Source organism: Pantoea sp. S62 (assembly GCF_016658625.1).
Taxonomy (GTDB): Bacteria; Pseudomonadota; Gammaproteobacteria; order Enterobacterales; family Enterobacteriaceae; genus Pantoea; species Pantoea vagans.
This window is the reverse complement of sequence record NZ_JACVVI010000012.1, coordinates 115,343-168,155: the sequence shown is the minus strand read 5'-3', so window position 1 is coordinate 168,155 and position 52,813 is coordinate 115,343. Positions and strand designations below refer to the sequence as shown.

At 53.5% G+C, this 52,813-nt stretch carries 46 protein-coding genes and 2 pseudogenes; 23 read left to right on the top strand and 25 right to left on the bottom strand.

Features of this window, described 5'->3' with window-relative positions; all coding sequences use genetic code 11:
* On the top strand, nt 1–1,246 hold a 1,246-nt coding region (locus tag IBT54_RS17335; protein WP_201252555.1), incomplete at its 5' end, for an autotransporter outer membrane beta-barrel domain-containing protein.
* Between the two features lie 188 nt (nt 1,247–1,434).
* Here the strand turns inward: IBT54_RS17335 and IBT54_RS25385 are convergent.
* The 3 genes from IBT54_RS25385 to IBT54_RS17320 all read right to left on the bottom strand — a co-directional run bounded on the left by IBT54_RS25385 (nt 1,435) and on the right by IBT54_RS17320 (nt 3,957).
* Nucleotides 1,435–1,638, bottom strand: coding sequence for an Hha/YmoA family nucleoid-associated regulatory protein (locus IBT54_RS25385; protein ID WP_033785255.1), 204 nt, complete (start codon nt 1,636–1,638; stop codon nt 1,435–1,437).
* Between the two features lie 235 nt (nt 1,639–1,873).
* The gene (locus IBT54_RS17325; RefSeq protein ID WP_033785256.1) at nt 1,874–2,317 is read right to left on the bottom strand and encodes a PACE efflux transporter; all 444 of its coding nucleotides are present in this window, start codon (nt 2,315–2,317) and stop codon (nt 1,874–1,876) included.
* Nucleotides 2,318–2,946: 629 nt separating this feature from the next.
* Entirely contained in the window at nt 2,947–3,957 is a 1,011-nt protein-coding gene (locus IBT54_RS17320; protein WP_201252554.1) for a LacI family DNA-binding transcriptional regulator, read from the bottom strand.
* Nucleotides 3,958–4,065: 108 nt separating this feature from the next.
* On the opposite strand from IBT54_RS17320, the gene IBT54_RS17315 reads away from it, so the two are divergent.
* Nucleotides 4,066–5,079, top strand: coding sequence for a Gfo/Idh/MocA family oxidoreductase (locus IBT54_RS17315; RefSeq protein WP_201252553.1), 1,014 nt, complete (start codon nt 4,066–4,068; stop codon nt 5,077–5,079).
* A 111-nt stretch (nt 5,080–5,190) separates the two neighbouring features.
* Nucleotides 5,191–5,459 (top strand): annotated as a pseudogene (locus tag IBT54_RS25495) (hypothetical protein); the annotation flags it as partial.
* Between the two features lie 44 nt (nt 5,460–5,503).
* Here IBT54_RS25495 and IBT54_RS17305 read toward each other — a convergent pair.
* Nucleotides 5,504–6,082: a YceI family protein gene (locus IBT54_RS17305; protein ID WP_033785259.1), complete on the bottom strand. Its 579-nt coding sequence runs from the start codon at nt 6,080–6,082 to the stop codon at nt 5,504–5,506.
* A gap of 695 nt (nt 6,083–6,777) precedes the next feature.
* On the opposite strand from IBT54_RS17305, the gene arnB reads away from it, so the two are divergent.
* The 8 genes from arnB (at nt 6,778) to IBT54_RS17265 (ending at nt 15,802) form a co-directional block, all read left to right on the top strand.
* Nucleotides 6,778–7,914 (top strand): UDP-4-amino-4-deoxy-L-arabinose aminotransferase, encoded by a 1,137-nt coding sequence (gene arnB / locus IBT54_RS17300; protein WP_147789891.1) that lies wholly within the window; start codon nt 6,778–6,780, stop codon nt 7,912–7,914.
* Between the two features lies 1 nt (nt 7,915).
* Complete coding sequence (gene arnC / locus IBT54_RS17295; protein WP_201252552.1) at nt 7,916–8,899, top strand: undecaprenyl-phosphate 4-deoxy-4-formamido-L-arabinose transferase; 984 nt, start codon at nt 7,916–7,918, stop codon at nt 8,897–8,899.
* Nucleotides 8,896–10,875 carry a bifunctional UDP-4-amino-4-deoxy-L-arabinose formyltransferase/UDP-glucuronic acid oxidase ArnA gene (arnA, locus tag IBT54_RS17290; RefSeq protein WP_201252551.1) on the top strand — a complete coding sequence of 660 codons (1,980 nt, stop codon included), beginning with the start codon at nt 8,896–8,898 and terminating at the stop codon, nt 10,873–10,875. Before arnC ends, arnA begins: the two co-directional genes overlap by 4 nt.
* A complete protein-coding gene (gene arnD, locus IBT54_RS17285; RefSeq protein ID WP_201252550.1) occupies nt 10,875–11,777 on the top strand; it encodes a 4-deoxy-4-formamido-L-arabinose-phosphoundecaprenol deformylase in 903 nt (300 codons plus the stop codon). Before arnA ends, arnD begins: the two co-directional genes overlap by 1 nt.
* Nucleotides 11,777–13,444, top strand: a complete 1,668-nt coding sequence (gene arnT, locus IBT54_RS17280) for a lipid IV(A) 4-amino-4-deoxy-L-arabinosyltransferase (protein ID WP_201252549.1) — start codon at nt 11,777–11,779, stop codon at nt 13,442–13,444. Before arnD ends, arnT begins: the two co-directional genes overlap by 1 nt.
* Nucleotides 13,444–13,764, top strand: a complete 321-nt coding sequence (gene arnE / locus IBT54_RS17275; protein ID WP_201252548.1) for a 4-amino-4-deoxy-L-arabinose-phosphoundecaprenol flippase subunit ArnE — start codon at nt 13,444–13,446, stop codon at nt 13,762–13,764. Before arnT ends, arnE begins: the two co-directional genes overlap by 1 nt.
* Nucleotides 13,761–14,126 carry a 4-amino-4-deoxy-L-arabinose-phosphoundecaprenol flippase subunit ArnF gene (gene arnF / locus IBT54_RS17270; protein ID WP_201252547.1) on the top strand — a complete coding sequence of 122 codons (366 nt, stop codon included), beginning with the start codon at nt 13,761–13,763 and terminating at the stop codon, nt 14,124–14,126. Before arnE ends, arnF begins: the two co-directional genes overlap by 4 nt.
* Nucleotides 14,127–14,272: 146 nt before the next feature.
* On the top strand, nt 14,273–15,802 hold the full coding sequence (locus tag IBT54_RS17265; protein WP_201252546.1) for a Fic family protein: 1,530 nt from the start codon (nt 14,273–14,275) through the stop codon (nt 15,800–15,802).
* A 37-nt stretch (nt 15,803–15,839) separates the two neighbouring features.
* Here the strand turns inward: IBT54_RS17265 and IBT54_RS17260 are convergent, their stop codons facing one another.
* Nucleotides 15,840–16,535, bottom strand: coding sequence for a haloacid dehalogenase type II (locus IBT54_RS17260; RefSeq protein ID WP_201252545.1), 696 nt, complete (start codon nt 16,533–16,535; stop codon nt 15,840–15,842).
* Nucleotides 16,536–16,881: 346 nt separating this feature from the next.
* On the opposite strand from IBT54_RS17260, the gene IBT54_RS17255 reads away from it, so the two are divergent.
* Nucleotides 16,882–17,700: a DUF4225 domain-containing protein gene (locus IBT54_RS17255; RefSeq protein ID WP_201252556.1), complete on the top strand. Its 819-nt coding sequence runs from the start codon at nt 16,882–16,884 to the stop codon at nt 17,698–17,700.
* On the opposite strand, the gene IBT54_RS17250 is transcribed toward IBT54_RS17255, so the two are convergent.
* The 4 genes from IBT54_RS17250 to IBT54_RS17235 all read right to left on the bottom strand — a co-directional run bounded on the left by IBT54_RS17250 (nt 17,697) and on the right by IBT54_RS17235 (nt 22,830).
* Nucleotides 17,697–18,011: a hypothetical protein gene (locus tag IBT54_RS17250; RefSeq protein WP_041456351.1), complete on the bottom strand. Its 315-nt coding sequence runs from the start codon at nt 18,009–18,011 to the stop codon at nt 17,697–17,699. The genes IBT54_RS17255 and IBT54_RS17250 overlap by 4 nt on opposite strands.
* Before the next feature lie 393 nt (nt 18,012–18,404).
* A complete protein-coding gene (locus tag IBT54_RS17245) occupies nt 18,405–19,538 on the bottom strand; it encodes a glutathione-independent formaldehyde dehydrogenase (RefSeq protein WP_013356554.1) in 1,134 nt (377 codons plus the stop codon).
* Nucleotides 19,539–19,897: 359 nt separating this feature from the next.
* Nucleotides 19,898–20,845: a sulfonate ABC transporter substrate-binding protein gene (locus IBT54_RS17240; protein ID WP_033785269.1), complete on the bottom strand. Its 948-nt coding sequence runs from the start codon at nt 20,843–20,845 to the stop codon at nt 19,898–19,900.
* Between the two features lie 95 nt (nt 20,846–20,940).
* Nucleotides 20,941–22,830, bottom strand: coding sequence for a sigma-54-dependent Fis family transcriptional regulator (locus IBT54_RS17235; protein WP_201252544.1), 1,890 nt, complete (start codon nt 22,828–22,830; stop codon nt 20,941–20,943).
* 274 nt (nt 22,831–23,104) lie between these two features.
* Between IBT54_RS17235 and ssuD the strand changes: the two genes are divergently transcribed.
* From ssuD to IBT54_RS17210, 5 genes are all read left to right on the top strand, one after another.
* Complete coding sequence (gene ssuD, locus IBT54_RS17230) at nt 23,105–24,277, top strand: FMNH2-dependent alkanesulfonate monooxygenase (protein WP_033785272.1); 1,173 nt, start codon at nt 23,105–23,107, stop codon at nt 24,275–24,277.
* A gap of 25 nt (nt 24,278–24,302) precedes the next feature.
* The gene (locus tag IBT54_RS17225) at nt 24,303–25,715 is read left to right on the top strand and encodes an FAD/NAD(P)-binding protein (protein ID WP_095708260.1); all 1,413 of its coding nucleotides are present in this window, start codon (nt 24,303–24,305) and stop codon (nt 25,713–25,715) included.
* A gap of 68 nt (nt 25,716–25,783) precedes the next feature.
* Nucleotides 25,784–27,196: an LLM class flavin-dependent oxidoreductase gene (locus IBT54_RS17220; protein WP_201252543.1), complete on the top strand. Its 1,413-nt coding sequence runs from the start codon at nt 25,784–25,786 to the stop codon at nt 27,194–27,196.
* A gap of 263 nt (nt 27,197–27,459) precedes the next feature.
* Complete coding sequence (locus IBT54_RS17215; protein WP_147789929.1) at nt 27,460–28,920, top strand: MFS transporter; 1,461 nt, start codon at nt 27,460–27,462, stop codon at nt 28,918–28,920.
* The gene (locus IBT54_RS17210) at nt 28,913–30,130 is read left to right on the top strand and encodes a monooxygenase (protein WP_201252542.1); all 1,218 of its coding nucleotides are present in this window, start codon (nt 28,913–28,915) and stop codon (nt 30,128–30,130) included. The genes IBT54_RS17215 and IBT54_RS17210 overlap by 8 nt, the downstream gene beginning before the upstream one ends.
* Before the next feature lie 34 nt (nt 30,131–30,164).
* On the opposite strand, the gene IBT54_RS17205 is transcribed toward IBT54_RS17210, so the two are convergent.
* The 7 genes from IBT54_RS17205 to IBT54_RS17175 form a co-directional block, all read right to left on the bottom strand.
* Nucleotides 30,165–30,815 carry a methionine ABC transporter permease gene (locus IBT54_RS17205; protein WP_061060926.1) on the bottom strand — a complete coding sequence of 217 codons (651 nt, stop codon included), beginning with the start codon at nt 30,813–30,815 and terminating at the stop codon, nt 30,165–30,167.
* Nucleotides 30,799–31,899 carry a methionine ABC transporter ATP-binding protein gene (locus tag IBT54_RS17200; protein WP_201252541.1) on the bottom strand — a complete coding sequence of 367 codons (1,101 nt, stop codon included), beginning with the start codon at nt 31,897–31,899 and terminating at the stop codon, nt 30,799–30,801. Before IBT54_RS17200 ends, IBT54_RS17205 begins: the two co-directional genes overlap by 17 nt.
* 2 nt (nt 31,900–31,901) lie before the next feature.
* Complete coding sequence (locus tag IBT54_RS17195; protein WP_201252540.1) at nt 31,902–32,711, bottom strand: MetQ/NlpA family ABC transporter substrate-binding protein; 810 nt, start codon at nt 32,709–32,711, stop codon at nt 31,902–31,904.
* 33 nt (nt 32,712–32,744) lie between these two features.
* The gene (locus IBT54_RS17190) at nt 32,745–34,094 is read right to left on the bottom strand and encodes an LLM class flavin-dependent oxidoreductase (protein WP_201252539.1); all 1,350 of its coding nucleotides are present in this window, start codon (nt 34,092–34,094) and stop codon (nt 32,745–32,747) included.
* The gene (locus tag IBT54_RS17185) at nt 34,091–35,281 is read right to left on the bottom strand and encodes an SfnB family sulfur acquisition oxidoreductase (protein ID WP_201252538.1); all 1,191 of its coding nucleotides are present in this window, start codon (nt 35,279–35,281) and stop codon (nt 34,091–34,093) included. The genes IBT54_RS17190 and IBT54_RS17185 overlap by 4 nt, the downstream gene beginning before the upstream one ends.
* Before the next feature lie 9 nt (nt 35,282–35,290).
* On the bottom strand, nt 35,291–36,502 hold the full coding sequence (locus IBT54_RS17180) for an SfnB family sulfur acquisition oxidoreductase (RefSeq protein WP_201252537.1): 1,212 nt from the start codon (nt 36,500–36,502) through the stop codon (nt 35,291–35,293).
* A 271-nt stretch (nt 36,503–36,773) separates the two neighbouring features.
* The gene (locus tag IBT54_RS17175) at nt 36,774–37,241 is read right to left on the bottom strand and encodes an SgcJ/EcaC family oxidoreductase (protein WP_201252536.1); all 468 of its coding nucleotides are present in this window, start codon (nt 37,239–37,241) and stop codon (nt 36,774–36,776) included.
* Between the two features lie 889 nt (nt 37,242–38,130).
* On the opposite strand from IBT54_RS17175, the gene IBT54_RS17170 reads away from it, so the two are divergent.
* The gene (locus tag IBT54_RS17170) at nt 38,131–39,168 is read left to right on the top strand and encodes a tyrosine-type recombinase/integrase (protein ID WP_201252535.1); all 1,038 of its coding nucleotides are present in this window, start codon (nt 38,131–38,133) and stop codon (nt 39,166–39,168) included.
* 355 nt (nt 39,169–39,523) lie between these two features.
* On the opposite strand, the gene feoB is transcribed toward IBT54_RS17170, so the two are convergent.
* From feoB to IBT54_RS17150, 4 genes are all read right to left on the bottom strand, one after another.
* A complete protein-coding gene (gene feoB, locus IBT54_RS17165) occupies nt 39,524–41,851 on the bottom strand; it encodes a Fe(2+) transporter permease subunit FeoB (protein WP_201252534.1) in 2,328 nt (775 codons plus the stop codon).
* Nucleotides 41,851–42,075 (bottom strand): FeoA domain-containing protein, encoded by a 225-nt coding sequence (locus tag IBT54_RS17160; protein ID WP_201252533.1) that lies wholly within the window; start codon nt 42,073–42,075, stop codon nt 41,851–41,853. The genes feoB and IBT54_RS17160 overlap by 1 nt, the downstream gene beginning before the upstream one ends.
* Before the next feature lie 714 nt (nt 42,076–42,789).
* A complete protein-coding gene (locus tag IBT54_RS17155; protein ID WP_095708248.1) occupies nt 42,790–43,170 on the bottom strand; it encodes a YgiW/YdeI family stress tolerance OB fold protein in 381 nt (126 codons plus the stop codon).
* 663 nt (nt 43,171–43,833) lie between these two features.
* On the bottom strand, nt 43,834–44,259 hold the full coding sequence (locus IBT54_RS17150) for a DUF1090 family protein (RefSeq protein ID WP_013356531.1): 426 nt from the start codon (nt 44,257–44,259) through the stop codon (nt 43,834–43,836).
* Between the two features lie 379 nt (nt 44,260–44,638).
* On the opposite strand from IBT54_RS17150, the gene IBT54_RS17145 reads away from it, so the two are divergent.
* From IBT54_RS17145 to IBT54_RS17135, 3 genes are all read left to right on the top strand, one after another.
* On the top strand, nt 44,639–44,875 hold the full coding sequence (locus IBT54_RS17145; RefSeq protein ID WP_095708247.1) for a YgdI/YgdR family lipoprotein: 237 nt from the start codon (nt 44,639–44,641) through the stop codon (nt 44,873–44,875).
* A 52-nt stretch (nt 44,876–44,927) separates the two neighbouring features.
* Nucleotides 44,928–45,470 carry a YfaZ family outer membrane protein gene (locus IBT54_RS17140; protein WP_013356529.1) on the top strand — a complete coding sequence of 181 codons (543 nt, stop codon included), beginning with the start codon at nt 44,928–44,930 and terminating at the stop codon, nt 45,468–45,470.
* A 110-nt stretch (nt 45,471–45,580) separates the two neighbouring features.
* On the top strand, nt 45,581–45,886 hold the full coding sequence (locus IBT54_RS17135) for a hypothetical protein (protein WP_013356528.1): 306 nt from the start codon (nt 45,581–45,583) through the stop codon (nt 45,884–45,886).
* A 45-nt stretch (nt 45,887–45,931) separates the two neighbouring features.
* Here the strand turns inward: IBT54_RS17135 and IBT54_RS17130 are convergent, their stop codons facing one another.
* Nucleotides 45,932–46,117 carry a DUF2256 domain-containing protein gene (locus tag IBT54_RS17130; RefSeq protein ID WP_013356527.1) on the bottom strand — a complete coding sequence of 62 codons (186 nt, stop codon included), beginning with the start codon at nt 46,115–46,117 and terminating at the stop codon, nt 45,932–45,934.
* 1,213 nt (nt 46,118–47,330) lie between these two features.
* Here IBT54_RS17130 and IBT54_RS17125 point away from each other — a divergent pair.
* The gene (locus IBT54_RS17125) at nt 47,331–47,732 is read left to right on the top strand and encodes an H-NS family nucleoid-associated regulatory protein (protein WP_013356526.1); all 402 of its coding nucleotides are present in this window, start codon (nt 47,331–47,333) and stop codon (nt 47,730–47,732) included.
* A gap of 220 nt (nt 47,733–47,952) precedes the next feature.
* Here IBT54_RS17125 and IBT54_RS17120 read toward each other — a convergent pair.
* Nucleotides 47,953–48,388 (bottom strand): annotated as a pseudogene (locus tag IBT54_RS17120) (VOC family protein).
* A gap of 54 nt (nt 48,389–48,442) precedes the next feature.
* Nucleotides 48,443–50,014 (bottom strand): sensor domain-containing diguanylate cyclase, encoded by a 1,572-nt coding sequence (locus tag IBT54_RS17115; protein WP_201252532.1) that lies wholly within the window; start codon nt 50,012–50,014, stop codon nt 48,443–48,445.
* A gap of 274 nt (nt 50,015–50,288) precedes the next feature.
* Between IBT54_RS17115 and IBT54_RS17110 the strand changes: the two genes are divergently transcribed.
* Entirely contained in the window at nt 50,289–50,690 is a 402-nt protein-coding gene (locus tag IBT54_RS17110) for an H-NS family nucleoid-associated regulatory protein (protein WP_095708244.1), read from the top strand.
* Between the two features lie 20 nt (nt 50,691–50,710).
* On the opposite strand, the gene IBT54_RS17105 is transcribed toward IBT54_RS17110, so the two are convergent.
* Both IBT54_RS17105 and IBT54_RS17100 read right to left on the bottom strand, forming a co-directional pair.
* Entirely contained in the window at nt 50,711–51,703 is a 993-nt protein-coding gene (locus IBT54_RS17105) for a GlxA family transcriptional regulator (protein ID WP_201252531.1), read from the bottom strand.
* A 71-nt stretch (nt 51,704–51,774) separates the two neighbouring features.
* Nucleotides 51,775–52,554 (bottom strand): MBL fold metallo-hydrolase, encoded by a 780-nt coding sequence (locus IBT54_RS17100; protein ID WP_095708242.1) that lies wholly within the window; start codon nt 52,552–52,554, stop codon nt 51,775–51,777.
* Between the last annotated feature and the right edge of the window lie 259 nt (nt 52,555–52,813).

Genomic DNA, 52,813 nt, shown 5'->3' with positions numbered 1-52,813 from the left:
ACCGGAAGTCACGCCTGAGCCGGAACCGACGCCAGCACCGGAAGTCACGCCTGAGCCGGAACCGACGCCAGCGCCAGATGTTACCCCTGAGCCGGAACCGACGCCAGCACCGGAAGTTACCCCTGAGCCAGAAGTAACGCCAGAGCCAGCGCCTGCTACAGACGCTTCGTCAGCGGATAATGCTACTGCTGAGCAAGCTGCTGTAGAGAAAGCGAAAGCAGAGGAAGAAGCTAATTCCAAAGCAGAGGCTGAGGCAAAAGCCGAAGCTGAAGAAAAAGCGAAAGAGGAAGCAGCGAAAGCAGAAGAGGAAGCCAAAAAGCCGGCGTTCAATCCGGATGACTGGTTCTCTGTTTACGACAACCTGCCATTGATCCAGCGCACGCGTGCCTTAATCGCCTCGCGGCAGTACATTTTCAGTGAAGCGGTCAGTCAGTTGCATAACCGTACTGACAGTCTGCGCGCCTCGCCAGAAAGCAGCGGATCATGGGCAACAATAGAGCAGAAAAAAGGGCATTTTCTTGGACTCGACGTCAACCAGCAAACACTGAATGTGGGCTGGGATACCCGCAGCGACAAGCAAACAGCCGGTATCAGCGCCAGTTATACGCAGGGTGAGGTAAAAGGGGAGGGTCATGAAAAGCATCGACTGGCTACTGTCGGTGCATTTTATTCCTGGCAGGCTGATGCCGGATGGTTCTTTGATGCGGCCAGTCGTTATATGTATCTGAATCAGGAGATAACGCTGGATCCTGCTTTAAATATTAATGGCATGAAAAAGGACAGCCATATGCTGGCAGGCAGCCTGCGCACTGGCTATGAGTTTGCGCTGGCTAACGATACTCTGTTTATCTCACCGTTTGTTGGTGTGACCGCTGGTGTCATGTCCGGCTATACCCTGAAAGGGGAAGATGCGTCAGTTTCGTTAAGTTCATCCACACCTTACTTCACCAGCAGCGGGTTCATGGTGCAGAAACGCGGTCTGGGCGCATTAATGCCGAATATTAACGTCAATGCCAGTCTGGCCTATCAGTATTCACCTGGTAATAATGGCTCCACAACCACACTTTCCGATCGTCAGTCAAACCGGCAATACAGCGCCTGGTCAGATAACCGTTATCGTGGCAGTGTAGGGCTGGAAGGTATTGTCGCGCCTGGCCTTTCACTAAATGCGAAAGTAGAGAGCAGTTTGGGTGGTGAATTTAAAACGGATTACAGTGGTATGATCGGCCTGTCATATCACTTCTGATATCCGTGTCTGAATAATATCAGAGCATCACTGCATGAAGGGGTGATGCTCTGACTTATCGATACATTATCCCTGCTGGAAAATATCAGTCTGCGGACGTACCTGTAAGACGAAAAAGGATAATCAGCAGTGCAGTAATTTTTCAGCGGATAATATATTAATGTTAATTTTCTCTGCTTATTTCAGCGTCAGCAAACTAATCGCCAGACTTCCGCAGGCACTTCGTTGTAAGTCTCATTCATTATTAGTTCGGCTTTGCGATGATCGTATGCGCCCTCAAAAGAAGAGAGATCGTCAGAAGGAAGTTTTTTCCGCATATAGCTTGTCACGATATCCAGGATATCGGTTGACGGGCAGTTTCTTAACTTATTCAGATAGTAGATTTTGTTCATAATTTTTTGCTGAAGTTAACCTGTAAAAATGAGCTTATGCGCGGTCTTAACTTTATTTAAGCTGACTCGCTGTGCTATCGATGCTGCCAGGAAAATAAATAAGAACCTGACAACTGATATACGTGTGTCCTTACGCACTGGATGAGTTCAGATGCGCAGTGTCGCCTCTGACGCTTCACTGACCTGGCTAAGCAGAAGGTTAAAAAATCAGCCTTCACCTTATTGATTTTATAATTTATTGTTTTTTAATGATTTTTACTGCAGCCCTACCGTAATCCCATATCAGATTAAACAGATAAGCATAAACCAAAAAAAACAGCACCAATCCACATTCCAGTTTCAGCGCTGCGAGTAGCGTAATATCCAGCCACCATGCTGCAAAAGGTATCAATACGAATAACAGACCTGCCTCAAATAAAACGGCATGGAGACATCTTATTCGCCAGTCTTTTTTAAATCCGGTTTGCAGCTGAACGCTGTCAAAAATCAGGTTGAACAGATAGTTCCATCCCATCGCCAGCGTTGATGAAACTATAGTCAACAGTGCCGACTGCGAAGGTGCTGCCGAGGCAAAATTAATCAGAATGATGAATACCAGGACATTAGCAACGACTTCGAAAATAACGGCGTGCAGCACTCTTTCTGTGGTGGTGCGCACCGGAGATAAACACTGTTCCAAACCACGCTCTCATTAATCCGCCAGGCACCGTTACCGGTGGAGATAAAATTCAGGATAACCTACTGCTCAGTCCGCTTATATTCAAAGCGCTGGACGTTTCCCTGCCTCAAACCGATGAGAATTTAGCATCGCACTGTCATAAAGTGAAAGCGTAACGGGAAACTACCAATAAAAATCCAGGCAGGCTTGATATTTATCAAACCTTATACAAAACGTGCTTTATCAGTGATGCCCCTTAGCATACCAGCTCCTGAATTACTCTTTCTGTTCAACGACCCGGGTCCAGAATGGTTAATCTGGAAAGTTTTTCACTGCATGCGGTGATGGTCTGTCGGATTCGAGGCGATGATAACAACTCAGAGATGGAGTGGAATATTAAAATAACAAATTGAGTGTATATAGATTTATATTTTAATATTTAGGGAGTGGGCAGTTTTAAAAACTGTATGTCGGCGTTTTTTGACGTTCTGAGGCGATTGCAATACAGAAGTGCAGAGTAAAAGTGAGGCTGCATGAGGTTAAAAGTGGTTTGTCCGCTTTGCCATTATCAATAGCCTAAACAGATTCAACGGCTGGCATCTATAACGAAAATGCGGCCCCCGGTGGAGAGTATGAGGTGTTGGTTCGCTTCATAACGCGTTCTCGGCTGTATAAATCACGAAGTCTACTTTTCCACTGGCATACTCATCGGGTTTCACTTTCTGCTCCAGATAATTCAGCATCAGCTGTACCGCCAACTGAGCATGCTGCCGGGTATTCTGATCCAGCGTCAGCGCAACGCTCTGATGCGCCATCAGCGTGCGTGTCGTGGCGTAAAGTTCATGGGTGACCCAGACGCACTGATTCAGCTGGCGATGCCGTGCCAGCGCCTGTCCGATTTCGGTATTCCCCAGCCCGGTGTTGTAAATTCCCAACAGATTTCCGCTCCGAACCAGCTGTTTCTCCAGCAACTTACTGATTATTTCGCGATTTTCCTGAGCGGCCAGAACTTCACGCAGACGAAGATGGGGATAGCGTTCAGTCATCAGCGTGCAAAATCCTTCAATGCGCTGACGATGCGCGCTGTAATCCCTGTGACCACTGACCATCAATACCTCACCGGGCTGATGCAGCATTTTACCCATAAGCTGAGCGGCGGTGCGTCCTGCCTGCAGCTGGTTGATCCCGACATGACAGAGCCGGGCAGCACCAGGCAAATCGGTGACCAGCGAGATCACAGGTACACCACGCACCTGGCAATGTTCCAGCGCCTCATAAATCGCCGGATGCTCATGTCCAAAAACGATCAGTCCATCCCGTGTCTCTGCTCCCTGTTTGATAAGCCTGGCCAGTCGCCCGGGCTGTGCTTCCGGAACAAAGGTGCGATGCAGCGTTAACCGGCGATAGCCCAGATGCGAGGCGACCTCTGTAAAATCCTGCGCCAGTTGCTTAAAGAAAAACGAATCGTTGCTGCTCAGCAGCAGTTCTATCTGCCACGGATGACGATGCTCTTCAGGCAGGATACGCTTCAGACCTATTTCCCGTGCTGCCTGCAGTACTCTGTGAACCGTCTCCGGCGCGACGCCGCCACGTTCATTAAGCACCCGATCCACGGTTGCCAGTCCCACACCTGCCCGTCGGGCGACCTCTTTCAGCGACATGCCGCTCTCCTCTGAGGTAAACACCTCAAAACATCATGCCGTAAGTGTAAAACGCCGCGTTATGCTGCCGGTGCAGCTTTCTGCCGGACTATGATGGAGTTCAAATAAATGAATAAAAAGCAACGTGTTGCCCTACTGGGGTGTGGCTTTATTGGTGAAGTTCATGCCGCGAATCTTCAGGCCCATCCCGGAGTAGAGCTGGTGTGGGTGGCGGATGCGGAACCGTCGCGCGCTGCCGACTTTGCGACCCGCTATGATGCCCGGGTCGCGTCCGTGACTGAAGCGATAAAGGATCCGCAAATTGACATGGTGCTTATCGCCAGCGCGACGCCAACCCATGCGGATTTGCTTGAAGCCGCTGCCCGCGCCGGTAAAGCAATCTACTGTGAAAAGCCGGTCGATCTCTCTCTTGAGCGTGCCCGTAAGGCCGTGGCTAACGTCCTCCCTTACAACGTGCCGGTCACGGTGGGGTTTAATCGCCGTTTTGATGTCAGCCATCAGCAGCTAAAGCAGCAACTCCGTCAGGGGCGGATTGGTCCGGCAGAACTGATTCAGATGGTCTGCCGTTCTTCGTCCATGCCGCCGCTGGCCTATCTTCAGGCGTCCGGCGGTCAGATGCGCGATCAGGCTATCCACTTTTTTGACCTGCTGCGCTGGCTGACAGAAGAAGAGGTAACGGAAGTGGCGGCGATGGGGGCCTCGCTGGCACTACCTTTGATCGGCGAATTCGCCGACGTGGACACCAGCACGCTGCTGTTGCGGCTGCAGAGCGGGGCGCTGGCACAGCTCGATAATGCCCGCCGCACCGGCTATGGCTATGACGAACGCATCAGTGTGATGGGGGCAAACGGCATGCTGGAATCGGCCTCCCAGCCGCAGCGCGGAGTCAGCTGTTATCAGGGCGCGCAGATTCAGCAGCCTGGGCTGCTGCCAGACTGGTTCAGCCGGGTGCAGCCAACCTATTATGCTCATCTGGATGCATTTATCCGAACGCTGAACGGGGAGCAGGTTGGGGATCTGCCTGGTCTGGAGGATGGCCTCAGGGCACAGGCGATTGCGGAAGCCGCGGTGATGTCCCTGACGGAAAGGCGTTTCTGTCAGGTGGAAAACGTGCTGATCTGATTCGGCATGGCAGGCGGACAAAAAATAAGTTTATTTTTATTGAATAGAAACCGGTGCTGAGCTGTTTACCGTATAGCGCCGCGCTGGCGGAGTGTCTCTGGCAGGTTTCATCAACTGCGCATAGCGGGTGCTGAACTGAAAATGGTGCATATCCTGCGCTACGAACGGACGTCAATTGCGCAGATCGCCTGGTTGCACGCGGATTATGGCCCGATGGCGCTTTGTATCTCGCCCGCATCGCACGACACGAAGACACGAACCCGATTGCTCGCCAACAGCGTCACGGCATGCAGCTGGCCTGGTGGACGCGCGACGGTTATCAATACGCACTGATTGGCCGCAACCTCTCAGCGCAACTGGCGTCAACCGCTGAAACATGACAGGCAGCGCTTACCTTATCCTGCGGCATGCGCAGCGGTGGCAATCAGCGCGGCTCTCTGACCTGCGCTGCAATCTTAAGCGCAATATTTACCCGATCGTCAACTACCCCGACCAGCCGATCCATACCGAAGGCGGAGCGAGAGATGGCGGTGGAAGCATGCAGTGCCAGCAAGCGAGAGGCAGGAACGAGCGTCTTCCCGCTGTCCAGCGAGGCCAGCATCACCACCGGCCGGCTGACAGCTTTAACCGTCAGCGTGCCAAAAATCCGGTAATTACCGTCACCCAGCGCAGCCACGCGACTGCTGACGAAATGAATCTGCGGGTAGCGCTCTGCATCAAAAAACAGATCACTTTTCAGTTGCCAGGTTAACAGGCTGTTCGAGGCGACCAGCGTTCCCACCGGAATATTCACTTCAATACGATCGTCACGATCTTCATCAGGATTAAGCGTAACCATGCCGGTCACGCCCTGCAGTCTGGCCTGCGAAAAGTCATGTCCAAAAGCACGCCACGAAAGGCCAATCGACGTTTTATCGGGGGTAATGGCATAGGTTACCGGCGCGGCACAGAGCACCGGGCTGATCAGGGCAAACAGAGTGCATAAACAGGCGGCACGTATCATCACTTTTTCTCTTTCAGAAAGACCAAACGTTAATGCCTGAAACCGCGATCTTATTCGCTTTTATTCGCACTGCTTTTACCACAGAGACACAGATAATCTGAAAGATATTAACTGACTGTCACCTCAGATTCACCAAAATGTAATGATTACTCCGGGTAGCGGAACATTAACAACGGGAAATATTAAGAATACATTAAGGCGACTTTATTAATCTGTCATTTTACTGAAATCCTGACTGGAAGTATGTGACGACATTGATTCGGCAATTCACAATCTGAAATTAGCTTATTTTAATCAGTGGCTTACGTTTTTATTCTGCGCGGGAATTGATGTCAGGCGAGCTATATCTGAGCTGACAACAGGCCGGGCCTGCTGTTTTATAAACAAAATATCAATAAATCAAAAAGAGTTGAGTGCCGGGGAAATATTATTGAAATAATAATGAACTTTTCAGGAATCCATTAACTGAATCCCTGTTGATTTTATTGTAATTAAACCTTTTCATTTAATGTTCAGTTAACTTTCATACGTTAGCTTGTATTAGCAGTCCGGTAACCTTAATTCCATAACGGGAAACCTGTTATGACTTATCTGCCTGCCAGACATTGATAAATCGCTATTACAGTTCTTTTCCGGCGTTGTATCCGATTAACAACGCGCGACAGTTTATGGGTTTGATTTGCAGGAGTTTTAGCATGGATTTTTTGCCATTTTCCCGCCCTTCATTCGGTGATGAGGAGCTGGCTGCTGTTAAAGCGGTATTCGACTCCGGATGGATAACAACCGGGGCGAAATGCGCCGAACTGGAGCAGGCCTTTGTTCAGCTGACCGGCAACCAGCATGCCATTGCAGTGAGCTCGGCTACTGCCGGGATGCATGTCACGCTGATGGCGATGGGGATCGGGCCTGGCGATGAGGTGATTACGCCATCCATGACCTGGGTTTCAACCCTGAACCTGATTACGCTGCTGGGTGCCACGCCCGTCATGATTGATGTGGATCCGGACAACCTGATGGTGACGCCGGAACGGATAGCTCAGGCCATTACGCCACGCACCCGCGCCATTATTCCGGTGCATTACGCCGGTGCGCCCGCCGATATCGCACCGATCTATCAGCTGGCTGAGCAGCATGGCATTGCCATTATTGAAGATGCGGCTCACGCGGTGGGCACGACTTATCACGACAGGCCGGTCGGGCATCGCGGCACGGCAATCTTCTCGTTTCACGCCATCAAAAACATCACCTGCGCGGAAGGCGGCCTGGTCGTGACCGATGACGCCGCTCTCGCCGATCGTATCCGCAGCCTGAAGTTTCATGGCCTTGCTGTGGATGCATTTGATCGTCAGACCCAGGGGCGTCTGCCGCAGGCGGAAGTGATGATGCCGGGCTTCAAATACAATCTGCCCGATATCAGCGCAGCCATTGCGCTGGTGCAGTTACAGAAACTGCCGGGCTTTATTGCCCGCCGCCGTGAGATTGCCGAACGCTATCTTGAGGCGCTGCGCTCGCTGCCCTTTACACCACTTTCACGGCCAGAGTGGCCGCATCAGCATGCCTGGCACCTGTTTATTATCCGCATTGATGAACAACGCTGCGGCCTCTCTCGTGATGCGTTTATGCAGGCGCTGAAGACGCGGGACATCGGCAGCGGCCTGCATTTCCGTGCAGCGCATACCCACAAATATTACCGCGAGCGCTATCCCGATCTGCGTCTGCCCGCCAGTGACCGTAACAGCCAGCAGATGTGTTCAATTCCGCTGTTTCCATCCATGACGGATCAGGATGTTGAACGCGTGATTCAGGCTTTACATGACATTGCCGGAGCCTGAGATGCGCGATATCAAACCGATCAATATGCTGTCCGTGGTGATCCCTGTCTATAACGAGCAGGAGAGTTTGCCGGAGCTGCTGCAGCGCACCAGCGCCGCCTGCGACGCCATCAACCTTGAATATGAAATTCTGCTGGTGGATGACGGCAGCGGTGACCGCTCTGCCGAACTGATTGAACAGGCCGCCACCGTTCCCGGCAGCCGGATAACCGGCGTGCTGCTCAACCGCAACTACGGTCAGCACTCTGCCATCATGGCCGGGTTCAGCCAGGTCCGTGGCGATCTGATTATTACCCTTGATGCCGATCTGCAGAACCCGCCGGAAGAGATCCCGCGGCTGGTCGAGGCTGCGCGTCAGGGGTATGACGTGGTGGGCACTGTCCGGCAGCAGCGCCAGGACACCTGGTTCCGTCGCAAGGCTTCGCGCACGCTCAACCACCTGATTCAGCGGGTCACCGGCAAAGCAATGGGGGATTATGGCTGCATGCTGCGCGCCTACCGCCGCCACATCGTCGAGGCGATGCTCAACTGCCACGAACGCAGCACCTTTATTCCGATTCTGGCCAATACCTTTGCCCGTCACACCATCGAGCTGCCGGTGATCCACGCCGAACGCGCTTTTGGCGATTCGAAATACAGCTTTATGCGCCTGATCAACCTGATGTACGACCTGGTGACCTGCCTGACCACTACGCCACTGCGACTGCTTAGCGTGGTCGGCAGCCTGATTGCGCTCTCCGGCTTTGCTTTCTCACTGGTGCTAATCGTATTGCGACTCTTTTTTGGTGCGGCCTGGGCGGGTGACGGCGTCTTCGTGTTGTTCGCCGTGCTGTTCATGTTTATCGGCGCCCAGTTTGTAGGTATGGGACTGCTCGGGGAGTACATCGGGCGCATTTATAACGACGTTCGCGCGCGTCCGCGCTATTTCGTTCAACGCATTGTTCAGGCTCCTGAAGAGCCTTCAGTACAGGATACTCAATCATGAAGACCGTTGTTTTCGCCTATCACGACATGGGCTGTGTCGGCATCAATGCCCTGCTGAATGCAGGCTATGAGATCACCGCCATTTTCACGCACAACGACGTGGCGACCGAAAATAACTTTTTCGGCTCGGTAGCCCGCCTGGCGGCAGAGCACGGTATTCCGGTTTATGCACCGGACGAGGCGAATCATCCGATCTGGCTTGACCGCATCCGTACCATGGCACCAGAAATGATCTTCTCCTTCTACTATCGCCATCTGCTGAGCGATGAGATCCTGCAATGCGCTCAGAAGGGGGCCTTTAACCTGCATGGCTCCCTGCTGCCTAAATACCGCGGCCGGGCACCGCTGAACTGGGCGCTGGTCAATGGCGAGCGAGAAACCGGCGTCACGCTGCATCGCATGGTGAAGCGCGCTGATGCCGGTAATATTCTGGCGCAGCAGAAAGTGGCCATTGACGATCAGGACAATGCGCTGACGCTGCATCGCAAGCTGACCCAGGCCGCAGAGCAGTTGCTGAGCGACGTATTGCCTCGCCTGCGTCAGGGTGAGGTCAGTGAGTGGCCACAGGATGAGAGCCAGGCAACCCGCGTGGGCGGTCGCACGGCCGAAGATGGCCGCATTGACTGGAATCAGCCTGCTGCGACGATTCACAATCTGGTCAGAGCGGTCACCGATCCCTGGCCTGGCGCATTCGCCTTTGCCGGTTCGGTTAAATTTATCGTCTGGAAGAGCCGGGTTCATCCGCAGCAGCAGCAGGCGAAATCGGGTACGGTCATCTCTAAACAGCCGTTCCTGATCGCCTGCGGCGAAGGCGCACTGGAAATCCAGACCGGACAGTCTGAGCATGGCGTTTACATGAACGGCAGTCAGCTGGCGCAGAGCCTGGGCATGGTGCCTGGCGCATTGCTCTATTCAAAGCCGCAGTCGGTGCTGCAGCGCCGTACCCGCGTGCTGATCCTGGGTGTTAACGGCTTTATCGGTAACCATCTCACCGAGCGGTTGCTACAGGATGAACATTTCGAAGTCTACGGCCTGGATATCAGTTCAGACGCTATCAGCCGCTTCCTGGAGCATCCGCGCTTCCATTTTGTCGAAGGGGATATCGCGATCCACTCTGAATGGATTGAGTATCACATCAAAAAATGTGACGTCATTCTGCCGCTGGTGGCGATTGCGACGCCGATTGAGTACACCCGCAACCCACTGCGCGTGTTTGAACTCGATTTCGAAGAGAACCTGAAAATCATTCGCGACTGCGTGAAGTATCAGAAGCGCATCATTTTCCCGTCTACCTCTGAGGTCTACGGCATGTGTACCGATGCCAGCTTCGATGAGGATACCTCTAATCTGGTGGTCGGGCCGATCAACAAACAGCGCTGGATCTACTCCGTATCGAAACAGCTGCTGGACCGCGTGATCTGGGCATATGGCGAAAAAGAGGGGCTGCGTTTTACCCTGTTCCGTCCTTTCAACTGGATGGGACCGCGTCTGGATAACCTCAATGCGGCACGCATCGGCAGCTCCCGTGCGATCACTCAGCTGATCCTTAACCTGGTAGAAGGTTCGCCGATTAAGCTGATCGACGGCGGCAAACAGAAGCGCTGCTTTACCGATATTCAGGATGGCGTGGAAGCGCTGTTCCGCATCATCGAAAACAAGCAGCAGAATTGTGATGGTCAGATCATCAATATCGGTAACCCGGACAACGAAGCCAGTATCAAAGAGCTGGCCGAGCAGCTGCTGGAAAGCTTCGAACGCCATCCGCTGCGCAGCCAGTTTCCGCCGTTTGCCGGTTTCCGGGAAGTGGAGAGCAGCAGCTACTATGGAAAAGGCTATCAGGATGTGGAGCACCGCAAACCCGCTATCCGCAATGCGCGTCGTTTGCTGGGCTGGACGCCGACCGTCACGATGGATGTCACTATCGACAACACGCTCGACTTCTTCCTGCGCACCGTCGAGCAACAGGCTGATAAGTGATGAAGAAGATCGGTCTGCGGATTGACGTAGATACCTGGCGCGGCACGAAGCAGGGGGTGCCGGCGCTGCTTGAGCTGTTTCGGCGTCATGCGGTGCGGGGCAGCTTTTTCTTCAGCGTGGGACCGGACAACATGGGCCGCCATCTCTGGCGGCTGGTGAAACCGGCATTTCTCATGAAGATGCTGCGCTCACGCGCCGCATCGCTCTATGGCTGGGACATTCTGCTCGCCGGCACGGCCTGGCCGGGAAAGCTGATGGGACGCGGCCTGCGGCAAATCATGCAGGGCGCCACACGTCAGCATGAAGTTGGTCTGCACGCCTGGGACCACTTTGCCTGGCAAACCTGGGCAGGCGTCTGGCCGCAGGATAAGCTGGTTGAGCAGATAGCCCGTGGCACCGAAACGCTGAGTGAAATCCTCGGTCACCCTGTCAGCTGCTCGGCCGTTGCAGGCTGGCGCGCCGATGGCCGGGTGATCGCCGCCAAGCAGGACTTCGGCTTTCACTACAACAGCGACTGTCGCGGCAGCGGCCCGTTCCGGCCCCTGCTGCCAGATGGGCAGATCGGCACGGTGCAGATCCCGGTAACGCTGCCCACATGGGATGAAGTGGTTGGCCGCGAGGTCAGCGCAGAAGGGTATAACGACTACATTCTGGCGAAGATGCTCGCGTCTGATGAGGGCGCGGTTTACACCATACATGCCGAAGTCGAGGGGATCATCGGCTACCCGGACTTTGACCGGCTGCTGGATGCTGCAGAACGTAACGGCATCCAGTTCTGTCCATTAGGCGAGCTGTTGCCCGACGATCTCAGTACGCTACCGGTGGGCAGGGTCGTCAGAGGCGAAATCCCCGGACGGGAAGGGTGGCTGGGTTGCCAGCAACTGACTGAAGAGGCGAACTAGTGCGGATACGTAACAACACGATGTGGGTGCTTTTTTTCAGCTTCTTTATTCTCTATTACCTTATTCCACCAGTGTTCCGCGATCTCTGGCAACCGGATGAGACCCGCTATGCGGAGATCAGCCGGGAGATGCTGGCGACCGGTAACTGGATCACACCGCACTTCTTTGGCCTGCGCTATTTTGAAAAACCAATTGCGGGTTACTGGATTAACTCGCTGGGTCAGTGGCTGTTTGGCCACAACAATTTTGGCGTGCGGGCGGGTTCGATATTCTCCACGGCGATCACCGCTGCGCTGATCTTCTGGCTTGGCCGCCGGCTGTTTGGTTCGGCGCGCACCGCCGCGGTCGGCACCCTGATTTTCCTCAGTTCGCTGCTGGTCTATGGCGTGGGTACCTATGCGGTGCTCGATCCTATGCTGATGCTCTGGCTGGCGGCGGCGATGTGCAGCTTCTGGCTGGCAACAGAGGCTACCGGACGAACTGGCCGTGTGGGCGGTTATCTGCTGCTGGGTCTCGCCTGCGGCATGGGATTTATGACCAAAGGCTTTCTGGCACTGGCGGTTCCGGTGCTGGCGATTCTGCCGTGGGCGATCTGGCGCAAGAGACTTCCGGAGCTGCTCTGCTTCGGGCCGCTGGCGGTACTTTCAGCCGCAGCGATCAGCGTGCCCTGGGCGCTGGCGATCTATCATCAGGCTCCCGATTTCTGGCACTACTTCTTCTGGGTTGAGCATATCCAGCGCTTTGCTGAAGAGAATGCACAGCACAAGGCGCCTTTCTGGTATTACCTGCCGGTTCTGCTGCTGGGCACACTGCCGTGGCTGGCGCTGTTACCGGGCGCGTTAATGACCGGCTGGCGCGAGCGTCAGCAGCATCCGGGCGCGCTTTATCTGCTGAGCTGGACGGTTATGCCGCTGCTGTTTTTCAGCCTGGCAAAGGGCAAGCTGCCGACTTATATCTTGCCCTGTTTTGTGCCGCTGTCGCTGCTGATGGCGCATTATGGGCTGAACGCCGCGCAGCGGGCCGGGCGCGCATTAACCGTTAATGGCTGGCTTAACCTGATTTTCGGCATTCTCACCCTGGCAACGGTGCTGCTGGTGCTGGCGCCCTGGAGCGTGACGCATCATCCGCTGTTCGCCACACACGAGATGCTGAAACTGGCGCTGGGGGCACTGGCGTTTCTCATCTGGGGGCTGGTGGGCGCATACAGCAGCCGATCTTCACAGCGCCGCTGGCTGGCGGCCGCGCTTTGCCCGCTGGGCGTCGCACTGCTTATTGGCGCTGCTATCCCGGACAAAATCCGCGACGCTAAACAGCCGCAGCACTTTGTTGCCACGATCAGCGCGCGTCTGGCCTCCAGTCGCTTTATCCTGGCGGACAATCCCGGCGTGGCTTCTGCCGTCGCCTGGCATCTGCAGCGCAGCGATATTGGCTTCTACGACACCAAAGGCGAGCTGGAATATGGGCTGAGCTACCCCGATGCGCAGTCCCGTTTTGTCTCTCAGGCCGACTTCGGCGGCTGGCTTGCCGATCATCGCCGCACGGGAAGCGTGTCGCTGCTGTTGCTGGTCGACTCGGTTCACAGCGATATCGGAGAGGATGTGCCGGTGCCTGATGCGGTCTATCGTCAGGGCAGGCTGGTCTGCCTCTACTACGGTCAGATGAAGTGATGCTGCTGCTGATTGTGCTGGTGAGTCTGCTCAGCTGCAGTGCGCAGCTTTGCCAGAAACAGGCGACTCATGCGGCATCGCGCCGGATTCGCCTGAGCTGGATTGGGGTGAGCGTGCTGCTGTTAGGCGTTGCGATGCTCCTCTGGCTGCTGGTACTGCAGCGGGTACCCGTCAGTCAGGCCTATCCCATGCTGAGCCTGAACTTCATTTTCGTTGCGCTGGCCGGCCGCATCCTCTGGCATGAGCGGTTAACGCTGCGCCAGATTGCCGGCACGCTGCTGGTGGTGACGGGTGTGGCGTTGATGGCGAGTCAGCTATGAAAGGGTATGGATGGGTCGCATGCAGCGTGCTGCTGGTTTCAGCGTCACAGCTGATGATGCGCTGGGCGATGCCGCGGCTGCCCGATGCCAGCAGCATCATGTCGCTGCCTGCAGTTGCGATACTCCCTGCCTTGCTGTTGGTGGCCGGGCTGGGCGCGTATGGTGTCTCGATGCTTTGCTGGATACGGGCGCTGCACTATTTTCCGCTGAATCGGGTCTATCCGTTGCTCAGCCTGAGTTACGTGCTGGTCTGGCTGGTGGCGGTCTGCGTGCCGGTATTTCATGAGGCGTTCAGCTGGCATAGCCTGGCGGGCGTGGCGATTATTGTTATCGGGCTGCTGTGCATCGTAGTTAAGCCCTAAACAACATTGTTAGCGTTTCCGCATCATAAGTCCTGTTTATTACCCTTTTCGGATAGAAATTAATGCTGTCACGATAGCTATATTAGCGTTTTAGTGTTAAATATCCTTTTTATTATTGTTTTCGGGCAACGGATAAAGGATTCACTATGCTGGTCGGCTTCAGCGCACTGCGCGAACGTTATGCTATCAGACTGGCGCAGCCATTACGCGTTAAGTCAGCTATCGGAACGGTACGCTCTCATCATGAGAGTCAGGGGCAGGTGGAAAATCATTATCCCCCTGGCTATCAGCCGGAAGATGATTTTGCCGGTCACTTTGCCTTTGGTCTCAAATACGAAGAGATTCACCTGGAGTTTTTTGCCCGCCTGTTTACCGCTGTCGGCCCGGAACCTCTGGAGGCGTGGTGCCGTCAGGAGCCGTTCGGACAGTATGCGCGGCGGGCTGGCTTTTTCTATGAATGGCTGACCGGCAACACGCTGCAGGTACCGGATGTCACCAATGGAGGCTATATTGAGGCCATTTCATCCAAAGCCTGTCTGACCCGAACAACAGTAAAGCGCGTCAGACGCTGGCGCATCAATGATAACCTGCCGGGATCGGTGGATTTCTGCCCTCTGGTGCGCAGAACCGCGGCCGTTGAGCAGGCGCTTACGTTCGATCTCCATGATGCCTTAAACGATCTGGATAACGCCTTTGGTGCAGACATTCTGATGCGCACTGCCAGCTGGCTGACATTTAAAGAGTCGCGCGCCAGTTTTCTGATTGAGAAAGAGTCGGATCAGGGCGACCGCATTCAGCGTTTTGCTCACGTGATTGCGCAGTATTGCGGACAGCTTGACGATCCGCTCAGTGATAGCAGCCTGCATACCATACAGCAGGGTATTCTTGGCCAGGACGCACTGGGACTGGGCCTGCGCCGCTCACCCGTGTTTGTTGGGCAGTCGACAATGCGTGAAGATATCGTCCACTATATTGCGCCACACTATGATGATGTTCCCCGCTTCATGCAGGGCCTCAAAGCCTTTGACCTGGCGACACAGGGTGCCGCGCCACTGGCCCGTGCCGCGGTTATTGCGTTTGGCTTCGTCTATATCCACCCGATGCGTGATGGCAATGGCCGCATCCATCGATTTTTAATCAATGACACGCTGATTCGTGACGGGGCGATACCGGATGGCGTCATCCTGCCGGTCTCAGCCACCATTACCAGTTCGATGGATTTTCGGGTTGGTTATGACCGCACGCTGGATGTGTTCTCGAAACGGCTGATGCGGCGCTATGCAGGCTGCTATCGGTTTGGCGAACTGAAAACCTATGAAGATGGCACGCTGAGCAACTTCAGTTTCAGCGACTATGAGGATGCCCGTTTCGCCTGGCGCTATCCCGACTTAACCGAGCATGTGCTCTATACCTGCAAAGTTATAGAGCACACCGTCCGAAAAGAGATGGCTGATGAAGCGCGCGTACTGGTGATATTTCAGCGTGCACAGCAGCGCCTGAAGGAAGTCATTGAAATGCCCGATCAGGACGCGAGTCGCATTATTCGTTCGCTGAAGGAAAATGGCTGGCAGATTTCCGGCAAGCTTAAAAAAACGTTCCCGTTGCTGGACGATGCGACGCTGTCCGGGCGTATCGTGGAAGCGGTCAGATCGGCGTTTGAAACTCAGACAGACTGAATGCCTGGGTTTCACCGGCAATCACTGCGCACTATGCTCAGCCGAGCGGCTTAAGCTGTGCGGCCAGCGCCTGGATATCACTGACGATCAAATCAGGTGCAGGTGCCAGCGGATAAGGTAGCTGTCCCTGACGGCTGACAAAGGCAGTTTTCATGCCTGCCTGTTTTGCTCCGCCAACATCCCAGCCATGCGCGGCCACCATCATGCACTCTGAGGCGGGCTTGCCCATCTCTTTCATTGCCCACTGATAGACTCTGAGATCGGGCTTATAGACCTGCACCTGTTCCACGCTAAGGATGCGGGTGAACAGCGGTGCCAGCCCGGCTGAACTGAGCTGTTTTTCTGCCAGCGCGGCAGAGGAGTTGGTCAGCGCAACCAGCGTAAATCCCTGCTGCTTCAGGGCAGCCAGTCCTGCGGCAACGTCCGGATGGGCGGGCATGGCGGCAATAATGTCAGCCAGCGGCGTCGCGTCAGCTGGCAGAGTGACGCCGTAACGCGCAGCGGTCATTTTCAGTACCGCTTCGGCAATATCACCAAAGCTGTGCCAGCTGCCGGTAACTGACTCGACCAGTGAATGATGCAACAGCGAGGTAAACCAGGCCTCGGCGCGCTCCGGCCGGTTGCCGAGGCGCTGAGCAACAACCTGATTGAGTTCGGTGGTGTCCAGAAGGGTTTCATTGACATCGAAAAACAGGGTGCCGCTACAGGGTTCGGGGTTATGAATGCGGGTCATGGGGGCCTCCGGCTGATGTATTGGGTGTGATTGTGAGGCTTTGTCAGACGCTGTCTGAAGGTAGGACACTGAGGAGGTTTACTCAAGATTTGGGGGCAGCGATAGGTTGAAGGTAGATTGGCAAAACCAGATATAACTTAAGCCTGGAGGTATGGCGCACAATACTAATTATGTTAAATATCAATTAGATACATCAAAGGTGGACTATTTTTCTCAATTCTCAGCTAAACAGCATCTGGATATATCCCATTATAACGTCTGCTCCTTCCCTCCCTGGTGTATGGTTTACACACGAAGAGAATGGTTTATTACCTCTGGAACGGTAAAATCAACAGGGAGAGTAAAAATGGATGCTGCGTTACTTTCAATGATGCGTTCAGGTGGCCGTAACCGGGCATGGGCCGAAACGATGGTCAATATGGAAGCGAGAAAGCTGATAGAAGCCGCTAACGTGATTTCAGGCTTTCATCTGCGCGACAGCCTCACCCGACTTCAGTTCGTTCAGGAAATCAGGGACGTTGTAGAGAAACAATTTGCCGCAGCACGTCAGGCCAGGACCGATGAAGACTGTATAGCTTGTATAAAAAAACTTCGGGAAGAGACTGAGAACCTTCGTGAGCAGGATCGCTTGCTACGGATGCAGACCGCAAAGCTCATCGCTAAAGTGGATTTTATCCGAGAAAATAACAAAATTGTAGGGTATGTCATCTCTGCCGTACATATCGTTTTGTCCGGGGTTGCCATGTTCGGCGGGATGATCATGATCTCTTCCATGACTCCCATCGGTATGCTGGCCGGTGCCACACTGTTCATTGACGGCGTAAATGGCATATCGAAGGAAGTCAGTCATCTCCGTTACGGCACAGAGTCACACTCTGAAGGAATTTTTGCAGACGGGGCAATGGAAGCTGCGCAGTTCATGGGATTCAGCCCGAACACAGGACTGGCGTTCTACAATGCGGCAACACTGAGCGCCAGCGTTTACAGTGTTTTTGGTCTGGCAAGAAAACCCGGCGCGTGGCGTCTGTTCCGGTGGCTTCCCCGTGACTACTACCGGAAAGTTGACACCATGAGCAGACCAAAATTAACGATGAAAATCGTGGATTATGGCGTCAAAGCGAAAGTGATTTTTGACCTTCTCACGACCGACCAACGTAGCCGTTAATCTCTGTTTGCTCTCTGGTACCGCCAGGACTTATAAGACAACACTGGCGGTTGAACAAAAATGGCAACCGCACAACCGCAGAGAAGCGCAATCCCCCCGGAAAAAACCGTTTCGCTGGAGCCAACAAATAGTAGAAAAATAAATACAGCGAGACAGCACAGCACCACGGTCAGCGCTATTCTGAAGCGTCTGGACAGATCCTGAATGGCATCTCCCAGGGTGCCGCCATAGCTGGCAAGGTTATTATTAACTTTTCGTAGGTCTGCGGGGCTGAAGCCCGAGCGCAGCAGGGCTTCTTCACTTACTCTCATTGCCTTTCGTCCTTAAAATGCTCCTGGAAACACAACAGATATAGCAGAAAGCGGTCTAGTTATCGACCCCCGTCAGTTTACCCCACAACACCCGGCAGACAGAATTCCCGATGGGAAAGCGTCATCGTCTCCGCGAAAACCGCCATTAAGACCGGGATGTTGCTGGAGTAATAAGACCTGTTAACCAGTCATGGCGTACTGACAGAAGCCGGTTTATCCGGAATGGAAAGCGCCAATTCAGTTAAGAAAAAGCTGCTGGGTATGACTTGCTCGACACCCGGTAGCTTAGCCAGGGTCTTGTCATACGATATAACGCACCAAACCACAGACAGGCAGCATTAGTTCTCACTCTCACCTCCGCCTGAATGTGGCTTATACGCAATGCCTCACGACTCAGGGTTTCAGGATAACCTTTGTCCAGCCATTATCCCGGTCGTCAAAATGCTTATAGCCTTCGGGAGCGTCTGCCAGTGCAAGACGATGCGAAATGATCTGCGCCGGATTAGCTCTGCCCTGATGGATAAGCCTTGCGAGCTGGCGGTTGTAGGCTTTCACGTTACACTGGCCGGTCTTCATTGACTGACCTTTAAACCAGAACGTACCAAAATCGAACGGCACTTTGCCCTCTTTAGCCAGTTCGGTTGCCCCGCCCGGATCCTGAGGAACAAAAACGCCTACCGTACCAATACCGCCCGTGGCTTTAGTTGATGCAACAAGGCTGTTCAGCGTGGCGGAGTTATCTTCGTGTCCATGTTTATTGCAGCACTGATAACCCACGCATTCGCAACCGCAATCCGTGCCGCGACCATCGGTGAGTTCGAGGATTTTATTGACCGCCTCATCGCCCACGCCATTAATCGCCACAGCGCCAAGCTGTTCGGCTAACGCCAGTCTGTCCGGATGGGTATCGACCACAAAGACCTGTGATGCGCCTTTAATCATGGCCGAGTGCGCAGCCATTAAGCCGACCGGGCCTGCGCCGTAAATGGCAACACTCTCGCCAGGGCGCAAGCCTGCCAGCTCAGTGGCATGCCAGCCGGTGGGGAAGATGTCGGACAGCATAACGTAGTCTTCCTCCTTTTCTGCCGCATCCGGCGGCAGTACCAGGCAGTTAAAGTCAGCAAAAGGAACACGAAGTAACTCCGCCTGTCCACCCTCCCATTCGCCCATCTCCGCAAAGCCATAGGCGGCACCGGCCGTACCCGGATTTGCCGTAAGACAGTAACCGGTTAACCCCTTCTCGCAGTTTTCACAGAAGCCGCAGCCGACATTAAAGGGCAGGCAGACATAATCACCGACTTTAATCCGATCTACACCGCTACCAATTTCAACAACCTGGCCCAGATTCTCATGGCCGAAGATGCGACCCTGCTCAAAGCTGGTTCGCCCTTCGTACATATGTAAGTCAGAACCGCAGATATTGGTGGTGGTAATACGGACAATCACATCGGTGGGACGAACGATTTTCGGATCCGGGACATCTTTGACTGAAACGTCAAAAGGTCCGTTATAGACAACTGCTTTCATAGTGTTTACCTCACAGGCATGATCAGTTTTGAGGGTGGCGACTGCGTGATGCATTGCCGTCACCACCTTCTTCGTGATGCTGCTTTTTCAGTCAAACGGCGTGACTGAAAGTGTAAGTGTAGAACAGCTTATGGCGCAGCCTGTCAAAAGAAATATCATGTAACTCTCTGAAATGTAAAACCGCTTCGCTAAAAAAACGTTCATCTCTCTCTGCCGTTCTGCTTATCCTCATCCTGCTGTAAAGTTCCGGGCTAATGCTGGAACAGGATTAGCGAGGCCGCCTGTTGCTATTTACCGGGCCTGATTATCATCAGATGTCAGGCGGCATTTATCCTGATAAACATCCGCCTGATGTTTGCCTACTTCTTATCCTGCGACCATGTCGCGCTGCGGATATCAACTTTCACCGGCAACAGACCAATCCGGGTAAAGGTATCTGCCAGCGCCTGCTGCTGGGTGAAGACTTCTGGCGTCATCCGCTCCGCGCCAAACGGCATCCTTGCCAGCGCGCGCTGCCAGATCGGCTGCGGCAGGCCGGTTGAGGTGGACATGATTTTTGCGGCTTCTTCCTGATTTTGATTAGCCCACTGACTCAGTGAACCCAGCTCATCCACCACCTCAGAAGCGATGTGTGGATAGCGCTCCGCGAACTTACGACTGGCAAGATAGAAGGTGTAGTGTGGCACCAGCCCTTCAGCATTTTTAATCAGCCGCGCGTGGGCATTAGTTTCCACTTCAGCGTAGTAGGGATCCCAGATGACCCAGGCATCCACCGCGCCGCGCTGGAAAGCGGCGCGCGCATCAGCAGGGGGCAGATAGACCGGCGTAATGTCTTTATAGGTCAGCCCTGCCTGCTCCAGCGCGGTGACCAGCAGATAGTTAACGTCAGAGCCTTTGTTCAGCGCCACACGTTTGCCTTTGAGATCCGCCACGCTTTTGATCGGGGAGTCAGCGGGCACCACAATCGCTTCGGTTTTTGGGTTAGCTGGCGAGTGTCCCAGATAAACCAGATCGGCCTGTGCGGCCTGGGCAAATGTCGGTGGCGCGTCGCCGGTAGCGGCCAGATCGATACTGCCGATGTTTAAGCCTTCCAGCATCTGCGGTCCGGCCGGGAACTCAATCCAGTGGACCGCAATACCCTGCTTTTTAAATTCCTGATCCAGTGTGCCGCGATACTTCAGCAGCGCAAAGATATTGGCTTTCTGAAAACCGATGTTCACTGTCTCGGGTTTCTCTGCTGCCTGAGTGCTGAACGCGAAACCCGCCTGGGCGGCAATAATCAAAGCGCTGAGTAAAACTTTTTTCATCTCTCGTTCCTGAGTCTGGTTGTTGTCTGCGCAACATAACAAACGCGGGTTGAAGCGCTTAGCGATGAAATGTTCGATGCTTAGCTAAAAAAACGCTATGGATGCCAGACCGACTCGCGTACGCGAATGGCGCGACTGAATAACCCCAGCGCATAGAAGCGGTCGGCGATAGTCTGCTGTTCCCGGATGATGGCCAGGTTCATTCTTTGGGTCTGATGGCTGCGCCGGGCTAAGGCGTGCATCAGTGAGGTTGCAGAGATGCCGAGTTCCGTTGAGAGCAGCCCGGCAGCTTCAGCACGATGCGCATCAATGTAGCGGCCGGTCTGCTCCAGTGCGCTAAGCAGAATCTGTAACAGATCGCCAGAGTGCGTCGAAAATCCGCGCTCAGCCAGGTAAAACTGATGGTTATTGACCCGGCCTGTGCCATCAGCAATCACCCTGAACTCTCCGCTGTTCTCCGCATCGCTGAGTAACGGATCCCACATCATCCAGGCATCCACCGCGTTGAGATCGCTGGGCGTCAGCGGATATTTAGGCGGGGCATAGACAATACGCACATCATCCGGCGCTAAACCCGCCTCATCCAGAATCTGCAGCAACAGATAGTGAACGTTGGAGCCGCGATTCACGGCAATACGTTTGCCTCTGAGATCGCCAATCTGCTTAACCGGGCTGCTGTTAGGCACCAGCAGCGCCACGCTTTGCGGGGCGGCAGGTTCCCAGGCAACATAGACCATGGGACTGTTGCTGGCCTGCGCAAACAAGGGGGGAACTTCACCGGTGGTCCCGAAATCGATCTCCTTATTGCTCAGTGCATGCAGAAGCTGCGGACCCGCAGGAAATTCACTCCACATGACGCTGACACCCTGCCCGGCCAGCTGCTGCTCCAGCGACTGGCGGGCTTTCAGAATGCCAAGGTTGCCAAATTTCTGATAACCAATACGCAGTTCCCGCTCCCGCTCAGGCTGCTGACCAGGAGACGCATCACGCTGACGCACTGAACCGCGGCGCGGTTTAATCACCCCCAGATGCCCCAGCTGCGTGCGCAATGTATGTCGGCTGATACCCAGCAGCGCGGCTGCCTGTAACTGATTACCCTGGGTGAGTTCCAGCGCATTTTTCACCAGCGCAGCAATTACCCGGGGATAGAGCGGTGTATCACTCTGCTGCATCTGCTGGCGTAAAAACTGATCCAGCGCCTCCTCTCCCTGCGGCAGGTCGCTCCCCGCAAGAGGGCTTAGCCGCAGCTGCTGCGGCGTGACCAGTGAGGTTTTGCTCAGCAGCACGGCGTTGTGCAGCGTGTTCTCCAGTTCACGGATGTTGCCCGGCCAGCTGTAGTTCATCAACACCGTCATGGCTTCATCACTGAGGCGAAGCTGAGGACGACCAAGACGGCGCGCATAGAGTTGCAGGAAGTGACTGGCCAGCACCGGGATATCTTCGCAGCGCTGGCGCAGCGGCGGCAGTGTGACGCTGGCCACATTCAGCCGGTAGTAGAGGTCTTCCCGGAATCGCCGTTCACGGATAGCCACCGCCAGATCCCGGTTGGTCGCGGCAATGACCCGCACATTGACTTTTACCGGCCTGGACGATCCGACGCGGGTAATTTCACGCTCCTGCAGCACGCGTAGCAGCTTCACCTGCAGCGACGGGCTTAGCTCACCAATCTCATCCAGCAGCAGCGTGCCGCCCTCAGCCGCCTCAAACCAGCCACGATGCCTGTCCTGTGCGCCGGTAAAGGCACCCTTCTCATGACCAAACAGCTCCGACTCCGCCAGGCTCTCGGTAAGTGCGCCGCAGTTAACCGCCAGAAAAGGCTGCCGGCTGCGGGCGCTATGGTGATGCAGATAGCGCGCCATCACCTCTTTGCCGGTGCCGGTTTCACCGATGATCAGTACCGTCGCATCGGTGGGCGCGAGCTGATCCAGCACGCTTTTAAAGGCGCGCGATGCGGGGTCAATTAACTCAGGGCTGGATATCTGCATCTCATTTACCGGATGAACGGGAAAACCATGACCATACCGCGCCGCTGACGCCGAAACGAGAGGCGGAACGAGTCAGATTGTTGCCAATGCAGCAGGATGCAACTATGCCTGTTGCGAATGCAGCAGATTAGCGTATGCCACAAAAACGATAAGTTATTGAATTTTGATAATAAAAATATTTCATCGCAGTGGCACGCATCCTGCTAAAGGCTATATAACCAAAGGGATTAATCCTATGTGATAAATTTTAATATCGTTATAAAGGAATCTGCTAATGAGTCATGCGACACAGGAAAACCTCAACCTCTTCTGGTTTCTGCCTACCCACGGCGACGGGCGCTATCTGGGTACCACCGAAGGCGGCAGAGCAGTCGATTTACCCTATTTACAGCAGGTTGCGCTGGCGGCAGATAATCTGGGCTACTACGGTGTGTTAATCCCGACCGGTAAAAGCTGCGAGGATTCATGGCTGGTCGCCTCGGCACTGGCACCGATCACCAAAAAGCTGCGCTATTTAGTGGCCGTGCGTCCCGGCCTGCAACCGCCCAGCCTGGCGGCGCGGATGGCGGCGACGCTGGACCGTCTCTCCGGCGGCCGGTTGCTGATCAACGTGGTCACGGGTGGTGATCCGGTAGAGAACAAAGGTGACGGCATCTTCCTGAGTCATGAAGAGCGCTATCAGGTGACCAAAGAATTTCTTGAGGTTTACTCCCGCCTGCTGAAAGGCGAGAAGGTAGACTTTGAAGGCGAACATATTCGCGTGGAAGGTGCCGAGATCCTCTTCCCGCCGGTTCAGGAAGACGGTCCGCCACTCTATTTCGGTGGCTCATCTGAGGCTGCTATCGACGTTGCGGCGAATCAGATCGACACCTATCTGACGTGGGGCGAGCCGGTTGAACAGGTCGCGGAGAAGCTGGCGGTGGTTCGTCAGCGAGCACAGGAGAATGGCCGCACGCTCTCTTATGGCATCCGCTTACATGTCATTGTACGTGAAACGGAAGAGGAAGCCTGGGCGGCGGCCGATCGGCTGATTTCTCATCTGGATGAAGAGACTATCGCCGCCGCGCAGAAAATCTTTGCCCGCATGGACTCCGCCGGTCAGGCGCGGATGAGTGCCCTGCATCAGGGGTCGCGTGAGAGCCTGCGCATCGGTCCCAATCTCTGGGCGGGCGTTGGCCTGGTGCGCGGCGGTGCAGGGACTGCGCTGGTCGGCAATCCGCAGCAGGTTGCCGATCGCATCCGGGAGTATCAGGCACTGGGCATTGAGAACTTTATCTTCTCCGGCTATCCGCATCTTGAAGAGGCACACCGCTTTGCGGAGCTGGTAATGCCGTTGTTGCCGCTGGCCGCCAACGCCGAAAAGAAACAGCGCAGCGTCAATACAGGTCCGTTTGGTGAAACCATCGGCGGCGACCGTCGCCCGGCTAAACAGGCCAGCGCCAGCTAGTCAGTTAACAGAAAAAGGCTCGCTTATGTCACAACAGCAGATTGTCATTATCGGCGGCGGGTTCACCGGCACTGCGCTGGCGATCCATCTGGCCCGCGCTGGCCAGGCGGGATTACAGGTGACGGTGATTGAACCTCGCGCACAGCTGGCGCAGGGCGTGGCATACGGCACCACCGATCCGGCCCACCGCATTAATGTGCCGGCCGGCAGAATGCAGCTCGCCGGTGATGAAGAGGGTGTTTTCGATCGCGACTATCGCGCCTCTGCCGACTTCAGGGCCGATCCGGAAGCGCTGTGGCATGACGGCAACGTCTACCCGCAACGCGGTGAGTTCGGACGCTGGGTCAATGCGCAGTTTGTTCATCAGCAGCAGCACTCACCGGTGAAACTGAGCCATCTGCGTGACAGTGCGGTTGCCTTTAAGAATGGCGTGGTGACCACGGCCTCCGGGCAGCAGATTCATGCCGATCAGGTGGTGCTGGCGATCAGCCATCCCCCGCCGGATCTGCCTGCTCTGCTGAGGCCGCTACAGGGCCATCCGGGTTTGATTGCCAATCCCTGGCAGCGCGACGCGCTGGCGCAGGTCGTCCCTGACGATCGGGTGGCGATTATCGGTTCAGGGCTGACCATGTCCGATATGGTGGCGTCGCTGCATCGTCAGCAGCACCGTGGAAAGATTACCGTCTTCTCACGTCGTGGCCAGCTGCCGCGTGCCAACCTGAGTAGCAACAATGAGACCTACGCTCTGGATTACAGTCAGCCGCAGTCCGCCACCGCGCGCGGCTGGCTACATCGGGTGCGTCAGGAGGTTAAACAGGCGGCAGCGCTGAATCTGCCCTGGCAGCTGGTGCTGGATGATATTCGCCGTAACGGTCAGCACATCTGGCAGAGTCTGTCGCTGCACGAGCAGCAGCGCTTTCTGCATCATCTGCGCCCCTGGTGGGATGTTCACCGCTACCGGATTGCGCCGCAGGTGAGTCAGATTCTCAGCCAGCAGCAGGCCAGCGGTCAGCTGACTCTGCTGGCGGCGCGCCTTATCGCCGCTGAATCGGATGGCGCAACGCTCCGGCTGACGCTGCGCCTGCGTGGTGGGCAATCACACATGCTGGAGGTGGAGAAAGTCATTGTCACCACCGGCCCTGCACACAACGCGCTGCTTAACAGCAATGCGCTGCTGCGTCAGCTCCATGGCGATGGCGTTATCCAGCCTGACCCGCTGGCACTGGGGATCCAGGTTAATGCGCTGTCTCAGACGCTGAATGTGAACGGTGAAGCGAATCCCGGACTGTATGTTGCCGGGCCTGCCGCACGGGGTCGCTTTGGCGAGCTGATGGGATTACCGCAGGTGGCGGAACATGCTGAGTCTGTTGCACGGCAACTGTTGAATGGCCTATCCCTGCCTGTCAGCGAGCGATGTCCCGGCTCACTCACTTACTGAATCTTCCTTATAAAACACATATTAAAAGGTGGGCGGCAAGCGATTGCCGTATCCGCTCAGGAGTCGCTATGTCATCGCAACGTGAAATTCGCCTGAATGCTTTCGATATGAACTGTGTTGGTCATCAGTCACCCGGCTTGTGGGCGCATCCGCGTGACCGCTCATGGCAGTATAAAGATCTGGCGTACTGGACCGATTTAGCGCGCCTGCTGGAGCGCGGTAAGTTTGATGGGCTGTTTATTGCTGATGTGCTGGGTGTCTATGACGTGCTCAACGGTAATAATCATGCTGCCATCCGTCAGGCTACACAGGTGCCGGTAAACGATCCGCTGGCGTTAGTCACGCCGATGGCCATGGTGACGGAACACCTGGGCTTTGGCCTGACCGCCTCGCTGTCGTTTGAACACCCCTACCCGTTTGCGCGGCGGATCTCGACCCTGGATCATCTGACCAAAGGCCGTATTGGCTGGAATATTGTCACCTCCTACCTGGAAAGTGGTGCACGCAATATCGGGCATCAGGCTCAGACCGATCACGATGCGCGCTACGACTACGCCGATGAGTATCTGCAGGTTATCTATAAGCTGCTGGAGGGAAGCTGGGAAGACGACGCTGTCCTGCGCGATCGTGAACGTCATATATTCAGCGACCCCAGTAAAATCCATCCGATTAACCATCAGGGAACGTTTTTCCAGGTGCCGGGTATTCATCTTTGCGAGCCGTCACCGCAGCGCACGCCGGTACTTTATCAGGCAGGTGCTTCCAGCCGCGGTAAAGCGTTTGCAGCGGAGCATGCTGAATGTGTATTTGTCGCGGCACCGTCGAAAGTACTGCTGAAGAAAACTGTGGCAGATATTCGCCGCAGGGCCGCTGAAGCAGGACGTGACCCGCGATCCATACTGATCTTCAATCTGCAGACGGTGATTGTGGGTGAAACCGACCTGGCGGCGCAGGCGAAATGGCAGGAGTACAAAAGCTATGTCAGTTACGAAGGCGCGCTGGCGCTCATCTCGGGCTGGACCGGTATCGATTTCGGGCAGTATCAGCCGGATCAGGTACTGAAGCATCTGCATACCAACGCCATTCAGTCGGCGGTCGAGACCTTCTCCACCGCCGATCCCACTCGTCAGTGGACGGTGCAGGGGCTGGCTGACTGGGTGGGCATTGGCGGTTTTGGCCCGTTGCTGGTGGGCAGCGCCGAAACCGTAGCGGATGAACTGCAGAGCTGGGTTGAAGAGACCGACGTTGACGGATTTAACCTCGCCTACGCTGTGACGCATGAAACCTTCACTGACGTGGTGGAACTGCTGGTGCCGGAACTGCAAAAGCGCGGCGTCTACAAGCAGAACTATCAGCCCGGCACGCTGCGTGAAAAGTTGTTCGGAAAGGGACCGCGGCTGGCGTTGCCACATCCGGGTGCCGGTTATCGCCGCCACGCTGACGCAGAAACGCAGATAGATAGCGCTGAAATATCAGGATGAAATCTGCCGATTAATAGTCTCAGTCATCGCTTTACAGATTTATTAACGACTAAAGAAGCGCGCCGGTTTCAGGCCAGGTAAAGAAAAATGCTTTAATTCGTACCGGATGAATCCTGCTATTCATCCGGCTTCTGTCGTGGTCATCTTTTAATGATTAACTTATTGAATATATTGAAATAGTTATCGTTATTTGTTGGTTGTTAACTATGCCTTAAATGCCTATAAAAACCTCGTTACCTGCTGAATATAATAACGAGGATATGATGAGTACATTAGAGATTGACAACACCCTGACCGCCCCGCCGCCCCACTCCACGCCGGTTCGTTCGGTGAGTGATGTGGCCCGGCTAATCAACAGTAATACGGAGAAAAACAGCTACGCGCGCTGGATTGTGTTCCTGGCGCTGGGCGGTGTATTTCTTGACGCCTACGATCTCACCACGCTCTCCTATGGTATTGACGATGTGGTGAAAGAGTTTGGCTTAACCCCGGTACTGACCGGACTGGTGACCTCTTCAATTATGATCGGCACCATCGTCGGCAATCTGGTCGGCGGCTGGCTCACCGATAAATATGGCCGCTACTCGGTGTTTATGGCGGACATGCTGTTCTTTGTGGTCTCTGCCATCGCGGCGGGTCTCGCACCCAACGTCTGGGTGTTGATTGGGGCGCGTTTTCTGATGGGCATCGGGGTCGGGATCGATCTGCCGGTTGCCATGGCCTACCTGGCGGAGTTCTCTAAATTCTCCGGCAAAGGCAATAAAGCGTCGCGCCTCGCGGCCTGGTGCCCGATGTGGTATGCCGCATCATCTGCCTGCTTCTTTATTATTTTTGCGCTCTATTTCCTGCTGCCAGCTGAACACATCGACTGGTTATGGCGCGCCTCGCTGCTGTTTGGCGCGGTACCGGCCCTGCTCATTATCGCGGTGCGCAGCAAGTTCATGAATGAGTCACCGCTGTGGGCAGCCAATCAGGGAGACCTGAGCGGTGCTGTTCGTATCCTGCGCGACTCCTACGGCATTATTGCGCATGAAGAGCAGCCTGAAAAAACCGAAACCGTGAAAGCGGCCCCGAAAGTGAGTTTCCGCGTGCTGTTTCAGAAGCCTTACCTCGAACGCACGATCGTCAGCGCAGTAATGAACGTCTGTATCGCATTTGAGTACACCGCCATTGCTTTCTTCCTGCCCTCTATCCTGGCGCAGTTCCTGGGCGCGGGCGTGTTTGAAACCATCTCCGCCTCACTGGGGCTGAACGCGCTGTTCGCCTTTACCGGCGGCCTGCTGGGGATGCGACTGGCATGGAAATTCCCTTCCAGGCATGTGGCGATTGCGGGTTTTGCCCTGCAATTTATCGCGCTGATCTCGCTGGCGCTGATCGGTCATCCACAGGCCACTGCCGGTGTGGTGTTTGCCGTGCTGATGCTGGGACTCTGGCTGTTTGCCGAAGGGTTCGGTCCCGGCGCGCAGTTGATGATCTATCCGGCGCTCTCCTATCCGACCCACATTCGCGCGACCGGTGTTGGCTTCAGTCGCTCGCTCTCTGGTATCGGCAGTGCACTGGCGCTATTTATCCTGCCCATTCTGCAGGCCCGTTATGGCACCAACATGTTCTGGATCGTCTCTCTCGCCGCCCTTATTCCGATTATTTTCCTGTTGATTATCCGGTTTGAACCGACCCGACAGGACATTGATGAACAACCCGCAACAGGAGAAGATCATGTCTGAATTAACCCGTACTGAATTTGCCGCGCTGACCGAACAGTTCCGGCCACTCTTTAACCGTATTGCTGAAGGCGCCGCCGCGCGTGAAATCGATCGCACTCTGCTGCATGAGCCGATCCGCTGGCTGAAAGAGGCGCGGTTTGGCACCCTGCGCATCCCCAAAGAAGAAGGTGGCTTCGGCGTCTCGCTGCCGCAGCTCTTTTCCCTGCTGACCGCGCTGGCCGAAGCGGATTCGAATCTGCCGCAGGCACTGCGCGCGCACTTTGCCTTTATCGAGGATCGCCTGAACCAGCCGGAGAGTGAGGATCGGCGGCGCTGGTTCCGCCGTTTTATGGATGGCGAGCTGGTGGGCAGTGGCTGGAGTGAAATCGGGGCGGTTAAGCTGGGTGAGGTCAACACCCAGGTCTCACCCGATGCGGGAGAATGGCGGATCAGCGGTGAGAAGTTTTATAGCACCGGCACGCTCTATGCGGACTGGATTGATGTCTATGCGCAGCGCACGGACAACGGCCGCGACGTCATCGCGCTGGTGAACACGTATCAGAATGAAGTGGAACGTGATGATGACTGGGATGGTTTCGGACAGAGGCTGACCGGCAGTGGCACCACACGCTTTCATCATGCCCGTGTGGAGCAGCCACACGTTTATGATTTCAGTGAGCGCTTTCGCTATCAGACCGCATTTTATCAGCATGTGTTATTAGCCACGCTGGCGGGTATAGGCCGGGCCGTAGTGCGTGATGCGTCACAGGGGGTCGTGCAGCGTAAACGGATTTACAGCCACGGCAATGCGCCCCAGGTTAAGCAGGATGTGCAGGTGCTGCAGGTGGTTGGTCAGATCAGCAGCTGGACCTGGGCCGTTGAAGCCGCCGTTGATCGGGCGACTCACTCACTGCAACGGGCATTTGAACTGCAACTGAGCGGTGCCAATGAAGCGGAGCTTCACGCGGCGAACGTTCAGGCCGAGGTGGAGTCCGCCCGGGCGCAGGTAGTCGCGGTGGAGTTAGTGACGCGTGCCGCCACGGAGTTCTTCAATGCGCTGGGCGCGTCCGATACCCGCGTCAGCAAGGCGCTGGACCGACACTGGCGCAACGCCCGCACGGTGTCATCACACAACCCAGTGATTTACAAAATCCGCAATGTGGGTGACTGGGAGGTAAACGGCAACGATCCGACGTTTATCTGGCAGATCGGCAACGGCGAAGCGTCATAATACAGTAAGGCCGGGTGATCCCGGCCTTACGCGTTTAGCGGTGATTCAGCCGTCGCGACAGCCGGTCACCGCACAACTGAAGCAACGTCACCAGCGCGACCAGCACCACAATAACTGTCACCATTACCTGCATATCAAACCGCTGATAACCATAACGATACGCCAGATCCCCTAATCCTCCTGCACCGATGGCGCCGGCCATCGCTGACGCGTTAATCATCGTCACCAGCGTGATGGTAAAACCGCTGACGATGCCTGGCCGCGCTTCCGGCAGCAGCACATGCCAGATAATATGCCAGCGATGAAATCCCATGGCCTGCGCCGCTTCGGTCAGTCCTTTATCAACTTCACGCAGGCTGACCTCCGCAATACGGGCAAAAAACGGGGTGGCCGCCAGGGTAAGCGGTACGACGGCTGCCCAGACGCCATAGGTGGTTCCCACAATCCAGCGGGTAAAGGGAATTAACGCCACCATCAGGATCAGAAATGGGATGGAGCGAAAGAGGTTAACTACCCAGCCCAGCACCCGATTAAGTAGTGGGCTGGGAAAAAGATCGCCGCGTCCGCTGACCACCAGAATCACCGCCATGGGTAAGCCCAGCGCAAGCGCGAGCGCAGAGGAGACGCCTACCATCAGCAGCGTATCCAGAAAGGCGACCCATAAACGTTCAATAGCCGGTGACATAACCTAATACCTCCAGTCGATCGGCGATGTGCGCCAGTTGAGTTGTCACGGATTGCGCCTCGTGTCGGGCATCCAGCAGGAGCAACAACTGGCCGGTGGGTTTGCTGTCAACCCACTCGATAGCGCTGTAAATCAGGGTGATTTCGCCCGCGATCTCTGCACTCAGCGCACCGATATCGGGTTGTGCACCCTGCCCGGTGTAGCGTAACCGCACCAACAGACGGGATTGATGATGTTGCCGGTGGACAGTCAGGCGTGTGCCGACCGACTCTGGCAGAGCCTGGTGATTGGGGTTCAGCAGCTGGCGCGTCGTCTCCTGCTGCGGGTCGCTATAAACCTGCCAGACCGGGCCGCGCTCAATAATTTCACCCTGATCGATTACCGCAACGTTGTGGCAGAGGTCATGAACGACGTCCATCTCATGGGTGATCAGCACAATGGTAATATGGCGTTGCTGATTGATCTTTTTAAGCAGCGCCAGAATTGAGCGTGTCGTTTCGGGGTCGAGTGCTGATGTCGCTTCATCGCACAGCAGCAGTTCCGGATCGTGGACCAGCGCACGCGCAATACCGACGCGCTGTTTTTGTCCACCGGAAAGCTGTGCGGGCCAGGCGTGTTGCCGTGCCTCCAGCCCGACCAGCGCCAGCAGCTCATCCACTTTGCGCGCCCGCACGGCAGCAGGCACGCCTGCCACTTTTAGCGGTAGCTCAATATTCTGCCGTACGGTTTTGGCCGACAGCAGATTGAAGTGCTGGAAAATCATGCCGGTGCTGCGCCGCCATTCGACCAGCTGCCGCGCGTTAAGCGCGCTGATATCGGTGCCATCGATCACGATGCGTCCGGCAGTCGGTACTTCCAGACGATTAAGGCAGCGGATGAGCGTCGATTTTCCCGCGCCGCTGCGGCCAATGATGCCGAATATTTCTCCGCGATGGATCCCGAGATTAATATTGCGCAGTGCATCCACAGACTGGCCGGGATAGCGTTTACTTAATGCTTCAATGATGACGTGTGAGGCACCGCTGGTATGGCGCGTAGCGGCATCGGACAATGCCGACGTCTCAGGGATGCTCAGACTGACCATGATTACTGGCTCCAGCCTGGCTGATAGAGTTTGCCATAGAAATTGTCGAGGCTGGCGCGGACTACCGGAGAGTGCTGATAGATATCAACAAACTTCGCCAGTCGCGGATCGTCCTGATGACCCTGACGGATTACGAACTGAATGACATATTCCGGGTGCTCCAGCCCGTCGAACAGCAGTGCCTTATTGGGATCAATCGTTTTTGCCAGACGCAGATAGTGTGGATAGCCCTGCGCCAGGTCGACTTCTTCAAGCGAGCGCGAGAGCTGTACCGCTTCCACTTCGATAATTTTCAGCTTTTTAGGGTTACTGACGATGTCATCAACGGTTGCTTTCAGTCCCACACCCGGTTTGAGCGTAATCAACCCCGCCTTCTGCAGCAGCAATAATCCGCGTGCGCCATTAATCGGATCGTTGGCGATAGCAACGGTGCCGCCTTCGGGAACCTGATCAATCGCGCTGTGTTTTTTGGAATAAAGACCAATGTTATTGATGATGGCCGGCGCATAAGCGACCAGATGGAAGCCGCCGGACTGATTAGCATTCTCCAGAAAAGGCTTGTGCTGGAACAGATTGACGTCGATATCGCCATTTTCCACGCTGACATTCGGGGCAGCCCAGTCGGTAAATTCGACCAGTTCAACATCCAGTCCCTGCTTCTTTGCTTCGGCGACGGCGGTCTCCAGCGGCGGGGCAAACGCGGCGGTGGTCCCCACTTTGAGCGGGCCGGAATAGTTCGCTGCGGTCGCAGCGGCACTGAGGATCAGCAGCAGGCCGCCCAGGGCGGCGCATAGTGTTTTTGAGCGTGTCATGGTGATTCCTTGAGGTTAAATAGATCAATGAGGTCAGGCGGGATGACGCCAGCGAGCCGCCGGGTGACGATCGGGCAGGCGATCCTGCTGGAAAATTTTGTGGCGCAGTGAACCGGGCTGATAAGCCGTTTTATAGCGCCCGCGCTGCTGGAGTTCAGGTACAACTAAATCGATAAAGTCGCGGTAGCTCTGCGGGTTCAGAATGCGGGTCAGATTAAATCCGTCAATGTCGCCTTCATCCATCCAGTGCAGCAGCGCGTCCGCGACCTGCGCGGGATTACCGATTATGAGTGGATAGCGACTGCCCATCGCATGCTGCTCCAGCAGGCGGCGACGAGTCCAGCCGCTGTAGGCTTTACTGACCGATTCAATAGCCCGGGTCTCCCCGCTTATAATGGGTTCGTCAAGCTCAAAGGTGGCCAGGTCGAGACCAATAGAACTGGAGAAATGGGCAATCCCCGCTTCCGGGCTGGCATATTCAAGATAACTGCGGTGTTTCTCCTGTGCTTCCCGCTCTGTCGGGGCGACGATGACGCCGACACCCATGAAGATGCGCAAATCATCTGCACGTCGACCTGCTTCAACTGCGGCCTGTCGCAGCCGCTGAGTCTGCTGGCGCATCGCTGCGGGTGTCGCTGCGTTAACAAAAGTGCATTCGGCATGACGCGCAGCAAACTGAATCCCGCGTGCAGAGGTGCCGGCCTGAAACAGTAACGGCGTACGCTGGGGTGACGGGCTGCTGAGGTGATAGCCTTCAACCTGATAAAATTCACCCTGATGCCTGACCGGATGAATTTTCGTGGCGTCTGCGTAAAGACGATTCGGGCGATCGACAACCAGCGCATCATCCTGCCAGCTTCCTTCCCACAGCTGATAACTGACATCGAGAAACTCATCCGCCTGTGCATAGCGCTCATCGTGTGCCAGCAGCTGTTTGTTTCCCATGGCACGGGCGGCGCTGTCCAGGTAGCCGGTGACGATGTTCCAGCCTATTCGTCCCTGAGTCAGATGGTCGAGTGTGGAAAGACGGCGGGCAAAAGGAAACGGTGCTTCATAACTGAGATTCGCGGTCACGGCGAAGCCAAGATGCTGCGTGACGCCCGCCATAGCCGAAACCAGCATCAGCGGATCGTTGACCGGTAACTGAATCGACTCGCGTGCCGTTAGCGTAATACCCTGCTGATAAACGTCATAGACGCCCAGAATATCCGCAATAAAGAGTCCATCGAACAGTCCGCGTTCCAGCAGGCGTGCCAGATCAGTCCAGTAGGCCAGCGTATTGAACTCGGTTGAACGGTCTTCCGGGTGCGTCCACATGCCGTGATGAATATGGCCGACACAATTCATGTTAAACGCGTTGAGCAGAACCTGTTTCTGAGTCATAGCGTGCCCCGGCGCGGTGGCAGCACGCCATTGAGCAGGTAATTCCCTATCGCGGGATATTTCCAGCGTACCGGATCGTGCAGGGTATGGGTGCGCGCGTTACGCCAGTGGCGATCAAGGTTATATTCACGCAGGCTGGCGCGTGAACCGCCCAGTTCAAACAGCAAATTAGCCGCTTCCAGTGAGACTTCTGTGGTCCAGGCACGCGCTCTGGCCACCTCCACCGAGGCCAGCGCCACCGTCGCGGCGTCAGACTGCTGTTGCGCGGCGTCGATGGCTGCCCCTGCCTCGGCTAACAGGGCGTCACCGGCGCTCAGTCGCGCCGCCAGACGTCCGGTGCGATCGAGCGTTAAGGGGTCATCAGTGGCACGCGTTACCCCACTGTCGGGCCAGGGTCGGGCACGGTGGCGCAGAAAGTCGAGCATGTCGTTAAATGCGGCGCGTGCAATTCCCTGATCGATAGCGGCGTGCATAATCTGCGCAAAAGGGCCGACGGTCGTCGGCCGCTCAAATGCTGTCTGAAACGGCACCACATCTTCAGCATCCACCCTGACGTTTTCGAAGAGGACGCTGCCGCTGCCTGTAGTGCGCTGACCAAACCCGCTCCAGTCATCAATAACGGTCACACCCGCCTGATGACGTGGCACAAATACCAGTTGTTCTTTATCCTCTTCATCGCGCGCTGCCGTGGGAATGCGGTCAGCAAACAGCGCACCAGTAGCGTAGAACTTGCTGCCGTTGAGAATATTGCACCGAATCTGCGTGGTCCGCTGATGTGCGGCACGGGAGGAGAACTCTGCCAGCGCATTGCCCAGATGCACGCCTGTCAGGACTTCCCGATACAACCGTTGTTTTTGTGATTCACTGCCGTTAACGCGCAGCACTTCCAGCGCGTAGTAATGATTTTGCGGAACCTGACCAATCGCTGCATCAGCCTCGCTAATTAGCGTGATCACAGAGACGAGTGTGGCGGTTGATACGGCAATGCCTCCGTACGCCTGCGGCACGGTAATCTCCCCTAATCCTGATTGAAACAGGGTCTGCAGAGGGGAATGCGGCAGTTCACGTTCACGATCTCGCGCTGTGGCCCCCTCACGGAACTGCTGCGCCAGTTGCGCAGCCACTTCCAGCGCATGCTGCTCGCTGCGAATAGGGGAAGCGTGCTGTTTGGGCTGAACCTGACTCATTCTTTCTCCTTAAATCCATGCATGACGCGCGGGGTAGATCGCATTGAGGTAGTAATTGCCGATAGCGTGTGTTTTCCAGCGCACCGGGTCGTGCAGCGTGTGAGTGCGCGCATTGCGCCAGTGGCGATCCAGCCCATGCTGCAGGAGCGTGGCGCGACTGCCGCCCCACTCCAACAGTTTTTCACTGGCACGCAGCGCGATGTCAGTGGTCAGTACTTTGGCTTCCGCTACGGCAATAGAGGCGGCTGCGCTGTTTTCCGCTGTCAGTGCCTGCTGATCGAGTGAATCAAGCACCTTTGCGGCCCGGCGCAGTAGGGCATTTGCGGCGCTCAGTTCAGTACTGATACGACCGATGTCAGCAAGGATGTAGGGATCGTCAGCGTTGCGCTCCACGCCTGCGTCCACCCAGGGGCGTGAGCTGCTGCGGACAAACTCCAGCGCATCGTCCAGCGCGCCCTGAGCGATACCGGCATCGATCGCCGCCTGAATCAGTTGCGAGACAGCCCCGCGCAGGGTCGGTTTTTCTTCTGGCGGCAAGGGGATAAGCAATGCAGGATCTACGGCAACCCGATCAAGCCTTACTGTGCCGCTGGCCGTGGTACGCTGACCCATGCCTGACCAGTCATCAATAATCTCTACGCCGTTGGCAGGCAGCGGGATAAAAGCCATTGCAGGCTGGTCACTCTCCTGCAGAGCGGTGGTCACCAGAATGTCTGCGAACAATGCACCGGTAGAATAGAATTTCTCTCCGGTCAGACGGTGTTCCGGACCGTCACTGACCAGCCGTGCCTGAATGTCCCGCGTATGACGGGTGTTCTTCTCGGGGCCCCCATTGCCCAGCCGTTTGCCACTGACCACCGCCTGCAGCAATGTTGTCTGTTGTTGCGGGTTGCCTTCGCCAAGAATGAACTGAATCAGACCAAAGTGATTTTGCGGAATCTGGCCCAGAGAGGGATCGCTGGCTGAGATGATGCGGAATACCTCCGCCACTGTCTGAAAATCCAGTCCCCCACCACCAAAGTGGCGTGGAACACTGATGCTGCCCAGTCCGAGCCGGGTAAACCTGTCGAGAAGGTCGCGGGGGTAAAGTCGTTGCTGATCGCGTTCAATGGCACCAGGTTTCGCCTGTTCAGCCAGCGAATGGGCAGCCTGAATAGCCTGATCGCGTCGGGTAATGACGGCTGCCAGGCAAGTCTCGGGAGGATCTGAGATGAGTTTCATAGCGCTTCCGGAAAAAGAGACAGGCGTCAAAGCAGATTGGCTGATATTGAGCGCGTCACATTTATTTACGATGAAAGCGATAATAGGCAGTTGGTCAGAACGAAGTAAATAGCGTGGTTATTACAATATTCGCAAAGCTAATTCATAATATGGCTTTGGCTTTTTCAGGTATTTCTGGCTGAGGCAATAAAAATATTTTTTGACCATAAAAATTAGCCCCTGAAATATTCAGAGGCTGATTTTAAAAAGTCGGTACTAATGTGAAAGAATATTACTTGCTCACTGGCTCTGGCACAGCTGAAGAGTGATGCGTTGAGATTTTCCAGCCCTTGCCATCCCAGACGTAAGTGAAGGTATAACGTGCAGTGACGTGCGTATTATCTTTGAAGGTAAAGGTATAAACGCCGGCATCAATCGCTTTATTACAGCCAATCCGGATAGTGCGGGAATCAATTTTACCGCTCGGAGCTTTTTTCAGGAAGTCTTTGAAATAGTCAATGCGTTCCTGGTCTGTCAGGCGCACATGGTTTGAAATAGTTGGCAGCAGCACGGCATCGCTGACATATAACTCAGAGACTTTAGTCGCATCGCCGGTTGCCAGCGTATTATTCCAGGTATCAAACAGGCTGGCTACATCCTGCTCAGACGCTTTGACACAGCTAACCGGCTGTTGTGCCAGTGTAATAGCCGGCGCGCAGGAAAGACCTAAAAGACACAGCGATAATAAACTTTTTTTCATGAAAAAATCCTCTTTTTACCCTGATGAATGCCGGTGTTACTTCAGACGCCGGCATAAAAATGCGCATAATTGATTAGTTCTCAATGACCCCTATATCATCTGATTCATTATTAATCTGCTTCGGTCAGTTCATTAACTGTCCGTCTTATTTTGATTAAAAGCGGATAAAAGGGTGTCACTGCTTCCCATATTCAGGAGTGCAGGATAGCGGCTTGTAATTGCAAAGTGATATTTAAATCTTTAAAGTATTAATATTTAGTTTTTTATTCTGACAAATGCTTTCAGAACACTTTCTGATAGTAGGAATGTGGGGTTATCAGTTCGTGACAATAAAGATAATGGTGGGAAAATCTGCTCAACTTACAGGCTAACGATAAATAATGGTCATGCTCGTCCGGAACGTGAATATCATTTGGGATCTTTTCTGGTTTATTTTCAGGCGAGCTTCGTGTTCGATTATTTATGAGCCATTGAAAAGCGTCTTATCAATTCAATTCACTATTGCCATTATTTAAGTGAGTAATTTTATTAAGCTGAAGTTGAGAAGGGTTATTCAGACGTCTGGTTCAAATCTCATGCTCTGCACAGCCTGTGTCCTTATGCTAACGCAACCGGTAAATGCGTGGTCAGGATGACAGCCTACCCCACACGATTCTGCGCCAGACCGGTCGGCAAAGATCTTGCCGAAAGACTATGGATTTATAACTTCGTATAATTGTTCTTATACGAAGTCATGACACAGGAAAATTGACGGGTTATGATAATGGGCAGCAAAGGTAAGGCTGCAAAATGGCAACGCTACGTAAATTCTGACCGGTAATCCCCCTGCTGAATTCTCAGAATTCACGTAGCGCGATCATCGCGTTTTCTGATTAATAAGCGAGCAAAGATGAGTGAGATAGTGCCGTTAACCCGTCTGACGGTGAACCGGAACAGTGATATCACCGAACGGCTCAGACAGTTCGTCCAGGACAAAGAGGCCTTTTCCCCCAATACCTGGCGACAGCTGCTTAGCGTCATGCGAATCTGCAATCAGTGGTCAGAAGATAACCAGCGTACTTTTCTGCCGATGAGCGCAGAGGATTTGCGTGACTATCTCTCTTTTCTGGCTGAAAGCGGACGGGCTTCTTCGACCGTCACGTCCCATGCAGCGTTGATTTCGATGTTACACCGTAACGCCGGCTTGCCTGTGCCGAATGGTTCTCCGCTGGTTTTCCGTACCATGAAGAAGATTAACCGGGTTGCCGTTGTGAATGGCGAGCGTGCAGGCCAGGCCGTGCCCTTCAGGCTGACAGACCTGATGGTACTGGATAAACAGTGGTCAGGTTCTGACAATCTCCAGGTGCTTCGTGATCTGGCTTTTTTGCATGTCGCCTATGCAACGCTACTGCGTATCAGTGAACTGTCACGGTTGCGGGTGCGTGATGTGATGCGTGCCGGTGATGGTCGTATCATTCTGGATGTGGCGTGGACAAAAACCCTTGTGCAGACTGGCGGATTGATCAAGGCGCTCAGCGCTCATTCAACCCGGCGACTTGAAGAGTGGATCGAGGCGTCCGGCCTTTCCGGTCAGCCTGATGCCTGGCTGTTCAATGCCGTGCACCGTTCAGGCCGGGTGCTGATTACAGAAAAACCGATGAGTACCCGGGCACTGGAACAGATTTTTAATCGAGCCTGGCGAACGGCTGGAAAAGGCAGTGCAATAAAGGCTAACAAGAATCGCTATACCGGTTGGAGTGGCCACAGTGCCAGGGTGGGCGCAGCTCAGGATATGGCAGATAAAGGCTATCCTGTCGCCCGCATCATGCAGGAAGGCACCTGGAAAAAACCGGAGACACTAATGCGTTATATCCGTCATGTGGATGCGCATAAAGGCGCTATGGTGGAGTTCATGGAACAATATGCGGAACCTGATATTCCCGGCTGATGGCTTCATAAAGCGCGAGTTTTGTCGGTTTTCAGGCCAGAGTTATCCACAGAAAAAGTGGACAGCCTGTGTGTAAGCCGGTACGGATTATCGCTGCTGTAAGTCTGTGCCGGGTTCAGACGGCTGATTTCATTGCTTTCTTGGTGCTGCCATACCACCTGCTGCGAATCTGTCTCTGTGGCAGCCGCTGCCAGTTTAAAAGGAATGGCCGAAACGCGCGGTGTGCCAGGCGAGATTAACCAACACCCTTCACTGATGTTTCTGATCGATCACTGTCAGTTACAGGACGATCGCGTAACTATCCGCAGCGTCGCTGATAAATCAGCATCGCAACGGATAGCATCGGTGCTTATCGTTACTGCGCGAAGCCTTTCTGTTTATCACAGCTTCCGTGGCAGCCGCGACAACCCCTATTTTCCTCGGTGAGCATAACCGGTATTGCCTGCACCCTGTTTCCCGCTTTACGCAGTGTCAGCAGGATGATTCCATTCAGCACCAGCACACTTATCAGGCAGACTGCACTGAATGCAGGATGCTCGTTAAACGTGACGGTCTGATAAAAGAGTGTCGCCATGGTATAGGCGATATTAAGCCCCCATAAGAATGAGAACATCATCCATTTTTTCCCGGCCTCTCGCGCGATCGCACCCATGACTGAGACACAGGGAACGTAGAGCAGGACAAAGATTAAGTAGCTGTAAGCGGCAAAGCCGCTGCCAAACTTGGCTGACATCACGCCCATCGAACCGGATGCCATCTCACCATCGCCTTTACTGGCATCGATGGGATGGGCCAGCGCATCAATTCTGAATGCAGCCGTCAGGCCCGCCCAGGTCTCCGTCAGCGCCTCTTTCAATTCATCCGCCAGGTTAAAAGCCTGCGGATCAAATACGCTGCTCTGAATCGCCTCCGTGGTGTAAAGGCTGTTAAGCGTACCGACCACGACCTCTTTTGCCATAATGCCGCTCACCAGCCCCACTGTCGCCTGCCAGTTATCCTGCGTCACTCCGATTGGCAGAAGCACAGGCGTGATGGCTTTACTGGTCGCCGCCAGCGCAGAGTAGTTTATGTCATCAACCAGCTGGCCATTGAATGCAAAGCTGCTCAGCACACCAATCAGCATACTCACCAGGATGATGACCTGACCGGCACGCACTACAAACATTTTCAACCGTTGCCAGGTCTGCAGTAGCAGGCTTTTAAGATGAGGCCGGTGATAGACCGGCAACTCCATGATAAACGGTGAAGCTTCGCCACCCAGCAGGGTATGCTTGAGCACCAGTCCGGTCGCAATCGCCACTGCAATGCCCAGCAGATAGAGGGAGAATACTAGGCTGGAGCTGTGAGCATCGAAGAATGCCGCGGCGAACACCGCAAAGATTGCCAGCCGCGCGCCGCAGGACATAAAAGGCGCAATGAGAACTGTAAGCAGACGCTCACGTGGCGTGTCCAGCGTCCTCGTACCCATTACCGCCGGCACATTACAGCCAAAGCCGACAATCAGCGGCACAAAAGATTTTCCCGGCAGGCCCAGTGACTGCATCAGTCGATCCATCACAAAGGCGGCGCGCGCCATATAACCTGAATCCTCAAGGAAAGAGAGGAACAGGAACATCAGGCCAATCTGTGGAATGATTGGCAGCACGGTATTGATGCCGGCGCCGAGACCCTGCGCCAGAAACACCGTCAGCCAGGCCGGGAAGTGACAGACATATCCCAGCCATTGTGCGCCATGAATGAATATCGCCACCGAACTGCCGTCGAACAGTGGCTGAAACGCGGCACCAATGTTAATTGAGAGCACAAACATCACATACATCACTGCCAGGAATATCGGAATGCCCAGCCAGCGGTCCAGCACAATGTTATCAATCTGGCGGGTAAGACTGGCCGGGATGGCCTGATGAATGTTACTGACGGCTGCGCAGACCGCGTTAATGGCACGATAGCGATAATCGGCAATCTGTACACCCGTATCGCCGCCCGCCCGCTGCATAATCTCAAGCAGGGATGGAAGCAGTTCCGGGCAAAGTTTCTGGCTGTTGATATCGCCTTCCAGCAACTGCAATGCCAGCCAGTATCTTTTCTGCGGAGCCAGCGTCGCGGACATCTGCAGGCTGAGCTGCTCAATCGCAGTTTCAATCGCAGCCGGATATTGCACCCTTTCCGGAGCGCGATAAATATGCGGTTGGTCAATCAGTGCTTTTAGCTGAGCGATACCGTCGCCTTTGGTTGAGGTCAGTGAAACCACCGGACATCCCAGGCGGGCTGACAGCGCTGCGGCATCAATAGTGATGTTCTGGCTTGCGGCAATATCCTGCATGTTCAGGGCGATAATACAGGGTACGCCGAGCTCAAGCAGCTGAAAGGTCAGGAACAGATTACTTTCCAGACTGGAGGCATCAACGACGTTAATCACCACATCGGCGTGATCCTGATAGAGATACTGACAGGCGATGCTCTCATCAATCGAGCTTTCAGCGGATAGCGTAGTCAGCGAGCGAGTGCCAGGCAGGTCGATGAGCCGGACGTCAGACTGTGCAGTAAAGAACTGGCCCTCTTTACGTTCAACCGTGACGCCAGCCCAGTTACCGACCCGCTGGCGGGCACCGGTCAGCTGATTAAACAGCGTGGTTTTGCCGGTGTTGGGATTGCCTATCAACCCGATGGTGATCTTTTTCATCAGACGATCTCCTCCAGAATGATGTCGGCCAGATCACGCTGTCGCACTGCCAGGCTGACACGGCGGGTACGAATCTGGACCGGATCGCCCATAGGTGCCACGCGAATAACCTCCACCACTGCCCCAGGCAGCATGCCCATTGTCAGTAATTTCTGCCGCCAGGCGGTATTTACCGATGGCTGATAACCAAGAATCCGGTAAGTGCTACCCATGTTAATTGCCATACGACGCTCTGCCTCTGATAAAGAAGCTATCATTTTATAAATGATAAGCGTTTCGGTTTTTGATCTGGGATCGCACAGGTAGGGGAAAACCGCTGTTATTGTCAACAACAGCTCAACAGGCAGTTAACTCGTGGATTACCGGAGAGGGTTCAGAAGTCCGTCTTTGTCTTGTACCCGGGTGAGAGCAATATTTTCACCATCTGACGCCTCGCCTGCCGGTGTGTTCATTCGATACGAGCTCAGACAAAAAGCGAGCTGGTCAGCAGAAGGGATGTCATTCTGTTTTGGTGTTTATAAAGCCCGTAACAGAATAGCTTTTTAGTTACATCATTCAATTAAGCTAAAACAACAATTACGGCCCTTTGGGCCGTGCGGGGCGGCTTGCCAATGAGCACTTGGATTTTCAGAACAGCTCGGTTAGTTTTGACTAAAACGCGCATACTTCACAGGAAAACCGGCGATTCAGCTGCCAGCACAGAAGTGTGTTGTAACTAATATATAATTCTTTCAGAACTGACTCTGCACCAGCTTTTTTAAGCAGTGAATCCACTGTCTAATCCGGTGTTAAGCCTTGAAGATTTTGTCATCGCTATCTTGCCGGGCAGGTTCCGTAGATATTTATCGCTTACCTTAGAATATCCGCCTGGGAATGTGCATTATAAAAAAGACAGTGGCCCGGCTTCAGGTCACTGCCATATCAGTGGTAAATACAGGTTACTTCATGACACGAACAGTTTTCACATCAATTTCAACGCTGTTCCAGTCTTTGTCGACTTCGCCTTCAATGCGCACTTTGTCAGCGGGTGACAATGATTGTCCCATCCAGCGCTTATCGTCGATATCGACATAAATTGTTCCGGTACTATCTTTAAATTCGTAAAGCTCATGCCCAACCTGTCTGATGATATTGCCTTCCAGAACAACCCATGCATCATCCCGCAGTGTTTTAGCCTGGGCGACTGAAGCGACACCCGGTGTCGGGCCTTTAAAACCACCCTGTGAAGAACCCTGCCCTGCCGGATTAATAAATCCTTCCTGCGCAGAAACACCCAGACTCATACCTGCTAATAACACCGCTAATATAATCTTTTTCATATTTTTATCTCCGTTAAATTTCCAGGGTAATTTACATCGCAGATCTTAACGGGATCTTAAGAAGCTTTATTGTCTGCGCGTGTTTTGAAAATATCACCAGTAATGTGAGCACGCTATAAAACCATCAAAATGGCAACCAAAGTTAAATTAGTGTTGCTTTCGAAAAAAGCCATCAAAAAAACCTTTTAACGAACTCGCTGTAATTAACACCTTATGCAATATGACAATGTTTATAATTAACCCATTCATCCTTCCGCACAAATCACTTAGCCCGCCTGCATATTAACGGCTATCCTTTTCTGGCACAGATATGTCCCAGCATTAATTTATTCTGTATCGCAGCTTTGCTCATTGAAGTATTTTGTACTGCTTATAACCACTCTTTTGAGTGGTTTTTTTATGCCTCATGAACGCTGGTGTAACGCAACTGCAATACGCTACCTAATGGGTTTGTCATAAACCGCTCCAGCGGAAGGTACAGGTGAAAGAAGCAGTGAATGGCGTCATGACCTGCCTGCGTAAGCAGAATACTAAGGCGTTAACTGCCATGCATCGCATTGTGACGCTTATAAAGAATGGGGTTGTAAAAGCCTGCCAGTGATACAGGCAGCGATGAATGCAATTTTCTCAGGCTCACAGCGTAAGCCTGAGAATTAACGGATCTTAATTCAGTCTCTGAGCATCAGCCTCAGCTTCTTTTAACTCCATTTTTGCAGATTCAAGCTTCAGTTTCTTCTCTTCTACCCTGGTACTCTTTTTCCTGATTTTATCGCTGCGGCCATCCGCTTCGGCTTCAGCCAGCTCCTGCTGAGCTTCCTGAAGTTCAAGCTCTGCCTTTTTAACCTTCATCTCGCGTTTACTGACCTCATGAGAGGCACGCTTTGCCTGACGTTCATCAGTGCAATAGGTCTCAACTTTATCACGGGCAATATCAAGTCGAGCTAATTCAGCGCTATTCCCCTGGCTTTTGGCCACCTCAATTTTTGCTGAAATATCTGCCAGCTGATCTTTGCAGGAATTAGTTGCTGCAAATACTGTTAATGGTGACGTGATAAATATCAAAGCGACAACCGTGTTTTTCATAGCCATATTAAATCCTTGTTAAAACAGACTAATCAGAGTGATATTGCCGGTTTACTATAGCGAAGCGATCCAAAGCCACAATATATAATTTGAAACATGAAATTATCACGTCATCAGGGAGTCGTTGTTAAATTGCGGTTTAAATCCCAATAACTTCAGCGGAAATGGCATCATTAAAAATCCAGCATTGCTGGCGCAGCATTTTTAATGCCTTAACCTTTCAAATAACGAGAAGAATTTTAACAATCCCCTGAGTATCCTGTGAAAATGATCCAGATCATTTTTTTACGCATTCGGCGCGGGACTCCCTGATTGTTATCATATCGTTTAACAAACACAGCTAATAATGCCGCATCTTCTTAAAGAACAACGACTGGAAAGTAAAATGACCTCTTTCAAACATGGCAGAAAATTCGCCTTCGCTCTCGTGATGATGGCTGCAGTTATGTCCATTTCCGCCTGCTCTGGCAATTATGTCATCTCGACCAATGACGGCCACATGATAACGACGCAGGGTAAACCCGTCAGGGATAAAGAAACCGGCATGCTCTCCTATAAAGATGCAGACGGAAACATACATCAGTTGCAGCAGCGCGATGTTAAAGAAATGGTGCAAAAGTAAATCCTTTTAAGCAACGATCCTGATTAATTTCCTGATGTGGAAGAAATAAGCAATGAAAATTTCCTTAATTAGCCTTGGCTTACTGCTGTGTATCTCTTCATCTGCAATGGCCATTGGCCTGAATGCTGAACAAGGTAAAAACACCTCTGCACTGGATGCTGAAATTGGCCGTTCATCCGGCGGACTCTATCTGGACAGCCAGTGGATCAAAAATACGGCAGATGGTGTGCAGATTGGTCAGGCGGGTACCGGTTATAACCTGGAAATCGGTCCTGTGATGCTGACCGCTGGCGTGAAAGCGACTTATATCGGTGGCAAAAAAGGGGATAACGGCGTCGCATTTCCTGTCGGAGGCGGTGTGAAACTCAATCTGCCTGCAGATTTTGCGATTTATGGTGAAGGGTATTCCGCGCCGGAACAGCTGACCAACAGCGTTAAGAATTTTGTGGAAGCAAACGCCGGCGTCAGCTGGTCACCTCTGGGTCCGCTGGTTTTAAAAGTGGGCTACCGTTACGCGGGTGTCGACGGTAAAGATGGACGTCCGGGTCATACGCTGATCGATGGTCCCTACATCGGTGGCGGTCTGACATTTTAATGTCAGATAAAAATTTCTTTTTGGCTGGTGAGGAAGCCTATTCAGATAATCAGACTGGCTTCTTTACTGAACAACTTGCCTGAACGCTGGCGGGTATTGCTGAGAAACAGATGATGAAACCTCTAATGCTGATGTTGTTCACTCTTTGTCTGACCGGATGCGTGCAATACAAATGGGTTAAGCCCGATGCATCTGAGCAGCAGGAAACCATAGCGGAAACAGCCTGTCAGGCTCAGGCGCTGCGGGATTTACCGCCTGATAATATCGTCAGCGGTAAATACACCTCGAAAGACAGTAAATATAAAACGACTGATACCGACTACTCAACCAGTGACGCCAATGAAAGTCAGCGCGAGATACTGGTGAAAGATTGCATGTTTAAAAAAGGCTGGCAACAGATTGAGGTTCAGCAATAGCGGTCTGTGAGGCCAGGTCAAAAACCTGGCCTTTTCCTGTGAGTTTTACTTGTTCCACTCAGCGTTTATTTCTGCATCATCTTTATGCTGCGCAGAACGCTGACGCCGGCAACGCTCTGAGCAATACAAAACTTCATTCCAGCACTTCTCCCACTTTTTACGCCATGACATCGGTTTGTTACAGGTTTTACAGTAACGAACAGGTAATGACTTTTTATTGCCTTTAAACACTTCAGACCTCTGCAGAAGTAATCATCGCGCTGACGTAAACGCATCAGTTGTCAAGTGTAGCTTAGCCTGCGGTAATTCCTCCCCATCTCTGCGATAGCTACGTGCATGGTGTTCAGATCAGGCAATGCGGATGCCTGTCCTTACCCGCCTAACCCCAGAACGGATTTACAGTGCAAATTTATCATTAGCAACTATTTAAACTTGCGTTGCTCTGCAACCTCAGAATGAACCCTGCATAAGTGAAAATCCACAGGGTTAATTACACCAGGCAACAGTCCAGCGCAGTTCATACCCGCACTGGTCAGGCCGGTTATTGATTACTCTGTTCATCTATACGTTACGTGGTGGACTTGAAAAAAGAAGAGGTTGTCAAACCACTTATAAAACTGGCCGGGATTGTGCAAATAAATGATTGATTTAATGAGACTTAAGCAATAATCCTGGAGAAAAATGGCATTCAGGCTTGAATCCACAGCATGTCGTGGGCTTATTAGCTGCAGACGCTGAATGAACAAAGGGTAATTATTACCGTAAATAATCATTTTAATGGCAGCAGGCAGGCGATGATTCTGCTTAACCCGTATCCATCTGTGTGAGTGCACGGCATTTTTCACGCATATTTAAACCAATCGGCAGACAATTTCGCAGCACTGCTATGCGTTATGTTACGTTCCTGAAAAAAACAGGGAGGTATAAATAAATTAAACTATTATCATGAACTTACCACTATGATGCTGAATCAGCTTTTTTGACAATAAATTAGCGAAATAATTCATAGCAGGATTTTTACAGCGAAATTACGCACAGCATCATTGCTCTGAGCAGTAGCTGCGTGTGAGCTTTGCAGCTGACGTTATCCTCTTTCTCAGGAAAAGCATGCGAATAGCGAAGCGACTCCGCTGACACTGCACAAAAACCAGCACGATTAATCCATAACCCTGCTAAATTACCCCCCACGTCTCAGGTAATACGGGTTTTAGCCATTTGAGTGAAGTGAGTAAAAAAATGGCGTAAATTTACTTTTGTTTAACCAGCATGCGTTAAATAGAGTTTCAACTCTCTCAGAAACAGATTAATATGTTAAGGTTGAACTATTGGTTCTGTATTATGATTCTTCGAAGGCAAGCATTTTAAGAAAAGCAGGTCCGACGAAAAGCATCAGCGTGAATCCGCTCTGTATTTTTATTATCTGAACATGACTATGGTGACTTTGATGAGTGACACTCTCAACAGCTTGAATAATATCCGTACCCTCCGCGCAAATGCTCGCGAGCTTGACCTTGCTGCCCTGGAAGAAATGCTGGAAAAACTGTCGGTTGTGGTCAGTGAGCGACGTGAAGAAGCTCAGGCTTCTGAAGCGGCTAATCGTGAAAAAGCTGAGAAGCTGGCAAAATACCGTGAATTACTGTTGCAGGAAGGTATCGACCCTAACGAACTGTTAAATGGTATGCCGACTACTCCCGCTGAGAAGAAAAAACGTGCGCCTCGTCCGGCTAAATATCAGTATACCGACGAGAATGGTGACGTTAAGCAGTGGACAGGTCAGGGCCGTACCCCTTCGGCGATTAAATCAGCCATCGATGCAGGTAAATCGCTGGACGATTTTCTGATCTAATTCAGGATGCCTGGATGAGAACCGCCTGACGTTGCTCAGGCGGTTCTTTATCAGCAACAGACGAAAAACACTAACTTCATACTCCCCTGCCTGTACATACGCTGCTTATCCATCTTTATACACAATCATGCACAGACACTAACCTGAATGTAATTTCCGAAATGCTCTGCGCAATTTCGTTGCAGATAAAAGGTTTCATTCACTTACCTTAGCCGTTTTATCAATTTACAACAGACCGGGAAACACGTGCGATGATGATTTCCAACCCGTTCTGCTGGCCAAATGAAAGTTCGGGCGTATTACCATCAGGGTCGCCAAAGAATGCCCGGTAACTAACGGTTATTTCAGACTGCTGCGTAATACCCCTTCGCGACGCGAAATTGCCACCTGTTCATCTATCTCTTCGCGACGGCCGCAGGCTAAGCCAATACGACCAAAAGGCCCCAGCGGCGTACTGTTACTGTTATCTGATTGCACCAGCACCAGAGCAAAAGGTCCGGTCAGTTCTGACAGCCATGCGATTTTCTGCGCGTCCGCAACGCCCGATTCTCGCCGATGTATTACCCGCATCCGGCATAACGGCGATAAAAATCCACGCTCTTTACTGAATCGCGTACCAGTGCAAGATGAGTGGAACCGGTATCGTCTGACATGATCGCTCCCTGTTGAAGTTGAGCGATCATCGTGCCACAGGGCAGTTCAGAATTTCATCATGCGTGCTTAGCCGGACGTTCTTCACACATTACCCGATTGCGCCCTGCCCGTTTCGCACGATACAAAGCCTCATCCGCGCGCTTTATAAGCCCCTGTTTCCCATGCTGTAAATCAGTAGCGAAATACATGGCACAGCCAGCACTCAGGGTGACGTGCTTTTGCGGCAGCTCAGTAGTCATATGCAGAATAGCGAGCCGATTAACGGCTGCGATGATGGACTCCGCCAGGTCTACTGCAGTGGACAGCGGTTGTTCAGACAGAATGATGGCAAACTCTTCGCCGCCATAGCGGGCGGTGAGCTCGTTTTTGCGCCGGGCGGCGTGCTTCAGAACGGTGGCGACTTTTTTCAGGCAGTCGTCACCGGCAACATGGCCATAAGTGTCGTTGTAACGTTTGAAATAGTCGATATCAAACAGGATCAGTGACACGGGCAGGCCACTCAGTTCCGCATTCAGCAGGCTTTCTGTCAGCATGTGGTCGAAATGGCGACGGTTAGCCACTCCTGTCAGCCCGTCACTCTGTGCCTGATTTTCCAGGGAGCGATTCGCTGCAGTCAGCTCATCACGTAACCGTGTCAGTTCACGCTGATAACGCAGCGTATGGCGCGCCTGACGCAGCACAAACGTACCCAGTAAAAGAATAACAAGTAGCAGAGCTAGGCTCAGAATCAAATCCTGTACCCAGCTCTTTAGCCAGTGGTTAAACAGCGCTCGCTTGTCGTAACCCGCGGCTACCACCAGCGGATATCGCTGTGAACGGACAAAGCCGAAGATGCGTTTTTTACCATCAAGCGCAGCCGTCCACTGACCGCTCCCTTTATCCGAATTCGCCAGGATCTTCATGAACAGCGAACTCACTGAAAGATTTTTGCCGATATAGCTATCGGGCATTGGCCGGGCGTAAAGGACCGTACTGTCTGCCAGCATCAGCACCAGCACATCCCCATCGCTGAGTTCGTAGTAGCTATAGAAACGGCGAAAGTAGTCCACTTTGATGGTGGCGAGCAAAACACCCTTAAAACCGTTGTAAGCATCATTGACGCGCAGGGTAACCGGAATGACCAGCTCGTGCGTAGTACGGCTGCGAATGACCGGGCCGATATGCAGGTTATTGCGCGGGCTGGCGCGATGATAATCGAAATACTCACGATCGGAATTATCAACGCCTGGCGGTATTCTGCTCATCGAGGTCGCTATCCATCGGCCCCGCTCATCATAGTAGAACAGGCCGTGAAGTTGCGGCAGGCGGCTCTGCAACAGATGCATTGTCTGACTCAGCGCCTTACCCTCTGCGCCGGTGGTGGCGAGCTGCTTTTCAAGCTCGCGTTGCACTTCGCGCAATGAAAGTTCGGTTTGCAGAAACGTATCGTCAGCCTGACGCGCCTGCGACAGTGAAAGATTCACGGCCGTATCCTCAGCTTTACGGACGGTTTCATTCCAGTCTTCCCGCAGCGTCCAAAGATTCAATCCAATTACCGCCACGGTGAGCAATACGCCTGAGAGCATAATGCTTCTCAGCAGCGGCGAAATTTCTGGCGCAGAACCATCATTTTTACGGCGAAACTTCATGCCTGTCCTTGATAAACCCTGTTGACTGATTTAAGCACAGTTAGTCAAAAGCAAGAATGCAAATCCCGCAATCCCGCTTCGATAATGACAATCCCTATTAAACCAGCATAATTTGCTTAAATCCTCTCCTTAAATGGCTCAACCGGTATCCATAATGCAGGATTTATAGCGAATTAACCCACATTTAAGCTTCAATTCTAAGGCAGGTAAATGTTACCCTTGGTGGCTGAATAATTTGCACTTTATTGATTAACTTGAGTATTTGAGGAATTTTATGACTAAGAACCTGAGCAGCCTGAATAATATCCGCACGCTTCGTGCAGAGGCGCGCAATATGGCTCTGGATATGCTCGAAGAGTTGCGCCAGAAATTAGAGACCGTGGTAAATGAGCGTCGTGATGAGGAAAACGCACGAGCGGCAGAAGCCCGTGAAAAAGCGGAGAAACTGGCTTTTTATCATGAGCTGTTAATGGAGGAAGGGATCAATCCGGCGGAACTGGTGAATAGCGATGCTATTACGGTATCCGGGAAAAAGAAACGCGCGAAACGTCCGGCGAAATATCGTTACACCGATGAAAATGGTCAGGTACGCGAATGGACGGGTCAGGGCCGTACTCCCTCCGTCATTAAGGCGGCGATTGAAAATGGCCAGTCGCTGGATGATTTCCTGCTTTAGTCGCAAGAATTCCTGCCGGATCACACATTATCTTCCGCAACTCTCGCGTTGTTCATCTCCGGCTGTGGACCGCGAAACGTCCGGCGCCACTCACTGGGAGTGACGCCAAACCGGGATTTGAAACGCTGCCGGAATGAAACAGGCGAATCAAAACCTGCCCTTGCTGCCACGCTTTCAATACTGATACCGGTGGTTTCGAGTAACTGCTGACTATGCTGCAGACGCTCAGCCGTCAGCCACTCACCCAGTGACATGCCCGTCGCCTTGTGAAAATGGCGCGTCAGCGTCCGCCTGCTCATACCAAGCGACTGTGACAGGGTGTCGAGATCCTGCGGCTGATGGATAGTCTCTCGCAGGGAGGCCAGCAGCGCATTGATCCTGCCGTCGCGGATCGTTTCCGGAACCGGCCGCTCAATAAACTGCGCCTGCCCACCTTCACGGTAAGGCGGCACCACCATACGCCTGGCTACCCGATTCGCTACAGCGCTGCCATAGTGCTGACGAATGATGTCCAGACAGCAGTCGATACCCGCCGCGGTGCCGGCAGAGGTGATCAGACGATCGTCCCGGGTATAAAGGGCATTGCTGTCGAGGTGAACCTGTGGAAAGCGTTCGCTGAAATCGCGCTCAAATTCCCAGTGAGTAGCAGCACGATGCTGATCAAGCAGGCCTGCATAAGCCAGTACGTAAGTCCCCAGACAAAGTCCGACCACCTCTGCGCCACGCTGCCAGGCAGCTACCAGCTTATCCAGCAGCGCCTGCGACGGTTTTTCAGCCGGATTATGCCAGTATGGCACAATAATGATATCGGCCCGATCGAGCAGGCCGAGCCCGTTTGCCACCATGATTGACAGCCCCATATCTGAGATCACCGGGCCTTTTTTTTCTGCGCAGATATCAATCTGAAACAGACCCTGCTGCGGGAGAGCAGAGCCGAACAGAATGCAGGGAACTGAAAAATGAAACGGACTAAAACCGGCCGTTGCCAGCACCGCGACGTTCAGAGCAGTCATCTTATCCCCTTTTTATGAAACGCATGATTTAGCCCTTACCGCGTAGCTGTGCCGGTTCAGGACGACGATGCTCAGAATGTCATTGCTTCACCATCTTCCGGGATTAGTACCCGGTCAGCAATACCCTGTTCCAGGGTGTAAGCGCGCAGTTCAGCGCGTGTCAGCAGACAATGGTTAATCGCTTCCATGTGCGAAGTCACCAGAGTCGCTTCAGGCAGAATATTGAGGGTGCGCAGCGTATCCTCCTTTCCCATAATAATGGGGCCATAGAGATCGTTAGTCGCATTGCCGGCATTGATTACCACGACCTGAGGCTGAAAACGTTGCAGCGTTCTGACATAAGGTTTAACCCAGACGGTATCCCCGGCAATGTAGAGCGTTTTTTCGGACGGATGGGTAAACACCAGACCGCAGGCATCGCCCAGAATATCGCCCATGACTTTGTCGGCATACAACGCATTGCTGCCATGCTGACCCTCCGTTTTGTGGATCGTCAGGCCGTCAACAAACGGATTTTCATCCTGCAGCACCCGAACATGTGCAAAACCCTGCGAACGAATCAGCGCTGCATCACGTTCATTCTGGCTATAGATCATCATCGTCTTTGGTATCAGCTGCTGCGCGGCCTCGTCCCAGTGGTCCATATGTGTATGGGTGACAATCACTGCGTCTACCGCCAGCAGTGCCTCAACCGGGAGAGGCAGTTCAGCCATGGGATTGCGCAGATGGGGACGGGCATTACCGGCAAAGCCAGGCCACGCGTCTTTATCTGCCAGCATCGGATCGATCAGGAATTTTTTGCCTGCATACTCCAGCAGCAGTGTGGCGTTACGAATCTGGGTCAGTTTCATTTTGTGCTCCGCAAAGGGTCTCTTTGACACCAGCCAGACTTACAGGCTGCGATAAATTCACTTTACGGCACTTTCTGACCTGCGCGTGACAGGCTCAAAGGACAGTGTTCGATGGATTCGGGCCACTTTTGAATGTATCGCTGACTGGAGTCTGAGGGTGATGGAAAAATGGGCATGACCTGAGTGTGAAACGAATTTTCAGTATCAGGGCTGACAACATGAGGACAAAAAAATGCCGCAGCAGGCTGCGGCATGTTCA

Coding starts and splice junctions, on each gene's coding strand:
- IBT54_RS25385 (WP_033785255.1), bottom strand. CDS start 1,638: ATGAACAAAATCTACTATCTGAATAAGTTAAGAAACTGCCCGTCAACC.
- IBT54_RS17320 (WP_201252554.1), bottom strand. CDS start 3,957: ATGTCGCTGAAAGAGGTCGCCCGACGGGCAGGTGTGGGACTGGCAACC.
- IBT54_RS17315 (WP_201252553.1), top strand. CDS start 4,066: ATGAATAAAAAGCAACGTGTTGCCCTACTGGGGTGTGGCTTTATTGGT.
- IBT54_RS17305 (WP_033785259.1), bottom strand. CDS start 6,082: ATGATACGTGCCGCCTGTTTATGCACTCTGTTTGCCCTGATCAGCCCG.
- arnB (WP_147789891.1), top strand. CDS start 6,778: ATGGATTTTTTGCCATTTTCCCGCCCTTCATTCGGTGATGAGGAGCTG.
- arnC (WP_201252552.1), top strand. CDS start 7,916: ATGCGCGATATCAAACCGATCAATATGCTGTCCGTGGTGATCCCTGTC.
- arnA (WP_201252551.1), top strand. CDS start 8,896: ATGAAGACCGTTGTTTTCGCCTATCACGACATGGGCTGTGTCGGCATC.
- arnD (WP_201252550.1), top strand. CDS start 10,875: ATGAAGAAGATCGGTCTGCGGATTGACGTAGATACCTGGCGCGGCACG.
- arnE (WP_201252548.1), top strand. CDS start 13,444: ATGCTGCTGCTGATTGTGCTGGTGAGTCTGCTCAGCTGCAGTGCGCAG.
- arnF (WP_201252547.1), top strand. CDS start 13,761: ATGAAAGGGTATGGATGGGTCGCATGCAGCGTGCTGCTGGTTTCAGCG.
- IBT54_RS17265 (WP_201252546.1), top strand. CDS start 14,273: ATGCTGGTCGGCTTCAGCGCACTGCGCGAACGTTATGCTATCAGACTG.
- IBT54_RS17260 (WP_201252545.1), bottom strand. CDS start 16,535: ATGACCCGCATTCATAACCCCGAACCCTGTAGCGGCACCCTGTTTTTC.
- IBT54_RS17255 (WP_201252556.1), top strand. CDS start 16,882: ATGGATGCTGCGTTACTTTCAATGATGCGTTCAGGTGGCCGTAACCGG.
- IBT54_RS17250 (WP_041456351.1), bottom strand. CDS start 18,011: ATGAGAGTAAGTGAAGAAGCCCTGCTGCGCTCGGGCTTCAGCCCCGCA.
- IBT54_RS17245 (WP_013356554.1), bottom strand. CDS start 19,538: ATGAAAGCAGTTGTCTATAACGGACCTTTTGACGTTTCAGTCAAAGAT.
- IBT54_RS17240 (WP_033785269.1), bottom strand. CDS start 20,845: ATGAAAAAAGTTTTACTCAGCGCTTTGATTATTGCCGCCCAGGCGGGT.
- IBT54_RS17235 (WP_201252544.1), bottom strand. CDS start 22,830: ATGCAGATATCCAGCCCTGAGTTAATTGACCCCGCATCGCGCGCCTTT.
- ssuD (WP_033785272.1), top strand. CDS start 23,105: ATGAGTCATGCGACACAGGAAAACCTCAACCTCTTCTGGTTTCTGCCT.
- IBT54_RS17225 (WP_095708260.1), top strand. CDS start 24,303: ATGTCACAACAGCAGATTGTCATTATCGGCGGCGGGTTCACCGGCACT.
- IBT54_RS17220 (WP_201252543.1), top strand. CDS start 25,784: ATGTCATCGCAACGTGAAATTCGCCTGAATGCTTTCGATATGAACTGT.
- IBT54_RS17215 (WP_147789929.1), top strand. CDS start 27,460: ATGAGTACATTAGAGATTGACAACACCCTGACCGCCCCGCCGCCCCAC.
- IBT54_RS17210 (WP_201252542.1), top strand. CDS start 28,913: ATGTCTGAATTAACCCGTACTGAATTTGCCGCGCTGACCGAACAGTTC.
- IBT54_RS17205 (WP_061060926.1), bottom strand. CDS start 30,815: ATGTCACCGGCTATTGAACGTTTATGGGTCGCCTTTCTGGATACGCTG.
- IBT54_RS17200 (WP_201252541.1), bottom strand. CDS start 31,899: ATGGTCAGTCTGAGCATCCCTGAGACGTCGGCATTGTCCGATGCCGCT.
- IBT54_RS17195 (WP_201252540.1), bottom strand. CDS start 32,711: ATGACACGCTCAAAAACACTATGCGCCGCCCTGGGCGGCCTGCTGCTG.
- IBT54_RS17190 (WP_201252539.1), bottom strand. CDS start 34,094: ATGACTCAGAAACAGGTTCTGCTCAACGCGTTTAACATGAATTGTGTC.
- IBT54_RS17185 (WP_201252538.1), bottom strand. CDS start 35,281: ATGAGTCAGGTTCAGCCCAAACAGCACGCTTCCCCTATTCGCAGCGAG.
- IBT54_RS17180 (WP_201252537.1), bottom strand. CDS start 36,502: ATGAAACTCATCTCAGATCCTCCCGAGACTTGCCTGGCAGCCGTCATT.
- IBT54_RS17175 (WP_201252536.1), bottom strand. CDS start 37,241: ATGAAAAAAAGTTTATTATCGCTGTGTCTTTTAGGTCTTTCCTGCGCG.
- IBT54_RS17170 (WP_201252535.1), top strand. CDS start 38,131: ATGAGTGAGATAGTGCCGTTAACCCGTCTGACGGTGAACCGGAACAGT.
- feoB (WP_201252534.1), bottom strand. CDS start 41,851: ATGAAAAAGATCACCATCGGGTTGATAGGCAATCCCAACACCGGCAAA.
- IBT54_RS17160 (WP_201252533.1), bottom strand. CDS start 42,075: ATGGCAATTAACATGGGTAGCACTTACCGGATTCTTGGTTATCAGCCA.
- IBT54_RS17155 (WP_095708248.1), bottom strand. CDS start 43,170: ATGAAAAAGATTATATTAGCGGTGTTATTAGCAGGTATGAGTCTGGGT.
- IBT54_RS17150 (WP_013356531.1), bottom strand. CDS start 44,259: ATGGCTATGAAAAACACGGTTGTCGCTTTGATATTTATCACGTCACCA.
- IBT54_RS17145 (WP_095708247.1), top strand. CDS start 44,639: ATGACCTCTTTCAAACATGGCAGAAAATTCGCCTTCGCTCTCGTGATG.
- IBT54_RS17140 (WP_013356529.1), top strand. CDS start 44,928: ATGAAAATTTCCTTAATTAGCCTTGGCTTACTGCTGTGTATCTCTTCA.
- IBT54_RS17135 (WP_013356528.1), top strand. CDS start 45,581: ATGATGAAACCTCTAATGCTGATGTTGTTCACTCTTTGTCTGACCGGA.
- IBT54_RS17125 (WP_013356526.1), top strand. CDS start 47,331: ATGAGTGACACTCTCAACAGCTTGAATAATATCCGTACCCTCCGCGCA.
- IBT54_RS17115 (WP_201252532.1), bottom strand. CDS start 50,014: ATGAAGTTTCGCCGTAAAAATGATGGTTCTGCGCCAGAAATTTCGCCG.
- IBT54_RS17110 (WP_095708244.1), top strand. CDS start 50,289: ATGACTAAGAACCTGAGCAGCCTGAATAATATCCGCACGCTTCGTGCA.
- IBT54_RS17105 (WP_201252531.1), bottom strand. CDS start 51,703: ATGACTGCTCTGAACGTCGCGGTGCTGGCAACGGCCGGTTTTAGTCCG.
- IBT54_RS17100 (WP_095708242.1), bottom strand. CDS start 52,554: ATGAAACTGACCCAGATTCGTAACGCCACACTGCTGCTGGAGTATGCA.